The organism is Nocardia asteroides (assembly GCA_019930625.1).
Lineage (GTDB): Bacteria > Actinomycetota > Actinomycetes > Mycobacteriales > Mycobacteriaceae > Nocardia > Nocardia sputi.
On the sequence record CP082844.1, the window covers coordinates 5,459,002 to 5,516,672 of the forward strand.

Sequence of the window (57,671 nt, forward strand, 5' to 3'; positions counted from 1 at the left end):
TCCGGTGGTCGCCTCGGCGATCGAACTGGTGGCTGCGGCACTGGGCGCGGCCGACCGGGTGGCGGTGGGCGGGACCCTGCGGCGTGGTCACGGTGGACCCGAGGAGTTCGCCGCGGCATGGGCCCGGGCCTACTGTGCGGGTATCGACGCGCTGGCGGCGGAGTTGGCCCCGCCCGCCGCGCGAGTGGACCTGCCGGTCTACGCGTTTCAGCGCCGCCGTTGCTGGACGCCGGAGGCCGGCTCCGGCGCGGGTGCGGCGGATATGCGCCGCGCCGGGCTGATCGCGCCCGCCCATCCGATTCTGGGCGCCGCCGTGGCGGTGGCGGAGCGCGACGAATGGCTGTTCACCGGGCTGCTGGCCCCCGACACACACCGCTGGCTGGCGGATCATGTCGTCTTCGGGGCGCCCGCGGTCCCCGCGGCGGTATGGCTCGAGGCCGCGTTGAGCGTGGGCGTCTGGGTGGGCGCCGCGGAGGTCGAGGAGCTGCGGGTCGAGACGCCGCTGCCCGCTAACCTGCCGTGGGCGATCCAGTTGCGCGTGGCGGCGGCCGGCGAGAGCGGGCGGCGGGCGTTCACCGTCCACGCACGCCCGGCCACCGAGGACGACCACGCCGCCGTGGAATGGTCGCGGTGCGCGCAAGGGATGCTTGCCGGAGACCGCGATGAGCTCCCCGTCCCGCCGGGCGTCGAGTGGCCCCCCATCGGAGCCGAGCCGTTGGCCGCCGAAGAACTATACGACCGGCTGGCTGGTCGTGGGCTCGGCTACGGCGTGGCGTTCCAGGGAGTCACGGCGTCGTGGCTGCGAGGCGGCGAAGTGTTCGCCGAGGTGTCGCTCGATGAGGCGGTGGGCGATCAGGGCCGGTTCGGTATCCATCCCGCGCTGCTCGACGCCATGGCGCACGCCGCGACGGATCTACTGGCCGACGACTCGCCCACCCGGACCGCGATGCCGTTGTCGTTCAGCGGCGTTCGGCTGTACCGCGACGGGGTCGCCGCCGCACGGGTGCGGATCGAGCGTCTCGGTGACGACACCATGCGCGTGACGGCAATCTCCCCGGACGGCGACCCGGTGCTCATGATCGGGTCGCTGCGGCTTCGCAGTGTCGATCGGATGGTGGACGAGCCGCAGTCGGCGGCGGCCGCGGCTGCGCCGGCCGTTGTTCCCGCCCGCCGCAGGCGTGCCGCGGTGGAGGGGCCGCTGGCGCCGCGGCTGTTCGCCGTCCCGGAGCCGGAGCGCGACGCGCTGGTGTTGAAAGTCGTCGCCGAGCAGGCCGCGGCGGTACTCGGTTACGAGTCGGCCGAGGCCGTTCCCGCCGATCTGCCGTTCACGGCGTTCGGGTTCGACTCGCTGAGCGGAGTCCAGTTGCGCGACCGGCTGGCCACTGCCACCGGGCTGGCACTGCCCGCGACGCTGATGTTCGACTACCCGACGCCCACCGCGGTGGCGCGGCTGGTGCGCGCCCGGCTCGAAGGGGTGGATCTCGCCGGGCCGCGCACCGTGCGCCGCGCTCGATCCGACGAGCCGATCGCCATCGTCGGGATCGGCTGCCGTTTCCCCGGCGGTGTCGGGTCGGCCGAGGACATGTGGCGTCTCGTCGCGTCCGGAAGCGACGTGATCACGCCGTTTCCCGAGGACCGGGGGTGGGATCTGGAGCGGCTGTTGCATCCCGATCCGGATGAGCCTGGCACGGTCTATATCCGGGAAGGCGGATTCCTGGCCGCCGCGGCGGATTTCGACGCCGGGTTCTTCGGGATCGGGCCGCGTGAGGCAGCGGCGATGGATCCGCAGCAACGGCTGATGCTGGAGGTCGCCTGGGAGGCGCTGGAGGACGCGGGCCTCGACCCTGCCGCGCTACGCGGTACGGACACCGGCGTGTACGTCGGCGCCTGCGCCTCGGGCTACGCGGAGGGCGTGACGGGGGAGTACGAAGGTTTCCGGCTGACGGGGACGTCGCACAGCGTGATCTCCGGCCGCGTGGCCTACGCCTTCGGTCTGGAAGGCCCGGCGGTCACGGTCGATACCGCCTGCTCCTCCTCGCTGGTAGCCATCCATCTGGCCTGTCAGGCACTCCGTCAGGGCGAGACTTCCCTGGCGCTGGCCGGTGGGGTCAGTATCTCGGCGAGTCCGGCGCTGTACGTCGACTTCGCGCGCCAGCGGGGCTTGGCCGCGGACGCGCGGTGCAAGCCGTTCTCCGCCGCGGCCGACGGCGTGACCTGGTCCGAGGGTGTCGGCGTGCTCGTCGTCGAACGCCTCGCAGACGCCCGTCGCCTCGGGCACCCGGTACTGGCGGTCGTGCGCGGTAGCGCGATCAACCAGGATGGTGCGAGCAACGGCCTGACCGCGCCGAACGGTCCGTCGCAGGAGCGGGTGATCGCGGCGGCGCTCGCGGACGCGGGGTTGACGCCGACGGATGTGGACGCGGTCGAGGCGCACGGCACCGGTACCGCCCTGGGTGATCCGATCGAAGCGCAGGCGCTCATCGCCGCATACAGCGCCGAACGGGCGGAACCGCTGCGCATCGGATCAGTGAAATCGAATATCGGTCACGCCGTCGCGGCTGCGGGTGTGGGTGGTGTGATCAAGATGGTGCAGGCGTTGCGGCACGAAACCCTGCCGAAGTCATTGCATCTCGCCGCGCCGAGCCCGCATGTGGACTGGTCGGCGGGGTCGGTGCGGCTGCTGAGCGAGCCCGAGCTCTGGCCGGCCGGCGACCGGGTGCGTCGTGCCGGGGTGTCGTCGTTCGGGATGAGCGGGACGAACGCGCACCTCATCCTGGAAGAGGCGCCGGCGGTTCCGGCCGAAAGACCCCGTCCCGCGGCCGAGCCGGGTGATCGTGATCGGGGTGTCCGGACGTGGACCGTATCCGCGCGCACCCCGGCAGCCCTGCGAGCGCAGGCCGTTCGGCTCACCGAATGGCTGACCGCGCGGGACGACGTGAACGTGGCGGACGTGGCGCACACACTGCTGCGCCACCGCGCGCAGCTGGAATATCGCGCCGCGGTCCTCGGGCGCGGACTCGATGATCTGCGGTCCGGGCTCGCGAGTCTGGCCGGACCCGCGACCGCCGAGAGCGATCTCGTGGTCACCGGCCGGGCCGCGCCGCGGCGGGTGGCGTTCGTGTTCCCGGGTCAGGGCAGCCAGTGGCCTGCGATGGGCGCCGAACTGCTCGCCGCGAACCAGGTTTTCGCCGGCTCGATCGCGGAATGCGAGGCGGCGCTGGCGCCGTTCGTGAACTGGTCGTTGACCTCGGTGCTGCGGGGGGAGCCGGGCGCGGCATCGTTGGACCGGGTGGATGTGGTGCAGCCCGCGCTTTTCGCGGTGCTGGTGTCGCTCGCGCGAGTGTGGCGGGCGAGCGGGGTGGAGCCCGCGGCGGTCGTGGGGCACTCGCAGGGTGAGATCGCGGCGGCCGTGGTCGCGGGCGGGCTTTCGCTCGCCGACGGTGCGCGTGTGGTCGCCGTCCGGTCCCGGATCGTGGCCGAGGAACTGGCGGGAGCCGGCGGCATGGTGTCGGTCGGTTCGGCGGCGGATGCGGTCACGGATCGGTTGACCCGGTTCGGGGACCGATTGTCCGTGGCGGCGGTGAACGGGCCGGGGCAAACCGTGGTGTCGGGGGAGACGGCGGCCGTGGAGGAATTCCTGGCGGCCTGCGCGACCGACGGCGTGTGGGCGAAACGGATCCCGGTGGACTACGCGTCGCATTCGGCCGCGGTGGAGTCCATCCGCGATCGGGTCCTGGCGGAACTGGCTCCGGTCGCGCCGGTACCCGGGTCGGTGCCGTTCTTCTCGACCGTGTCCGCGGACTACGTCGACACCGCGATGCTGGACGCCGCCTATTGGTATCGCGGCCTGCGCGAGCCCGTCCGGTTCGCCGAGGCGGTCGAAACGCTGCAACGCGCGGGTGTGAACGCCTTCATCGAGGTCAGCCCGCACCCGGTGCTGACGGTCGGGATCGAGCTGACGGCGGACGCCCTTGGCGGGTCCGGCCGTGTGGCCGTCCTCGGCACTTTGAAGCGCGAACACGGGGGGCCGGAACAGCTCTCGCTCGCGCTGGCGCGCGCCTATTGTGCCGGTATCGACGTGGCGGCGCCGGTATTGGCGCCCGTCGCGACCCGGGTGGATCTGCCGCGTTACGCCTTCGAGCACAAGCGGCACTGGCTGGTGCCTGGCGGTGCGCCGGATATCCGGCAGTCGGGCCTGGATGAGGTGGCGCATCCGTTGCTGGCGGCGATGGTGCGGTTGCCGGACACCGACGAGGCGGTGTTCACCGGCAGGCTGTCGCGGGCGGCATATCCGTGGCTGTCCGATCACGCTGTCGCGGGTGTGGCCTTGCTTCCCGGCGCCGCCTTCGTGGAACTCGTCCTGCATGTCGGCGCGGTGGTCGAATGCATGCGGTTGTCGGAACTGGTGCTCGAGGCACCCCTGGTGGTGCCGCCGTCGGGGACCGTCGAGCTACGGGTGGTGGCCGGCGCTCCGGACGAGTCACGCACCCGCAGGGTGCGGGTGTACTCACGAACGGAGGAGGCCGCACCTCGCGCCGAGCGCGGTCCGGCCGACCGGATCTCGGACGGGAACTCACCGCGGTGGGTCCGGCACGCCGCCGCCACGATCACCGCCGAAACGGACGCGGCTGTGGCCTCGGCCGTGGCTGTGCGCCCACCGGCCGGTATGGCCGCGGTCGATGTCGCCGATATCTACGCGGAATTGGCCGAGCGTGGCTACGAATACGGTCCCGTGTTCCAGGGGCTGACCGCCCTGTGGCGCGGAGACGGCGAAGTCTTCGCCGAAGTGACGCTGCCGGAACCGGGCCGGGCCGGGGTCGCCGAATTCGGGCTGCATCCGGCGCTGCTGGACGCGGCGCTGCATTCGGTTCTGCTCGGTGGGCTCGTATCCGACGCGCCGGAGGGGACAGTCGCGGTGCCGTTCTCCTGGGAGAACGTCAGGTTGTATGCGACGGGAGCGACCGCGCTGCGGGTCCACGCGGCTGTGAGCGGGTCCACGGGCGCAGGACCTCGGATCGCGATGACCCTCACCGATACATCGGGTATGCCGGTGGCCGAGGTGGGCACGTTGACCATGCGCCCGATCCCGCTCGACACACTCGGACGTTCCCGGCCGCAGAGCGAGGGACTCGGCTACCTGGTGGAGTGGGTCGCGTTGTCCGCGCCGGAAGATGAAGCCGCGGCGGACGCGGTCTGGGGTGAAGCCGAGGACGGCGAGACCGTGACGATCTCGGGACGGGTGGCGACGGTGATCCGGCTCGATGAGACCACCGACCGCGCTCTGCCGGGAGTGGCACGTGATGTGGTGACCGCGGTGACCACACGGGTGCAGCGGCTGCTGGATCGGGAGGACCCGATCGTCGTGGTCACCCGGCGGGCCGTAGCGGTGCATCCCGGCGAGCCGGTGGATCTGTCCGCGGGTGCGGCGTGGGGGTTGCTGCGCACCGCCCAGAGCGAGCACCCGGACCGGATCCTCCTCGTCGACGTCGACGATTGGGCCGGCTACCGGCACGGTGTCGGCCTCGCGATGACTACGAGCGCCGAGCCCCAGTTCGCCGTCCGTCGTGGTATCGCGCACGTCCCGCGCCTGCGACGGGCCGCCGACGACATCGGGAACGCGAGTGTGGCGATGCGGGCTCCGGCGTGGGCACTGACCCACCATGGCAGGGGCACCCTGACCGGCGACAACCTGACGCTGGTCGAGACGCCGGAGGCATTGCGGGCCCTAGCCCCCGGCGAGGTCCGGGTGGCCCTGCGGGCGGCCGGTCTCAATTTCCGCGATGCCCTGATCGCCCTGGGCATGTATCCGCAGCCCGACGCTGTGTTGGGTGTGGAGGGTGCTGGTGTGGTGGTGGAGGTGGGTGCGGGTGTGTCGGGGTTGGTGCCTGGTGATCGGGTTTTCGGGTTTGTGACGGGTGTGGGGTCGGTGGTGGTGGCCGATCACCGGTTGTTGGTGGTGATGCCGGTGGGGTGGTCGTTCGCGCAGGCGGCGGCGGTGCCGGCGGTGTTCGCGACGGCGTTCTACGGGTTGGTGGATGTGGCCGGGGCGCGGGCGGGGGAGACGGTGTTGGTGCATGCGGCCACGGGTGGGGTGGGGATGGCGGCGGTGCAGTTGGGTCGTTGGTTGGGGTTGCGGTTGCTGGTGACGGCGAGTCGGCCGAAGTGGGATGTGTTGCGGGGGTTGGGGTTCGGTGTGGAGGAGATCGGTGATTCCCGGTCGTTGGAGTTCGAGGGGCAGTTCCGTGGGGTGACCGGTGGTGCTGGTGTGGATGTGGTGCTGGATTCGCTGGCGGGGGAATTCGTGGATGCCTCGCTGCGGTTGCTGCGGCCGGGGGGACGGTTCGTGGAGATGGGGTTGCTGGATCGCCGCGACCCCCAGCAAGTAGCGGCTGTCCATCCAGGGGTGCGGTACCAGAGTTTCGTCCTGTTGGAGGTGGCGCCGGATCGACTGAGGGAGATCCTGACATCGGTCGTAGAGTTGTTCGAGGCCGGGATCTTGACGCAGTCCCCGCTTACCGCATGGGATTTGCGGCAGGCGCCGGAAGCGTTGCGGTTCATGAGTCAGGCGCGGCATATCGGGAAGAACGTGCTCACCGTGCCGACGCCGCTGTCGCCTGAGGGCACGGTGCTGATCACCGGTGGTACCGGAGGATTGGGTGCGTTGGCCGCTCGGCATCTGGTCACCGAGTACGGCGTGCGCAGACTGATATTGGCCAGCAGACGCGGCCCGGAGACGCCCGGTGTGGGGGAACTGCGTGACGAGCTCGCCGCACTCGGCGCGCACGTGGACGTGGTCGCCTGTGACGCCGCGGACAGGAACGCCCTCGAGACGACGCTCGCGGCGATCCCGTCCGAGCATCCACTGACCGGGGTCGTCCACGCTGCGGGGGTGCTGGCCGATGGCTTGTTCACCGCTCTGACGGCGGAGCGGATCGAGCAGGTGTTGCGGCCGAAGGTGGACGCGGCGTGGAACCTGCACGAGGCGACACGGCATCTGGATCTGTCGATGTTCGTGCTGTACTCCTCGATCGCGGGCGTGATCGGCAACGCGGGCCAGGCCAATTACGCCGCGGCCAATACGTTCCTCGACGCGCTGGCACACCACCGGCACGTGACCGGTCTGCCCGCGACCTCGATCGCGTGGGGGTTGTGGCAGCAGAGCACCGGCATGACCGGGGCACTCGGCCGAGCCGATATCGCCCGGTTGCGGCGGGAGGGCTTCCCGCCGCTGGGCGAGCGGGAGGGTATGGCACTGTTCGACTCCGCACTCGCGGGGGGCGCATCGGCGTTCGTGGCTGTCCGCGTCGACCGCGACGCGCTGGCGGAAACGGTACCCCGTGCCCTGATGCGCGGTTTGGTACGGCCGTCCCGCCGCCGGGTCGCCGGTGACGTGGCGCAGCGTCCGGAGCTGGCCGCGCGACTGGCGGGTCGTTCGGCTGCCGAGCAGGATCGCGTCGTCCTCGACCTCATCCGCGCCCAGGCCGCGGCGGTGCTGGGGCATACCGGCATCGAATCGATCCCGGCGGACAAACCGTTCCGAGATATCGGATTCGACTCACTCGGCGTCATGGAATTCCGCAACAGGCTGTCGGAAGCCACCGGGCTCCAGCTGCCGTCGACACTGGTCTTCGACCACCCGACCGCCACCGCGATGGCGAAGCTGGTGCGCTCCCTGGCGGTGCCGACCACCGCGGACGAATCCGCCGAGCGGGCTCCGCGCCCGGAGCGTGTGGTGGATGACCCGATCGCCATTGTAGGCATGAGCTGCCGCTTCCCCGGCGGAGTCACCTCACCGGAGAGTCTCTGGGAATTGCTGGCCTCCGGCACGGACGCGAGCACAGATTTTCCCACCGACCGTGGCTGGGATCTCGAGCGACTGTTCGATGCGGACCCGGACAAACCGGGTACCTCCTACACCCGGCGCGGCGGATTCCTGTCCGGCGCCGCGGATTTCGATGCCGGCTTCTTCGGCATCGGTCCCCGGGAGGCGTCCGCCATGGACCCCCAGCAGCGCCTGCTGCTGGAAGCGACCTGGGAGGCCCTGGAGAATGCCGGTATCGACCCGGTCGCGTTGCGTGGCAGCGATACCGGCGTCTTCGCCGGAGCGTGCTCATCCGGCTACAGCGAGCGGATCACCGGAGAACTGGAGGGCTACCGTCTCACCGGCACCACGCACAGTGTGGTCTCCGGCCGGGTGGCCTACGTTTTCGGCTTCGAAGGTCCGGCCGTCACCGTGGATACCGCGTGCTCGTCGTCGCTGGTCGCCCTGCACCAGGCCACCCGCGCGCTGCGCCAGGGAGAGACCTCGCTGGCACTGGCGAGCGGTGTGACGGTCGCGGCCAGTCCATACCTCTACGTCGATTTCGCCCGGCAGCGCGGCCTGGCGCCCGATGGACGCTGTAAGTCGTTCTCCGCCGACGCCGACGGCGTCGGTTTCGCCGAGGGCGTCGGGGTGCTCGTACTCGAACGGCTCTCCGACGCCCAGCGCCTCGGACACACCGTTCTGGCTCTCGTGCGCGGTAGCGCGATCAATCAGGACGGTGCGAGCAACGGCCTGACCGCGCCGAACGGTCCGTCACAGGAACGGGTGATCGCGGCGGCGCTGGCCGACGCGGGGTTGACGCCGACGGATGTGGACGCGGTCGAGGCGCACGGCACCGGTACGACATTGGGCGATCCGATCGAGGCCCGGGCACTGATCAATGCCTACGGGCGTGATCGTGCCGGTCGCCCGCTGTTCATCGGGTCGGTCAAATCCAATCTCGGCCACACCATCGCCGCCGCGGGTGTCGGTGGTGTGATCAAGATGGTGCAGGCGTTGCGGCACGAAACCCTGCCGAAGACACTGCACGCGGACGAGCCGAGCCCCCATGTGGACTGGTCGGCGGGCAACGTTCGGCTGCTGGCCGAAGCCCAGGCGTGGCCCGCCGGGGAGCGCGTCCGGCGGGCCGGCGTGTCGTCGTTCGGTGTCAGCGGCACCAACGCACATGCCATCCTCGAAGAGGCGCCCGCGGCTGCGCCGTCATCGGTCGTGCCCGCTCCCGGGCGCCGTATCGAGACGGTCGTGCCCTGGCTGGTGTCGGCCGATTCCGAGTCCGGCCTGCGGGCGCAGGCCGAGCGGCTACGGGAGTGGGCGATCCACCATCCCGCCGCCGGACCCTGGGACACAGCTCACGCGCTGATCACCTCCCGCGCACAGCTGCCGTGGCGTGGCGCTGTCGTCGGACGTGACCGAGACGAACTGCTGACCGGGCTGGCCGAATTGGCCGCCGGTAGCACGGGCGCGATCGCGGCGAAGTCGAATACGGCAGGCCGGACGGCGTTCCTGTTCACCGGTCAGGGCGCGCAACGTGCCGGGATGGGCGCCGGTCTGTACACGGCTTTCGGTGTGTTCGCCACGGCCTTCGACGAGATGTGCACCCATATCGATCCGCTGCTCGGCCGTTCGCTGCGAGAGCTGGTCTTCGACCCGGACGGTGCGCGGCTGTTGGATCGGACCGAGTTCACCCAGCCCGCCTTGTTCGCGTTCGAGGTAGCGCTGTTCCGGCTGCTGGAATCGTTCGGCGTCGTTCCGGACGCGCTCATCGGACATTCGATCGGCGAGCTGACCGCCGCGTATCTCGCCGGAGTGTGGTCGCTACCGGATGCGTGCGCGCTGGTGGTGGCGCGCGGACGGTTGATGGGCGCGCTACCCGGCGACGGCGCGATGCTGGCCGCGGCGATACCCGAGGAACAGGCGGTGAACCTGCTCGACGAATTCGGCGGTCGGGTGTCGATCGCCGCGGTGAACGGTCCGGGATCGGTGGTGTTGTCCGGTGCGGCCACCGTGATCGACGCGATCGCCGATCGTCTGGCCACGGCGAATGCGCAGACCTCGCGACTGCGGGTGAGCCATGCGTTCCATTCGGCATCGATGGAGCCGATGCTCGACGAGTTCCGCGGAGTGGCGCGAGGTTTGACCTACCATCGGCCGGCCGTCCCGATCGTGTCGAACGTGTCCGGCGCCTTGGTCGACGCCGAACTGACCGACCCCGACTACTGGGTCGCCCAGGTACGCGGGTGTGTCCGGTTCGCACCGGGGATCGCCACCCTGATCGAGGACGGCGTCCGGCGGTTCTTGGAGGTCGGCCCGGATGCCGTACTGGCCGCCATGGTTCGGCAGTGTCTCGCCGAAACGCCGGCCACGGAAGCGGAGTCGATCGTCGTCGCGGCCGCTCGACGCTCGACCGACGAGGCCGATCGGTTCGTGACCGCGCTGGCGCAAGCCGGCGCGGGAGGGGTGCCGGTGGACTGGACGCCGCTGTTCGCGGGCCGCGCGATCGAGCGGGTGCCGCTGCCGACCTACGCGTTCGAGCAGCGGCGGTACTGGTTGCCCCCGGCACGCGTGTCGGATGTATCGCGCTCGGGTCTGGACGACGCGGGCCATCCGCTGCTGGGCGCTCTGGTGCGGTTGCCGGATTCGCCGGATGTCGTGTTCACCGGTCGACTGTCCGGAGCGGAACATCCGTGGCTGGCCGATCACGCGGTCGGCGGAGCGGTCGTGTTCCCCGGCGCCGCCTTCGTCGAACTCGTCCTGCACGTGGGTGCGGCCGCGGCATGCCCCGCGGTGTCGGAGCTGGTGATCGAGGCGCCCCTGCCGATGCCATCGACGGGCGCGGTCGATCTGCGGGTGGTCGCCGGTGGGCTGGATGAATCCGGTGCTCGGGCAGTCGCGGTGTATTCGCGGTCGCTCGACGGTGCGGAGGCCGGGGCCGACTCCGCTCAATGGGTTCGTCACGTGAGTGCGACGGTGACCGCGCGGACGGGCGGCCGGTCGGCCGCCACGGTGGCAGCGAGTTGGCCCCCGGCCGACGCGACCGTGCGGGAACTCACCGGCGCCTACGCGGATCTGGCCGGACTGGGCTACGAGTACGGTCCGGCTTTCCGGGGACTGACCGCGCTGTGGCGCGGCGACGGTGAAGTCTTCGCCGAGGTCGTGCTGCCCGAATCCGCTCGAGCAGAGGTCGACGGGTACGGAGTGCATCCGGCGCTGCTGGACGCGGCGCTGCACTCCATCCTGCTGGGCGGGCTGACGTCCGAACCGGTGGCCGGTGCGGTGGCTGTGCCGTTCTCGTGGGAGAACGTCAGGTTGTATGCGACGGGAGCGACCACGGTGCGGGTCCATGCCGCCGTGTCCGGCTCGGCGGCGGAGGACACGCGGATCGCGGTGACGCTCACCGACACCTCGGGGCGGCCGGTGGCCGAGATCGGTGCGCTGATGCTACGTAGCCTCTCGGCCGAGGCCTTCGCGGTAGGGCACCGCGCCGTCGGCTACGGACTCGACTGGTTCGCCGTGCCTGCCGTCGAGCCGGGCGCCGCCGGCGACTGGGACGTTGCCGGTGACCTCGAGACCGTGTACGTCGCGGGGCGGGTCGCGACGGTGGTCCGCCTCCACGAGGTCGGCGACGGCGACATGCCCGCTACCGTGCGGACGGTGGTGACCGCGGTGACGGCGCGGGTGCGGGACCTACTGGACCGGGACAGCCGAGTTGTCGTGGTGACCAGGCGGGCGGTGGCGGTCCATGCCGGTGAGCCAGTGGATCCGGCCGCGGCCGCGGCGTGGGGGTTGCTGCGCACCGCCCAGAGCGAGCACCCGGACCGGGTCGTCCTCGTCGACGTCGATGAATGGAATCATCTGCGGCAGAGTGTCGTACTGGCGCTGACGCTGGACACCGAAGCTCAACTCGCCGTCCGCGGCGGCGTCCCCCACGCACCGCGACTCCACCGCGCCGGGCATGCGGGCGCCGCCCGCCTGCGCGACGCGGAGCTTCTGGGCACCGCCGCGTCCTCCGACCGCCGGGAATGGCGACTCGCGCCGATCGGGAAAGGCACGTTGAGCCCGGACAATTTCGGCCTGCGCGAACTTCCGGACGCCTGGACGCCGCTGGCTCCGGGGCAGGTGCGCGTGCGCGTGAAGGCAGTGGGCCTGAACTTCCGGGACGTACTCGTCGCGCTCGGCACCTACCCCGACCCGGGCGCTGTGTTGGGTGTGGAGGGTGCTGGTGTGGTGGTGGAGGTGGGTGCGGGTGTGTCGGGGTTGGTGCCTGGTGATCGGGTTTTCGGGTTTGTGACGGGTGTGGGGTCGGTGGTGGTGGCCGATCACCGGTTGTTGGTGGTGATGCCGGTGGGGTGGTCGTTCGCGCAGGCGGCGGCGGTGCCGGCGGTGTTCGCGACGGCGTTCTACGGGTTGGTGGATGTGGCCGGGGCGCGGGCGGGGGAGACGGTGTTGGTGCATGCGGCCACGGGTGGGGTGGGGATGGCGGCGGTGCAGTTGGGTCGTTGGTTGGGGTTGCGGTTGCTGGTGACGGCGAGTCGGCCGAAGTGGGATGTGTTGCGGGGGTTGGGGTTCGGTGTGGAGGAGATCGGTGATTCCCGGTCGTTGGAGTTCGAGGGGCAGTTCCGTGGGGTGACCGGTGGTGCTGGTGTGGATGTGGTGCTGGATTCGCTGGCGGGGGAATTCGTGGATGCCTCGCTGCGGTTGCTGCGGCCGGGTGGACGGTTCGTGGAGATGGGGTTGCTGGATCGCCGCGACCCCCAGCAAGTAGCCGCCGAACACCCGGGCGTCACCTACCGCGGTTTCATGCTCATGGATGTAGAGCCCGATCGGCTCCACGAGATTCTGACTCGTGTTGTCGATCTCTTCGAGGCGGGTGTGCTCACCGCGTCTCCACTCACCGCATGGGACATACGGGATGTGCCCGAGGCGTTGCGGTTCATGAGTCAGGCGCGGCATATCGGGAAGAACGTGCTCACCGTGCCGACGCCGCTGTCGCCTGAGGGCACGGTGCTGATCACCGGTGGTACCGGAGGACTCGGTGCGTTGGCCGCTCGGCATCTGGTCACCGAGTACGGCGTGCGCAGACTGATATTGGCCAGCAGACGCGGCCCGGATGCACCGGGGGCCGAGGAGTTGAGTGCTGAACTCGTCGCCTTGGGCGCGCACGTGGACGTGGTCGCCTGTGACGCGGCCGACCGAGCCTCGGTGGATGCGGTCCTGGCGGCGATCCCGCCGGAGTATCCGTTGACCGGTGTCATCCATCTGGCCGGGGTGCTGGCCGACGCACTTCTGGAGAACATGACGGCGGAGCGGATCGAGCAGGTGTTGCGGCCGAAGGTGGACGCGGCGTGGAACCTGCACGAGGCGACACGGCATCTGGATCTGTCGATGTTCGTGCTGTACTCCTCGATCGCGGGCGTGATCGGCAACGCGGGCCAGGCCAATTACGCCGCGGCCAATACGTTCCTCGACGCGCTGGCACACCACCGGCACGTGACCGGCTTACCCGCGATTTCCATGGCCTGGGGGCCGTGGGAGCAGAACACCGGCATGACGCGGGCGCTCGATGACGCCGACTTCGCTCGGTTGCGGCGGGAGGGCTTCCCGCCGCTGGGCGAGCGGGAGGGTATGGCGCTGTTCGACGCCGCGGTGGCCGACGGCAGGGCGGCGTTCGTCGCGGCCCGCATCGACCGATCCGCGCTCACGGACAGCGGCGATCACGACCCGCGTCCGATCATGCGCGACCTGCTGGGACCCACCCGGCGCCGAGCCGAGACCGCGCTGGGTGGATCGCCCCAACCGGTGCACCGCCTGGCGGGCCTGTCGACCACCGAGCAGGACCGTATCGTCCTCGATCTGATTCGCGGCGAGGCCGCGGCGGTTCTCGGCGGCGACGCCGAGACCATCGCCGCCGACAAACCGTTCAGCGATATCGGATTCGACTCCCTCGGTGTCATGGAATTCCGCAACCGGTTGAAATCGGCCGTCGGCGTTCAGGTTCCCGCGACAGCGATGTTCGACTACCCGACTCCGATGGATCTGGCCGGCTACCTCCGGCAGGAGATCGCTCCGGTGGAGGACCCCGCGAAACGGATCGCGGCCGACGTCGAAGCGCTGGCCCGCAGTTTCGCCTCCGCCGACCTATCCGCCGCCGACCGGTCGTCACTGGCGACCACATTGTCCGCCCTGCTGCGCGAACTCGAAGGCAGGGACGCCGGGGATGCCGATCCGGGTGGCGACGCCGACCACCTCGACACCGCCGACGATGACGAACTCTTCGAGTTCATCGACAACCTCAGCTGAACTTGCAGGATCAGGAGCCCCACCGATGGCCGACACCGACGAGCTACGCCGCTACCTCAAGAAGACCGCGAAGGAGCTCTACGAGACCAAACAACACCTGCGTGAACTCACCGATCGAACGCGGGAACCCATCGCCATAGTCGGCATGGCCTGCCGGTACCCCGGCGGAGTTCGTTCACCCGAGGATTTGTGGCGCGTCGCCGCCGAGGGCGTGGACGCCGTCGGAGGGTATCCCTCCGACCGTGGCTGGGACCTGGAGCGGTTGTTCGATCCCGATCCGGACGTACCGGGGACGATCTACACGCGGGAGGGCGGATTCCTCGATTCGGTAGCCGACTTCGACGCGGGTTTCTTCGGCATCAGCCCGCGCGAGGCCGCCGCGATGGACCCACAGCAGCGTCTGATGCTCGAGGCGGCCTGGGAGGCACTGGAAGACGCCGGCATCGACCCGGTATCGCTACGCGGCAGCGATACCGGCGTTTTCGCCGGGGTGGCCCACCAGAACTACGGGCCCCGCGGCGGCTCCCCGGATATCACGGCCGAAACGGAAGGCCATGTCTATCTCGGCACTTCCAACAGTGTGCTGTCGGGCCGGATCGCCTACACCCTCGGGCTGGAGGGTCCGGCCGTCTCGATCGACACGGCATGCTCGTCGTCACTGGTCGCCCTGCATCTCGCGTGCCGGGCGCTGCGCAACGGTGACGCCACCCTCGCCCTGGCGGGCGGGGTCACCGTGATGTCGGACCCGTCCCTGCTCATCGCGTTCGCGCGCCAGCGCGCCCTCTCACCCGACGGCCGGTGCCGGGCGTTCGCCGCGGCGGCCAACGGGACGGGTTTCTCCGAGGGGCTCGGCGTGCTGGTACTCGAACGGCTCTCCGACGCACGGCGGCTCGGGCACACTGTCCTGGCGGTCGTCCGCGGCAGCGCCATCAATCAGGACGGCGCGAGCAACGGGCTGACCGCTCCGAACGGACCGTCGCAGGAAGCCGTTATCGGGCAGGCGTTGCGCGACGCGGGCCTGGAGCCGGCGGATGTCGACGCGGTGGAGGCGCACGGCACGGGCACGATGTTGGGCGATCCGATCGAGGCCCGGGCCCTGATCAACGCCTACGGCGCCCGGCAGACCGACGTGCCCTTGCGTCTGGGGTCGCTGAAATCCAATATCGGTCACACTTCGGCCGCGGCGGGTGTCGGGGGAGTGATCAAGATGGTGCAGGCCATGCGGCACGAAGTGCTGCCGAAGACCCTGCACATCGACGCGCCGACCCCCCATGTGGACTGGTCGGCGGGTACGGTGCGGCTGCTGAAGGACAGCGAGCCGTGGCCCGCCGGTGCGAGAATTCGCCGCGCCGGCGTGTCCTCATTCGGCGCCAGCGGCACCAACGCCCACGTCGTCCTCGAGGAAGCTCCCGCCGAGTCCGCTGCCGCCGAGGCAGACTCCGAGCCTGCTCCCACGGAGCAGGCCGGGTCGAATCACACCTCGGTGGAAACGATTCCGTTGCTGTTGTCGGCGGCTTCCGGCGCGGCCCTGCGGGCACAGGCGGATCGCCTGCGGCGGTGGATGGGGGACGATCCGGAGGCGGACCCGCGGGATATCGCGCATTCGCTGCTCACCTCCCGCGCCCGGCTGGAGTGGCGCGGCGCGGTCGTCGGCCGCGACCGGGACGAACTCCTGGCCGGTTTGGCGGCGCTCGCCGAGGTGCGTTCCGCGCCGGGCGTGGCCGAGGGTCGCGCGGGCTCGGGGCGCACGGCGTTGCTGTTCACCGGCCAGGGTGCGCAACGCGCCGGGATGGGGCGAGAACTGTACGACGCGTTCCCGGTGTTCGCCGCGGAACTGGACAGGGTGTGTGCCGAGTTCGATCCGCTGCTCGGACGGTCGTTGAAGGACCTGATCCGCACAGAAGCGCCGGCCGGCGACAGCGCGCCGGGACCGCTCGATCGAACCGAGTTCACCCAACCCGCCCTGTTCGCCTTCGAGGTGGCGTTGTACCGGCTCGTCGAATCATTCGGCCTGACACCGGATGCGCTGCTCGGCCATTCCATCGGTGAACTCGCGGCGGCGTATGTCGCCGGTGTGTGGTCGTTGCCCGACGCGTGTGCGCTGGTGGCGGCGCGGGGACGGCTGATGGGCGGACTGCCCGCGGGCGGCGCGATGCTGGCCGTGGCGGTGTCGGAGGAGAAAGCAGCCGCCGCGCTCGATGGATACCTCGGCCGGGTGTCCGTGGCCGCGGTGAACGGTCCCTCGTCCGTGGTGCTGTCCGGTGACGCCGACGCTGTCGCCGAGGTCGAGCGGCTCTTCGGTGACCAGGGTCGCCGGACGAACCGGCTGCGTGTCAGCCATGCCTTCCATTCGGCGCGGATGGAACCGATGCTGGCCGAGTTCCGGGCCGTGGCTCGCGGTGTGACCTATCGGCAGCCGACGATCCCGATCGTCTCGAATGTTTCGGGCGCACCAGCCGGTGACGAGCTGACCGATCCGGAGTACTGGGTCCGTCATGTCCGGGCGGCGGTGCGGTTCGCCCCGGGAGTCCGGGCGCTGGCCGCGAGCGGGGTCCGGCGCTTTCTGGAAATCGGTCCCGACGCGGTGCTGGCCGCGATGACCCGGGAGTGTCTGGCCGAACAACCCGACATCGAGGCCCGCTGCACGGTGGTCGCCGCCGCGCGACGTGGGGCGGACGAGGTCGGGCAGTTCACCGCTTTCCTGGCGGCCGCCCACGCCGCGGGCGTCGACGTGGATTGGCGACCGGTGTTCACCGGTCAGCCGCCACGCCGAGTGCCGTTGCCTCCTTACGCCTTCCAGCGTCAGCGGTACTGGTTGCCTCCGGCCGACGGTATCGGCGACGTGGGCCGCGCCGGACTGACGGCGATGGACCATCCGCTGCTCGGCGCTGCGCTGGCCCTGGCCGGTACCGACGAGTGGCTGTTCACCGGCCGCCTGTCCACGGTGTCGCAGCCGTGGCTGGCCGACCACACGGTGTTCGGCACGGTGCTGTTGCCGGGAGCCGCGTTCGTGGAGTTGGCGTTGGCGGTCGGCGCGCGACTGGATGCCGGGACGGTCGACGAACTGGTGCTCGAAGCGCCGCTGCGGTTGGACGAGGGGACCGAGGTCGATATCCAGATCAGCGTCGAATCGCCCGATGACACCGGGCGCAGAAGTTTCGTCATCGCGTCGCGGGCAGTAGGTGACCGGACCGCCGGATCCACGCACGCGCGCGGTGTGCTCGCTCCCGATACGGGGGACGCGACGGTGTCCGCCGGTACGGACGGATTGTCTCTGGACGAGGACGCGACGACCGGAGACGCGCTGTACCGCCAACTGGCCGCGCGTGGTCTCGACTACGGGCCCGCGTTCCAGGGCGTGCGCCGATTCCGGCGTCGCGGCGACGCCGTCCTGGCCGAGGTGCGGCTCGGCGAGATGACGTCGGACGCTTCCCGTTTCGGCGTGCACCCAGCCTTGCTGGATGCCGCGCTGCACACCGCCGTCGACGAATTGGCCGCTGATTCGGCCGCGCACCAGGCGCCGCTGCCGTTCTCCTTCACCGGCGTGCGGTTGTACCGCGGTGGTGCGAGCGCGGCGCGCGCGCGGATCCAGCGGACGGGCGCCGAGGGGGTGCGGGTCGAGCTCCGCGACGATGCGGACGCGGTGCTGCTGACGGTCGATGCGCTGCAGGCGCGGCCGGTCGACAGCGACGCGGTGCATAACGCGCGCCCCGCCGGGCCGCACGGTCTCTACGACATGCACTGGGCCGCGGTGGAATCAGATGCGCGATCCGGCGCGGTGCGGCTGACCGCGGTCGGCGGACCATCGCAGTCCGCTTTCGACGAAAATCATTCGGATATGGCCGCGCTGGTAGCGGCCGCCGCGACCGACGCCCCGGGCTCGAACGCTCGAGCGCATGCCGACGCGGTCGTGTGGTTCGCCGAGCCCGGACCCGGGCACACGGACCGTGCCGAGGCCGACAGGGTGCGCCGGAGCGTGAACGCCGCGCTGGCAGCGGTGCAGTCCTGGTTGCGCCTATTCGAGTCCGGCGACACCCAGCTGGTCGTGGTCACCCGCAACGGCGCCGGGCTGGGCGGCGAGGACCCGGACCTGGCCGCCGCGGCGACTTGGGGTTTGCTGCGCAGCGCGCAATCGGAGCATCCCGGCCGCATCGTCCTGGTGGACGCCGAAAGCGACGTGCTGGTCGGGCCGGAGCTGATCTCGGCCGCCCTCGCGACCGATGAGCCGCAGCTGGCGGCCCGTGCGGGCGAACTGCTCGCGCCCCGGCTCGCCCGGCGGGACGACGTGTCCGGCTCAGCCGTCACCATGGGTCCGGGCACCGTGTTGATCACCGGCGGCACCGGTGGATTGGGCGCCCTCGTGGCCCGGCACCTGGCGGCCACGCACGGGGTGCGCGACCTGGTACTGGTTTCACGGCGCGGCGAACGAGCCGACGGTGTGCGTGAACTGGTGGCCGAACTCGCCGTACTCGGTGCGCGAGCACGGGTGCTGGCCTGTGACGTCGGTGACCGCGCCGCGGTAGGTGCCCTGCTCGACCAGCTGGCCGAAGGCCCCGAGCTGACCGCCGTCGTCCACGCCGCGGGCATCTTGGACGACGCGACTCTCGACGCACTCACGCCCGACCGGATCGAGCGGGTATTCGCGCCGAAGGTCGACGCCGCACTCCACCTGGACGAACTCACCCGTGACCGGAACCTCTCGGCGTTCATCCTGTTCTCGTCGATCGCTGCCGTCTTGGGCTCGGCGGGCCAGGGCAACTACGCCGCCGCGAACTCGGCGCTGGACGCGCTGGCCCGGCGCCGCGCCGCGGCGGGTCTGCCCGCGGTGTCGGTGGCCTGGGGCCCGTGGAGCCAGAACGTCGGGATGACCGCCGAACTGGGGCGCGCAGGCCTGGACCGCTTGTCGCGCATGGGCTTCCGGCCACTGACCGAGGCCGACGGGATCGCGCTGTTCGACCGAGCCACCGGCGCGGACACGCCGCTGGTCGCCGCCGTGGACTTCGACACCGCGGCATTGTCCGCGCAGGCCCGCGCGGGTTTGCTGCCGCGGCTGCTGCGTTCGTTGGTATCGGTACCGCGCCGCGCCGAGGGCGGTGGCGGCGATCTGGCGGCGCGGCTCGCGTCGGTACCGCCGGACCGGCACGACGCGATCGTGCTGGATTTCGTGCGCCATCAGGTCGCCGGGGTGTTGGGACACGCCACGGGCGACCTGATCGAGGCCGACAAGCCGTTCAACGAACTGGGATTCGATTCGCTCGGCGCGGTGGATCTGCGCAACCGTCTCACCAAGGCCACCGGTCTGCGTCTTCCGTCGACCCTCGCCTTCGATCATCCGACCTCGGCGGCCGTCGCTCGACTGCTGCGTTCCCGGATCGACGGTGCCGGGCCGGGGGTTCGCCAGACGCAACGGCGCACGCGAGCCGACGAACCGATCGCGATCGTCGGTATGGCCTGCCGGTATCCCGGCGGTGTGGCGTCTCCGGACGATCTGTGGGATCTGGTGGCATCGGGAACCGACGCCATCTCCGAGTTCCCGTCGGATCGCGGCTGGGATCTCGATCGTCTGATCCATCCGGATCCCGAGCACAGCGGAACCTCCTATGCCAAAGAGGGCGGATTCGTCACCGGTGTGGCCGATTTCGACGCCGGATTCTTCGGAATCGGTCCGCGGGAGGCGAATGCGATGGACCCGCAGCAGCGTTTGCTGCTGGAGGTGTCGTGGGAAGCGCTCGAGCACGCGGGGATCGATCCGACGTCGCTGCGGGGTACCGACACCGGCGTCTACACGGGGGTGATGTATCAGGACTACGAGGTCTTGACCCGCAAGGCCGGGCCCGAGGCCGAAGGCTACGTGGGGACCGGCTCCGCTGCGAGCGTCGTCTCGGGGCGCATCGCCTATTCACTGGGCCTGGAAGGCCCCGCGATGACGGTGGATACGGCGTGCTCCTCCTCGCTGGTGGCACTGCATGTGGCGTGCCGGGCGCTGCGGCAGGGAGAGAGTTCGCTCGCCCTGGTAGGCGGTGCGACGGTGATGGCCACCCCCACGGTGTTCGTCGAATTCTCCCGGCAACGCGGCCTGGCCCCGGACGGACGGTGCAAATCGTTCTCCAGCGCCGCCGACGGTGTGGCCTGGGCGGAGGGTGCGGCCGTCCTGGTGGTCGAACGGCTCTCGGACGCCCGCCGGCTCGGGCACAACGTGCTCGCGGTGGTGCGCGGCAGCGCGGTGAACCAGGACGGCGCCAGCAACGGTCTCACCGCGCCGAACGGTCCGTCGCAGGAGCGGGTGATCGCGGCGGCGCTGGCCGATGCCGGGCTCGGCCCGTCGGACGTGGACGCGGTGGAAGCGCACGGGACCGGAACGACACTGGGCGACCCGATCGAGGCGCAGGCATTGCTCGCCACTTACGGGCAGGGCCGCCCGGATCGCCCGCTGCGTGTCGGTTCACTCAAATCCAATATCGGGCACAGCCAGGCGGCGGCCGGTGTGGGCGGCGTCATCAAGATGGTGCAGGCCCTGCGCCATGAAATGCTGCCCAAATCCCTGCATGCGGACGAACTCTCCCCGCATGTCGACTGGACGGCCGGATCGGTGCGGGTGCTGACCGAAGCCGAGCCGTGGAACTCCGGCAGCCGGGTACGTCGCGCGGGGGTGTCGTCGTTCGGGATCAGCGGTACGAACGCGCATGTGATCCTCGAGGAAGCGCCGCTGGCCGCGCGTGACGTGCGTACGACGGGGAACCCCGATCCGGCGGCAGGCGCCGCGGTCGCCGCGGTGCCGCTCGTGGTCTCGGCGAGATCCGCGGAAGCCCTGCGCGGTCAGGCCGAACGGTTGCGCTCCTGGCTGGCCGGTGCGCCGGATATCGAGTCGTGGCGGGTGGCGCGTGCGCTGCTCGACTCACGGGCGCTACTGGATCGCCGCGCTGTGGTCGTCGGCGGCGATCGGCAGGAACTGCTCGCCGGGCTGGCCGCGCTGGCGGCGGGGGCGGCGTCCCCGCACGCGGTCGAGACAGAGGTGGTGCCGGGTACGACGGCTTTCCTGTTCACCGGTGGTGGTGCGCAACGAGTCGGCATGGGTGCGGGCCTATACCGGGCGTTCCCGGTCTTCGCGACCGTGCTGGACGAGGTGTGTGCGGAGTTCGACCGGCATCTCGGGGGTTCGCTGCGGGAGGTGATGTTCACCGACGAGGCCGGGGTATTGGACCGGATGGACTGGATGCAGCCCGCGTTGTTCGCGTTCGAGGTTGCGATGTTCCGGCTGCTGGAGTCGTACGGTCTCCTACCGGATGTGCTCACGGGTCACTCGCTCGGCGAACTCGTCGCGGCGTATGTGTCCGGGGTCTGGTCGCTCGCCGACGCCTGTGTGCTGGTGGCGGCGCGGGGACGGTTGATGGGAGCGGCTCCCTCGGGCGGGGCGATGCTGGCGGCCGCGGTGTCGGAGACGGAAGCGGAGGAACTGCTGACCGGTCTCGGCGACCGGCTCGCGCTGGGGGCGGTGAACGGTCCGGAGTCGGTGGTGTTCTCCGGCTACGCCGATGCCGTCGCTGAGATGCAGCGGCGGCTGACCGAGGCGGGCCGGAAGAACACCGTGCTGCGAATCTCGCATGCGTCTCATTCGATGCTGATGGAGCCCATCCTCGAGGAATTCCGTGCGGTGGCCGAGGGTCTGACCTATGGCGAGCCCACCGTGCCGATCGTGTCCAACGTATCCGGCGCACCAGTCGGCGACGAAGTGCGCGATCCGGGCTACTGGGTGGCGCAGGTGCGCAGCTGTGTGCGCTTCGCTCCCGGGGTGCGCAGTCTCCTCGACTCCGGGGTGCGGCGTTTCGTCGAGGTCGGACCGGACGCGGCGCTCACCGCGATGACCGGAGAATGCCTGGCCGAGCGTCCCGAAATAGCGGCGAAGTCGATGGTCGCCGCCTCGTCTCGACGCTCGGTCGACGAGGTGACACAGTTCGTCACCCTCCTCGGCCAGTCCTTCGCGGCCGGCGTACCGGTGGACCTGCGGTCGCTGCTGCCCGGAGGAGACCTACGGGTGACACTGCCGACATACGCGTTCCAGCGCCGCCGCTACTGGGTACAGCCCGCTCCCGAGGCCGTGGCGGGCTCGTTCGGGCATCCATTGCTGACCAGCGCGGTGCCGCTGGCCGGGAAGGACGAGTGGTTGTTCACCGGCCGGTGCTCCATGCGCACCCAGCCGTGGATCGGCGACCACGCGGTCTTCGGCTCGGTGTTGCTTCCCGCGACGGCTTTCGCGGAGATGGCGCTGGCCGCGGGCGCGCATCTGGACGCGGGGGACGTCGACGAACTGTTGTTGCAAGCCCCACTGCTGCTCACCGCGGGCGCCGAGACCGATCTGCAATTGAGCGTCGGCGCGCAGGACGAGCAAGGGCGACGGAGCTTCGCCGTCCACTCCCGCGCTGCGGAGCGGGACTCGGCGGACGCGGGCGCGTGGGTGCAGCACGCCAGTGGGGTGTTGATCGCCGCCGACGATCCGGCGCCGGTGTGGAGCGAACCGGTGTGGCCGCCCTCCGGCGCCGAGCCATCGGAGGGCTCGCTCTACGACCGGCTGGCGGAGCGTGGCTTCGACTACGGTCCCGGTTTCCAGGGCGTGACCGCGCTGTGGACTCGCGGCGAGCAGACCTTCGCCGAGGTCTCCCTCGACGAATCCGCAAGTGTCGCGGCAGCCGCGTTCGGCATCCATCCGGCGCTGCTGGACGCATGCTTGCATGTGGCGCTCGACGATCTGATCGAAGGCCTGCCCGCCGAGCAAGTGCTGTTGCCCTTCTCGTTCGCCGGTGTGCGGTTGTGGCGACCCGGCGTCACCGCGGTGCGTGTCCGCGTCGTCCGGGACGCCGAAGGACGGGCCGAGATCGACATCGCCGACGACACCGGCGCGCCCGTGGCGCGCATCGATGCGGTCACCGCCCGTCCGATCGCCGCCGACGCGTTGACCGCGGCGAACGCCGCGCAGGGTGCGGCGCCCCTGTTCCTGCGCTGGATGCGCTCGGAACTCCCTGCGTTGCCTGCCGCGCCCGCGGGCGTGACCGCGACGATGGGGCGGGTGCGGGTGTCCGGCGTCGATGCGCACTACGCCGATGTGGCGGAAGTGGCGGCGGCCGAAGAAGTTCCGGCTGTGGTCGTCTGGTCGCTGGGCGAGTTGCCCTCGGCCGAGCTGGACCGGTCCGGTGATTCCGTGCTCGACGGACGTGCCCGGGCAGTCCGGCATGCAACCCTGCGGGCCTGGGAATTGTTGCGGTCGTGGCTGTCCACCGAGCGGCTGGCGGACACCCGCCTCGTGGTGGCGACCCGCCGGGCGACAGGCTTGGACGGCGAGCCGGTCGATCTGACCGCTGCCGCGGTGACCGGCCTGGTCCGTAGCGCGCAATCGGAACAACCGGGCCGGATCGTGCTCCTGGATCACGACGGCGACCTGGACGCCGACACGGTGCTCGGCGTGATCCGATCAGGGCACGCTCAAGTGACGGTCCGCGCCGGAGAGGCACACCTGCCGCGCCTGTCCTATGGTGACCTACCCGCCGCAAAACCGGGCCACACAGGCGCTTTCGGCAACGGCACGGTCCTGATCACCGGCGGGACGAGCGGGTTGGGTGCGGTGATCGCGCGGCACCTGGTGGCCGCACACGGCGTCGGACACCTGCTGCTGGTGTCGCGTCGTGGTGCCGCGGCCGATGGGGTCGCGGAGCTGGTCGCCGAGCTGGAACAGCTCGGCGCGCGGATCCGGGTCGCCGCGTGCGACGTGGCCGATCGCGCCGGCATGGCGACCGTGCTCGAGTCGATCGCGAAGGAGCATCCCTTGACGGCGGTGGTCCACTCCGCCGGCTTGATCGACGACGCCACTATCGAGACGATGACCGAACGGCAGATCGAGCGCGTGCTCGTGCCCAAGGTCGACGGGGCGCTGATCCTGGACGAGCTCACCCGAGGGCACGATCTGGCCGCGTTCGTCGTATTCTCCTCGGCCGCGGCGATCCTCGGATCACCCGGGCAGGGGAACTACGCGGCCGCCAACGCGTTCCTCGACGGGCTCGCGCACGCCCGCCGTGCGCAAGGATTGCCCGCCCTGTCGGTCGCCTGGGGACTGTGGAACCAGGGCACCGGCATGACCGGCGAGATGGACCGCGCCGCGCTGGCGCGACTGGAGCGGATGGGTCTGCGGATCCTCGGTGACGCCGACGGGACGGCGTTGTTCGATGCCGCGGTCGCGATGGACGCGGCCGTCGCCGCCTGCGTGGAATTCGACAAGCCCGCCCTGGCGGCGCAGGCACGCGCCGGCCTGCTGCCCGAGGTGCTGAGCGACCTGGTGCCCAGCCGCGCGCGACGGGTCACGCGCGGAAGCGGCCGGGGCGGGCTGCTGGCCGACCGGCTCGCCGCCGCACCGGAGGACGAACGCGATGCGTTGGTACTCGGATTCGTTCGCGAACACGCCGCGGCGGTGCTGGGATTCCAGTCCGCGGCTGCCATCGATCCCGAAACCCCGTTCCAGGAGATGGGTTTCGATTCACTCGGTGGCGTCGAGCTACGGAATCGGTTGTCGGAGGGCACGGGTACGCGGCTGCCGTCGACGCTGGTGTTCAACTACCCGACGGTGAGCGCGGTGGCGAAACTGCTGCGGTCGCAATGGGAGGACACCTCGACCAGCTCGGCGATCGACGACCAGATCGCCGCGCTCACCGCGTTGTTCGCGACGCTGCCGTCCGAGGAGGACAAGGCGCGGCTGGCCGAGCGGATCCGCGCGACACTGACCGAGGCCGTGGACGGACCCGAGCCCGATTCCGACTCCGTCGGTGCTCATGGCCGCGACGCCGTCGAGGCGGCCGCGACCGCGGACGAACTGTTCGCTCTCATCGACCAGCAGATCACCGGAAAGTAGAGGAAGCTCATGGCACAAGACCACGTATCGACGATCGCAGTGACCGATGGCGTACGCTCGCTGCACCTGGAGTGGGACGATCCCGGCATCGCCGTACTCGGCATGATCCAGCTCACGCGGGACGAACTCGTCGAGCGCATTCGCACCGGTGAACTGAAACTGCCGCCGCTGGCCAAGCTGCTCAATATCGAGGTGCTCGACGCGGAGCCGGGGCGGATGACCCTGAGTCTCACACCGGACGAGCGCCACGTGAACTTCCTCGGCGTGGTCGGTGGCGGCGTCGTCGGCACCGTGCTCGACGTCGCGATGTGGGGCGCGGTCCAGCTGTCGGTGGAGGACAAGTCCATGCTCACAACCGTGAGCATGAACACCAACCTGGTGCGCGGGGTCTCGCACACCCAGGGGCCGTTGCGGGCGGTCGCGGAGGCGGTGCACGTCGGCCGGACGACGGCGACCGCCGAAGGCCGCCTCATCGACGCCAACGGCAAGGTCTATGCCACAGCCACCGCCACATTCGTGCGGATGGGCGGCGGAAACAGGTGAAGCCCGGTGGGCCCGGGGGATCGAGCCCCGGGCCCACCGTCCACGATCAGAGTTCGGCCGCGAGCTGGGTACCCTGCTGGATGGCGCGTTTGGCATCGAGTTCCTTCGCTTCGTCGGCGCCGCCGATGAGATGCACCCGAACACCCCGTGATTCGAGCTGGTCCTTCAGGTCGCGGACCGATTCCTGGCCCGTGCACACCACCACGTTGTCGACTTCGATCACCCGGCCGCCCAGACGTTGCGGGCCGAAGCTGAGGTGCAGCCCCCGATCGTCGATCCGCTCGTAGTTGACGCCGCCGATCTGCTCGACACCGCGCGCCTCCAGCGCGGCGCGATGGATCCAACCGGTCGTCTTCCCCAAGGTCAGTCCGAAGGGACCCGACTTGCGTTGCAGCATGGTCACTTCTCGGATAGCCCGGGCGGGCCGACGAGTGCGCAGCTGGCCGGGAGCGTGGATGTCATCGGTGACACCCCACTCGTCGCGCCATTGATCGAGTGCGAGCGCGGTGTGGTGGTTCGCGGTGAGGAATTCGCTGACATCGAAACCGATTCCGCCCGCGCCGATGACGGCCACCCGGTTGCCGACGGGCCTTTCCTTCCTGATCAGTTCCGGATACGACAGCACCATGGGGTGATCGATGCCGAGGATGTCGGGAACGCGGGGACGCACGCCGGTCGCCAGCACCACCTCGTCCCAGCCACCCGCGGCGAGCTGCTCGGCGGTGGCGCGGACGTCGAGATGCACGGTGACGCCGGTGAGTTCGAGCTTGCGGCGGTAGTACCGGATCGTCTCGTCGAACTCCTCCTTGCCGGGGATGCGGCGGGCCAGGTCGAACTGGCCACCGATCCGGTTCTCCGCTTCGAAGAGCTCCACCTGGTGTCCGCGTTCGGCCAGTCCGATCGCGGCCGACAACCCGGCGGGACCGGCGCCGACGACGGCGACGCGTTTGGCCCGCCTGGTGGGCAGCAGTTGCAGCAGCGTCTCATGGCAGGCGCGGGGATTCACCAGGCATGACACGGTCTGCCGGGTAAAGGTGTGGTCCAGGCAGGCTTGGTTGCAGGCGATGCAGGTGTTGATCTCGTCCACGCGCGACTCGGCGGCCTTGTTGACCCAATCCGGGTCGGCCAGCAGCGGACGGGCCAGAGAGATCAGGTCCGCGTCGCCGCGCGCCAGGATGTCCTCGGCGATCTCGGGCATGTTGATCCGGTTCGACGCACAGACCGGGATCGTGATGTGCTCCTTGAGCGCCGCGGTATATCCGACGAACGCGGCCCGCGGCACCGACGTGACGATCGTCGGTACCCGCGATTCGTGCCAGCCGATATCGGTGTTGATGACATCCACCCCGGCGGCTTCCAGTTCCTTCGCCAGGTCGATGATCTCGGCGAAGGTCTGTCCGTCCTCGACGAATTCGGCCAGCGACATCCGGAACATGATGAGTAGGTCTTCGCCGACGGCGGCCCTGGTCCGGGTGGCGACCTCGACCGGGAAACGCCGCCGGTTCGCCGCCGATCCGCCCCAGCGATCGGTCCGGGTGTTGGTGCGCGGAGCGAGGAATTGGTTGATCAGGAAGCCTTCCCCGCCCATGATCTCCACGCCGTCGTATCCGGCAAGCTGCGCCAATCGCGCGCAGCGCACGTGGTCGGCGATCGTAGTCTCGATCTCCTGCTCGGTGAACGCCCGCGGCTCGAACGCGGTGAGCGGCGACGCCACCGCGGAGGGCGCCAGATTGGTGGGAATGTTCGAATCGCGTCCACCGTGCAGGATCTGCAGGGCGATCTTGCCGCCCGCTTCGTGGACCGCCTCGGTGATCACCCGGTGCCGCTCGGCGTCGGTCTCGTCGAGCATCGCGCACGCGAACGGCCAGAGCCATCCCTCGCGGCTGGGGGAGTAACCCCCGGTGACGATCAGCCCCACTCCGCCGCGTGCGCGTTCGGCGAAGAACGCTGCCAGGCGGTCGATGTGCCAGGCCCGATCTTCCAGGCCAGTGTGCATGGAGCCCATCACAACTCGGTTTCGGAGCCTGACCCTCCCCAGCTCGATCGGCGACAGCAAATGAGGAAAGGTGCAGCTCATGGGATGAACCTAACGGCATCGACGTGCCTCCGCAATCGCTGGGCGTCTACCCATGTCCAACAGTCCGGCGTTCGATGGCGTGCTGTCTTCTGATCACGAATGACGTCCCGCTGCACGCCGCAACTCCGTCAGCTGCGGGCGACCTGGTGCGGTCGATGATCTTGCGCATCGTGCACTGCTTTTCTGTCGATGACCCAGCCGCTGTACCCGGCGGGAAACATCGGAAAGATGTGTGCGCGGAGTCGTGACGTCACCCTCCCGGTAAGGGAAGGCGCAGTTCTGTGACGGCGATGCGGGCGGATTCAGCGATGGCGGCGTCAACCACGGGCAGGTGCGGGTCCGCGCGGGCCGCCCGGGTGAATATCGCGACCGCGACGGGGTGCTCGCCGGGAAATTCGACGACCGCTACCTCGTTGCGGATGACCCCGATTGTTCCGGTTTTACCTGCGACCGACACACTGCGGTAGGGGAATCCGGCGGTGACGCGGTGCGGCCAGACTTGGTGGCGCATGACGGTGCGGACGAATTCGGTCTGCTCGTCGGACAGCACCGCGCCGCTCCACAGTGCGCGCAGGAGACGGGTCATTTCCTCCGGTGTCGTCGCGCTCGTGTACGCCGGGTCGTACGCCGACACCGACCATGCATCGTCGTTCTCGGCGAGCACGGCGAACGCCTCGGCGGTGGTGTGGGTGTCGGTGTCGCGGACGAGGCTGCGGTGCAGGTCGGCGGTGCCGCCCACGATCCGGGTGCGGGTGAGGCCGAGATCGTCCAGCAGGCCCTCCACCGCACCGAGGCCTGTCGCGCCGAGCAGGACATCGGCCGCGGCGTTGTCCGAGACGGTCATCATCGACGTCGCGAGGTCGCGCAGGCTCATGGTCACCGGATCGCGCATGACGGCGATCCCGGTGGGCCCCGGCGTGCAATCGGACGGTGCGACCGTCAGCCGGGTAGCAGGATCGATGCGCCCTGTGTCGACGAGGCGGCAGAACGCGACGAACAGCGGCAATTTGTACACCGACGCGAGCACCACCCGTTCGTCGCCGCCCACGGAGATCTCGGTCACGGAGCCGTCGCACCGGCGGGCGTGCAGCCAGCCGCTGCATCCCGCGTCCGCGAATACGGCGCGGATCCTGTCCTGGGCGGTGCTCATCGCAGGCGCTCCCGATACAGCACCCGGTCGACGGCATCGGCATGGGCATCAGCGCCCGGACGGTAGACGACGCGGACTCGCAGGGCGACCGCCTGCGGCGCGATGCGCAGCCAGGTCACGCCGGGCGTGGATGACGGAGGCATGGCGGTGAGCCCGAAGCTCGTTCCGGCGGCCACCGCCGCGAACACGGCCCGATCGTCGGGCGCGGGCACGGCCGGTGCGTCCAGGCCCCGCTCGCGCAACAGATCCACAATGGTGTCGAAGGCAGGAGGATTGGCGGCGCGCGGTGGGCAGGCGAAACTCAATCCGGCGAGCATGGGGAAGGTGGGGCGTTCGGCGCCGGCGCTGCGATGATCCGACGGCACCACGAGCCACCGCGGAATTCTGACGACCGGGCGGACCTCGACGCCGTCGACCAGCGCGGGATGCTCGACCACGGCGACGTCGCACAGTCCCGAGCGCACGTCGGCGACCAGGTCGACGCTGGCGCCCACCGTCGTGGACACCGCGGTATCCGGGACGACCGCCGTGCGCAGCGCACCCACGCACGCCGTGACCACCCGGTCGGGCAACGCCGCGGTCGCGCCCCAGTGCACGGCGCCGTGGGCACTCGCGATGCGGTGTGACTCGGCGAGCAGGCGCTCGGCGTCGTCCACGAGCAGCCGAGCGCGCGGGAGCAGCTGTAGGCCTGCCGACGTGAGCACGGCCCCCTGCCGGGTGCGGTGGATGAGGTCGACGCCGAGATGCCGTTCGAGCCGACGGAGTCCCTGCGACAGCGGTGGCTGGGTCATGTCCAGCGCGGCCGCCGCCCTGCCGAAGTGTCCTTCCTCCGCGATGGAGACGAAGAACCGAAGGTGGCGGATCAGGTCCATGCGGTCATTGAACCAGCGGATTCGCGGAGATCGGTTCCGCTGTCCCACCGGGCACGCCGACCGGCGCCGAACCGCAGGCGGGCCTGCGACGATATCCAACTCGACTCGCCCATGCCTGGGCCGGATATTGGCGTCGGCGGCGGTGTGGATGATGTGGTGCGGCAGTGACCCTTTCTGCTCTTGCTCACCGTGCCCCGCTCGGTCGTCGCCGGCTCCTCGCCGCTGTGACGGTGTCCGCGCTGTCTCTCGCCACCGCCGCGTGCGGGTCCGGCGCCGATACGCCAGCGGCCTCGAACACCACACCCGCGGCCACGATTCCGTCGTTCGCCGAGATGGAGACGACACACTCCGCACGGCTGGGTGTGTATGCGATCGACACCGGCACCGGCCGCACCGTTGTCCATCGAGACGGGGAGAGGTTCCCGATCGCCTCCACGTTCAAAGGTCTCGCGTGCGGGGCCCTCCTGCGCGACCATCCTCTGGCAACGGGTTACTTCGATCAGGTGATCCACTATTCCCGGTCCGAACTCGTCCTCAACTCGCCGGTGACCGAGAAACATGTCGACACCGGCATGACCGTCGCCGAGCTGTGCGATGCCACGATCACCCTGTCCGACAACACCGCGGGCAACCTGCTGCTGAAGCTTCTCGGCGGCCCGGAAGGCTTCACCGCGTTCCTGCGGTCCATCGGCGACACCGTCTCCCGCCTGGACCGCTGGGAGCCCGAGTTGAACACCGCCATTCCCGGCGACGAGCGGGACACCACCACAGCCGCCGCCCTCGCCACCGATTACCGCAACCTCGTCCTCGGCGACATTCTCGCCGAACCCGAGCGAGCGCAATTGAAGTCGTGGCTGGTCGCCGCCAAGACGGGGGACGCACGCATTCGTGCCGCGCTGCCCGCCGACTGGACCGTCGGCGACAAGACCGGCAGCCCCGCTTACGGCGGCGCGCTCGACGTCGCGATCGCTTGGCCGCCCGGACGCGCTCCGCTCGTCATCGCCGTGCTTTCCACGAAATTCGAGCAGAACGCCGAAGCCGACAACCCTCTCGTCGCCGAGGCCGCCCGCGCCGCGGTTGGTGCGCTCGGGTAGACCGAGCGCCCTTGCCGCAGCGCGCCGTGATCGGCGACTGGACTCCCGATCGCGGCGCAGGCCAAGCCCCGCAAAAGACCCAGGCCGGTTCGCTCCAATGATCTGGAAAGCCAAGGCGCACAATGTCGCCCGGCCTTCGGTCCGCACTCGCCGGTTGCGTCACAGACGTGCAAGGATACCCGGCATGCCCGAGCCCGAGAATGTATCGCTCGCCGCCCCACAGCGCCGCTGGAAGAAGAAGCGCTACTGGATGCCCGTCACAGTGATCGCGCTGCTGGCCGGGTTCCTGTTCGCCAACAACACAACGCTGCTCGCGGCCGAGCCCGAGGGCAGGCCGCTGGTGCTCGCACATCGCGGAATGGCGCAGACCTTCGCCATGGACGGCGTCGATGCCGACACCTGCACCGCCTCGCGTATCAATCCGCCGGTGCACGACTATCTGGAGAACACCATCGCCGGGATTCAGGCCGCCTTCGACTCGGGCGCGGATCAGGTCGAGTTCGACGTCCACTGGACCGCCGACGGCGAGTTCGCGGTCTTCCACGACTGGACGCTCGACTGCCGCACCGACGGCACCGGCACCACCCGTGACCACACCATGGATGAGCTGCGAAAACTCGATATCGGGTACGGCTATACCGCCGACGGCGGCAAAACCTACCCGTTCCGTGGGAGGGGCGTCGGTCTCATGCCCACGCTCGACGAGGTGCTCGCCACCTTCCCCACCCAGTCGCTGCTGATCCACATCAAGAGCAACGACCCCGCCGAGGGTGCGGCCCTGGCGGATCGGCTCGCCGCTGAAAAACCGGACCGGCTCACCGTCTACGGCGGCGACGAACCGGTCGCGGCCGTCCATGAGCGCTTGCCGGACATGCGCGTCATGTCCAAACAGATCATGATCGACTGCCTGGGCCGGTACGAGGCCCTCGGATGGACCGGCGCGGCCCCCGGCGCCTGCCGCCACACCCAACTGCATATTCCCGAAGGCTACGCGCCCTGGCTGTGGGGCTGGCCGCACCGATTCGCCGAACGCATGGCCGACGCGGACGCCCGGATCGTGCTGGTCGCCGGATCCGGCGGGTTCTCCGAGGGCTTCGACACTCCCGAAGCCCTCGGCCGAATCCCCGCTGGTTTCACCGGTCTGGTCTGGACCAACCGAGTCGACACCATTGCGGCCGCACTTCGGTAAGCACCGGCGCAGCGACCTCCCCGGAAAAATCAACGCAGAGGTCAGCGTGAGAAACGCGGATGAGGACGCTGAAGACAGGTCGCCTGAACCGAGCCGGGCGATCATGACAGGATCTCGATCATGCCGATCGCCACCAGTTCGTTCGACCATGTCCGCTTGACAGTGACCGACATCGACAGATCCCGGGCCTTCTATGACGCCGTCTTCGGATGGCCGATCGCCTGGGAATGTCCCGTGGACGCGGACGAAGACACCCGTGCGCGCTTCGGGTTCCTCTTCGGCGGTGTGATCTACCAGATGGGTGATGCGCTGCTCGGACTTCGCCCCGTCGCCAGCGACGAGTTCGACGAAGATCGAGTGGGACTCGACCACCTCGCCTTCACCCTCGCCACTCGGTCGGATCTCGATTCGGCGGCTGCCTTGCTCGACGAACTCGGCATCGCGCACGCGGGAGTGAAAGACCTCGGTCCCATGTACATTCTCGAATTCCGCGACCCGGACAACATCGCGCTGGAATTGGTCGTACGCAAGCAGTAATCGCCACTTCCCGCGCGTGGGCGCGGCACCGCGGCTGCCGCGTCACGCCGGTGAGTACCTGACTGCGCCGGCCGGGCCGCACCGACCTGCTCCCCGGCGTGATGAGCCGCCGACGCCGCAGGCCGAGTCAGGTCCGTACGGCGATAGCCGTCCGGCGTCAGCGATCGCACGACCCCAGCACACTCGGTACCGGCTCGTAGGGGCTAGATTCGGATTGTGGATGAAATCGTCTATCCCTTCGCGGTTTTCATGGTGAAGGCCGCTCAGCGCGTATTGCGCCTGCGGACTCGGATAGTCGATGAATCACACCTGCCCCCTGTCGGGGGTGTGGTGGTGGCCAGCAATCACGTGTCGTATCTGGACCCTTTCGCTATCGCGCTTGCTGCGGACAAGGTGGGCCGGGTGGCGAGGTTCCTCTCGACGCGGGAGCATTTCGACCATCGGGTATATGGCGCTGCGATGCGCAGTATGCGGCACATCGCGGTGGGTTCCGGCGGTGATGGCGAGGCCTACCGCGCCGCGGCCGCCGCACTGGCCGCAGGGGAGCTCATCGGGGTGTTTCCGGAGGCGACGATCGCGCGATCGTTCACCGTCCAGCGGTTGCGGACGGGAGCAGCACGGTTGGCGGCAGGGTGCGGGGTGCCGCTGGTGCCGGTGGCGGTGTGGGGCACGCAGCGGCTGTGGACCACCCACCACCGTGAGCTCGGTCAGCGGGGTCTACCACTCACGGTGATCGTGGGTGAGCCGATGTTCCCCGCGGCTGACGACAACCCTGACTACGTCACCATCCAGTTGCATGACCGTATGAAGGATCTTTTGGACCGGGCACAGCGGGAGTATCCCGATTCCGGGACGGGACAGTGGTGGCAACCCCGTCATCTCGGCGGGTCCGCACTCACCCCGGCCGAGGCTGTGGCCCTGGATGCCGCGGAGAATCACGCACGGGATCGGCGCGAACCGTGACATCCCGAACCGCTGTCGAGTGCCTCGGCGCGCCGGATACGCCCTGGGTCTTCGTGCACGCCCATCCCGACGACGAATCACTGTTGACGGCGGGAACGATGCGCAGGGTCAGCGAGGCCGGACGGCGCACCGTCGTCGTGTTCGCGACCGATGGCGCCGCGGGACTCGCGGATTCGCCACCAGGTCCGCAGCTCGCAGCGCGTCGCGAGGCGGAGGCGTTGGCATCAGCCGCGGTCCTGGGATGCGACCGGGTGGAATTCCTCGGGTACGCGGATTCCGGACTCGACGGTCATGTGCCAGGCGGCTTCTGCGGCGTCCCTGTCGCCCAAGCGGCCGAGCGGCTTGCCGCCCTCTTGATCGAGGAGCGGGCGGGTGTGGTCACTTCCTATGACTCATCCGGAGGTTACGGGCATCCCGATCACGTGCAGGTTAATCGGGTGGTTGCGGCGGCGGCGCGGCAGGCCGCCACACCGTTGTTGCTGGAGGCGACAGTCGATCGCGATCAGCTACTGCGGGTATTGCGCTTGATACATGCTGTGGGATTGTTGCCCGCGGGGGTAGCGATGGATCGGTTCAGCACGAGCTTTGTCCCCGGCGCGGACATCACCCACCGGGTCGACGTGCGACGCCATGCGAGCGTCAAGCGCGCCAGCATGATGGCCCATGCCAGCCAGGCGGGTGGCGGTGACGGCTTGCGCACCCTGCGCTTGTTGGGGCGGCTACCGATGCCGCTGTTCCGACGAATCTGCGGCACGGAATGGTTTGTACAGCGGAATGTTTGACCTGCGGATTGAGAGAGACCTGTCCGTCCCGATGCCGGATGGTGAACGCCTGCTCGCCGACCGGTACTACCGTGCGTCGGCTGCACCCGGACCGACCATCCTGGTGCGATCCCCTATGGGACGCCGACCGCTTGGCGTCATCTATGGGTTGTACTTCGCGCGCGCGGGATTTCAGGTGGTGGTGCAGGACGGCCGTTCGGGCGAGGATGTGCTGCCGCTGAGCACCGAGCGTGCCGACGGGTTGGCGACGATCGAGTGGCTTCGAGGTCAGGTGTGGTTCGACGGCAGGTTGGCGTTGCATGGCATGAGCGCGATGGGGTTCGCGCACTGGGCTATCGCGGCGGACATCCCCGAATTGCTCGCTGTTTCAGTTCATGTCGCGGCCTCATCGGTTGCGGACACGATCTTCACCGGCGGTTCGACTGCGCTGGAGTCCGTGCTGATCTGGTGTTCGAATCACAGTTTCATCACCGCGCTGCGGGCGCCCCGTCGAGCGCGCCGGGCGATCGCGTCGGGGCGCCCGGCCGCGGAGTTGGATGTGCTGACCGGCGGTCGAACGGTCTCGTTCTATCAAGCCGTGATCGCCGACATCGGCGCGGGCAGCCCGTTGCGGGAACTTCTCGACCACGCTCGCGCACCCGCGGAGTGCGCCGGAATACCGGTGCATCTCGTCGGCGGCTGGTACGACATCTTCCTGCCGGGCCTCGTCCGCGACTATGTCGCATTGAGTGCGGCCGGTGGTGCGCCGCGACTCACTATCGGACCATGGGGGCATTACAACCTCCGCCAATTCGTCGTCGCGAATCGTGAGGCCCGGCAGTGGTTCGACACCCACCTGCGTGGAAGCGAGGATCGCTCGTCTCGCGGGCCCGTTCGCCTGTTCGTCACCGGAGTCCGGCGCTGGCGCGAATACGTTTCGTGGCCTCCACCCGGAACCAGTCTCGTACGATGGCATTTGCGTGAGTCTGGGCGGCTGTCGCGTGTGTCTGCTGAGCAGGCGGGAAGCGATCATTTCCGATACGACCCTGCGGACCCCACGCCCGCTCCCCGTGGTCCCGTGATCGTCGGGTTCTCGCGGCCACAGGACTGTCGGCAGATCGAAAGTCGGCCCGACCTGCTGACATACACCAGCGACCCGCTTGACGCACCGCTCGAGATCATCGGAACGGTGGTCGCCGAGCTTCGGTTGCGCATAGCCACCGCACATTCGCCGCGCGGGCATGGCGTCTGCGATGTCGTCGTGCGCGTGTGCGACGTTCATCCCGGTGGGCGATCTTTCAACATCTGCGAAGGCGTACAGCGGGGCGAGCCACCAACCGACGAGGACGATATCCGGGTCGAATTGTGGCCGATCGCGCACCGGTTCGCCGCCGGACATCGGCTGCGCGTGCAGGTATGCGGCGCGGCGGTTCCGCGCTACTTACGGCAGCCGGACCCGGCCGCATACGAGCTCATTCGTGACCCGAACGGTACCTCGTCCGTGATTCTGCCGACGGTCCCCACTGGTCTCGGAATGTGCTGAGGGCGACGGCCTCGTTACGGCCGGACCTGTTCACTGTGTGGTGCAGCGCGCCTACGAACGCGCCCGCCGCCTCGATCGGCACCCCGCGTATCGGTATCACCAACCGCGGCACACCCCGGCGCGCCAGGTGCCCGGATATCCAAACGTCGTCCTGCCAGCGCATTTCCGGCGGCCAGCCCTCGAAATCGTGGACATCGTCGTCCAGCGCTCCGGGCGGGATCAGATATCCCCACATACCCATCAGCACATCGACTGGGGTGGCCTCGGACACCGCGGTTCCGCATACATGTCCGGAATAGCGTGGATCGCGGTCGAACCACGCGCTCGATCCACGCACTCCCACAGCGGCTTTCGGCTCCGCGCGATGCCCCGCGAGCAGATCCGCGACGAACGTATCCGGATAGATCGCGTCATCGTCGACCACCACGATGACGGCGTCCGGCTCGGCGAGCAGCGTGGGCAGCAGTTTTGTCGCTGGGCCCAGATCCGTACACCGCAGCACCTTCACACCCGACGGCAGTGCCGGCGGTTGCGGGTAAGGGTCACCCGTGCGTAGCGAGTGCCGCGGCCAGGTAAGTACCAACCGATCAGCGGGTTCGGTCTGGTCGAGCAGGCTGCGCAGCACCGGACCCAGGTACTGCACACGGTGCGGCACAGTCGACAAGGTGATGACCACGCGCTCGGCGCGGGCAGGCACCGTACGCGTCGGCGGATCCCGGTGCAACAGCCGGACGGCCCGCGAGAGGTCATGAGCAAGACCGCTGATCGTCGTATTGACGAACCGTTTTCGGAAATGTTCGACGTTGCTCCACCCGATGCGGGCGACATGGGTCGGCGAGATCATCCGAGCGCGTCCTTCCCGTTGGCCGCGGCGGTGACGTGCCGTGCGGCATCGTCGTAGCAGGTACGCAGCCGATCCAATACGACAGGCCAACTGAATTCGGCAGGGGGTACGGCTCGATTATGGGCGCTGATGCGATCGCGCAGCGTCCGTCGCCGGCCCAGCGATACCAGTGCGGTGACGAGGTCCTCGGTGGAGCGGCCCAGCAGGCCCTCGCGGCCGTCCTCGACGAAATCCGCGACGCCGGTGCCGGATCGAGCGATCACTGGAACACCGGCCGTTCGAGCCTCCAAAGTCGCCAATCCGAAGGCCTCGCGGCGGGTGACATTCAGGTACACATCCGCCGACGCCAAGATCTCGCGCACCGCCCGATGATCCTGCGAACCCACCAATCGCACCCACTCGGCCATGCCATGCCTGCGCAGATAACGGAGCATCGCACCGCGGCGCGGGCCCGAGCCGACGATCGTGGCGCGCACCCGCACCTCACCGGCCAGCCGGTCCTGCGCCAGCCGAAGGACCTCGAGCAGCTTCAACGGTTGCCTGCGCGTGACCAGCCTGCCCACCGAAACGACATGCAGACCAGTGCCACTCGTGGACGGCACCTCCCACAGGTCAGTTGCCACCGCGTTGGGCACTACGACGGGAGTACTGGACAACGCACGCCCGACCTGATCGGCGACGACTGTACTCACCGCCGTGAACACCATGCCGTCGTGCCAGCCCGCCAGCCGCCCGAGCAGGCTGTAGCAGGCCCGGACCGGAGGATCCCACATGCTGTGCACCGTGACCACGAGCGGGATACACAACCGAAGCGCGTGGTGCGCGGAGTAGACCGCCAGCGGTGACGCCACACTCACATGAATGTGCACGACACTGGGCCGCAGTCGCCGAAGTATGCCGCGCACGTCGGTCATTCGGCGTGCCCGGTGGACCTGAAAGGGCAGTTCCGAGTCGCTGCCGCCGACGGTCCCGGTGATCACGTGAACTTCCTCGCCGACAGCGGTCTGTGCGCGAGCCAGGGACTCGACCAGCACCTCGATGCCCCCGACGCGGGGCGCGAAAACATCGGTCAGATGCACTATCAACGCCGACCCCTGCGCCACAGTAAGTCCCCCTGTATGTCAACAACCTTCGGACGAATAACGCTGGCGTACAAGCAATCCGAAACTTGACGCATAATCCTCGGCATGGATGAGATGCGGATCATCACCGAGGACGGCGTCGGACTGCATGTCGAACTCGACGGAGACCCGGCCGGTCCGCACACCCTCCTCTTCGTCAACGGTATCAATACCGGCTTGATCTATTGGGGCCATCAGCGCGCGACTCTCGCCGACCTGGGCCGCATCGTGCTGTTCGACCACCGTGGGCACGGCCGCTCCGACGAACCGGTGACCGGCCGTGCGACGGTCGCGCAGCTAGGGCGTGATATCGGAACGGTCATCGACACTATCGCATCCGAGCGTCCGGTAGTGATCGTCGCGCACTCACTGGGAGGGATGGCGGTGTCCGCCTTGGCCGAACAGCGTCCAGAGCTGTTCGGACGCCAGGTGGCCGGAGTAGCACTCCTGGACTGTGTTGCGCGAGGATGGGGTGGAATCGCCTTGCGCCTACCTGATTTCGTTGTCGGTCCGGTGGTGCGGATGCTCTGGTGGGGGATACCCCCGCTGCGTCGCCTGCTCACCGACACCAGCGAACGCCGACACCCCGAACTCGCCGGAGGCCGGACTGCGCCGAGCAGGCGCACGCCATTCGTCTCGCTACGCCGGGCCCGCAGGCTGATTGCTTCCCTGCGAACGATGACGTTGCTGTCATTGCTGGCCGATGTGTCGACCTGTGACCACAGCGCCGGCCTCTCGGCTCTCGGGCGCGCACAGGTCCTGGTCATCGCGGGCGCCGAAGACCGTATGATTCCTCTGCGACACAAGGTGCGCGCCGCCGCCCGGATACCCGGTGCCGAGCTGGTGATCGTGGCCGATGCCGGTCACCTCAGCTCGATCGTCAAACCAGACTGCGTCGATGGGCACCTGCGCGCCTTCATCAGCGCACTACCAGCCCCGCACGTACAGGTGAATAGATCCGCCGCCGCGCCGCCCACATCACGATCGTCCTCGTCGGCTACCCCGCGGCCATCTGCCTCGACAGTGGCCGCAGCACCCATCCGCTCTGGGCGGCCGACGCCAGCTATCTGCGGGCCGAAACCGGCCAACTCAACACCGTCATGGCCGCCGAAGCCGCCGAACACACCACATTCGTCAGCCTGGACGCCTCGACGCGAGGGCACGACGCCTGCGCCACGCCCGGCGAACGATGGGTGACCGGCCTGATTGCCATGATCATCGACGCACCGACGCCTTCGCATCCCAACGCAGCCAACCACGTTCGATCCGGCACTCGCGCTGGGCGAAGACCGTCGCCGCGATGTCGCCCGCAAGACCCGTGACGGGTTGGAAGCCGCGGCCCACCCGCGGCCGCGAGGGCAGGCGGCCGCGGGTGGGCGCCGCGCGATTCCGGCTCGTCACGCTGAGGGACAGTCGCGGCGCTAGATCGCCCGCGGGGTCGGGGGGCTGGCTGTCGCCACCAAGTCTGGCCGCACCGCGTCACTGCCGGATTCCCCTACCGCAGTGTGTCGGTCGCAGGTAAAACCGGAACAATCGGGGTCATCCGCAACGAGGTAGCGGTCGTCGAATTTCCCGGCGAGCACCCCGTCGCGGTCGCGATATTCACCCGGGCCGCCCGCGCGGACCCGCACCTGCCTGTTGTCGACGCCGCCATCGCCGAATCCGCCCGCATCGCCGTCACAGAACTGCGCCTTCCCTTACCGGGAGGGTGACGTCACGACTCCGCGCTCGCGACCTGGGGCACTGGCCGCCGCCGTGCTGAACGTGCTGCCGCCCGCCCGGGCAGCTCCCACACCACCGACCTGCGTGAGTTCAACGAGTCAGCCAATGGGCTGGTGGCTGCGGACGCGTGGACCGGTGTGTGCGGGAAGGCGTTCGTAACCGTGCAGGGTGAACAGCGGCCTCCGGGTAGGCGGATCGGTCAATCGCAGGTTCGGAAACGCCTCGAACAGCGCGCGCAGGGCATGCGTCGCTTCCATACGGGCCAGAGCGGCGCCCAGGCACACGTGGGCACCGCTGCCGAAGGACAGATGATTCTTGGCGTTGTCCCGGGTGATGTCGAAACGGGCCGGGTCGGTGAACACGGCGGGGTCGCGGTTCGCGCCGGCCAGCGACAGCACCACGGTCGACCTCTCGCGCAACCGGACACCACCGATCTCCAGCGCTGTCCGCGTGGTGCGAGCGGTGGTCTGCACCGGCGGATCGATCCGGAGGATCTCCTCCACCGCATTGGGCCAGAGTTCCGGCGCGGCGCGCAACCGGTCCACCTGCTCGGGGTGACGGAGCAGCCAGATGATGCCCTTGCCGATCAGGTTGACCGTGGTCTCGAAGCCTGCGGCCATCAGCAGGGTCGCCGACGCGCACAGTTCGTAGGTGGACAGTTCGCCTGCGGTGACCAGGCTGCTGAGGATATCGTCGCCGGGTTCGGCGCGGAGTCGCTCGACGTGCTCGATGAGATACCGGTGCACTCGCTCCGAGGACTCCATCGCCCGCTGGTGCGTCTGCCAGGAGATCCCGAGGTCGAGCAACGGACTGATGTCGTCACCCCAGCGCAAGAACATCTCGCGGTCGGAGTCCGGGAAGCCGAGCATCTCGGAGATGATGGCGATGGGCACCTGCGCCGCGTACCGCGCCACCAGGTCGGCGGGGCCGTCGTCGGGGAGGGCAGCGAGCAGTTCCTCGGTGACCGTCTCGATCCTGTCACGCAGTCGGGCGACGGCCCGCGGGGTGAATGCTGCGGTGACCGGTTTGCGCATCCGCGTGTGCTCGGACTGGTCGATCACCAGCATCGACGGCGGGTCCACCGGATTCGGTGGGAGGGGCCGATGCTCCAGCGCGCTCAGCACGGGCTGCGGGATACCGAATACGGTCGGTATCCCGACACCGAAACGGTTGTCGCGCAGGATTTCCCGGACCATATCGTGATCGAAGGTGATCCATACCGGAAGGGCACGGTGTAACCCACCCTCCCCGCGCATCTCCTCGATCAGACCGTACGGATTCTCGATACCCTCCGCGCTGCCGATCAACCGAGCGAACAGATCACCACGACGGAGCAGTATCGTATTGAACAGGCGGATCAACCCGTGATTGTTGACCCACCGATACACGTAATGCGGTTTCATCGAGCCCCTCCATCATCGAACCGTCGCGCCTCTTGGGCGTAACGAATATCACAGATCTCGCGGAACCCGACGGAGTGGCATCTCGAAACCTACCGTGGTAGAGGATGCGGCCTTCGGAGCGTGCGTGTCTCCAGGCGCCGATCCCACAGTGTGGGATCGGGAGATCGGGATTGGTCACCTGCATCAGCTGCGCCCCGGCCGACCAGATCAGGGTGTTCTCCATGAAATCGCCGGGACACAAGTGGGTCCAGGCCGAGCCACTGTCCTCGACAGCCGTGCAGACGCCGCAAAGGCGATCGCGGTGCGGTCGCTGGTCGTGGGAAGGAGCCGACACCCGCGCGGCGGATCATACGGTGCGCGGCCGGAAGCGCACCGGGTTCATCCTGTTCGAGTTTCGCAGGTGGCCTCAGATGTAAGTTCGGTATATCGACTACCGGCCCACACCGGCGTCGAGGAGCTTGGTTTCGACCTCGACGGCGTCAGGGTGGGCCAGCGGTTCGAGGACATCGAGCGCTCGGGTCCATGCTTCGAACGCTCCGGAATGGTCACCCGCCGCCTGCAATGCATCGCCGAGGTGGTTGAGGCTCTTCGCCTCCAGGTAAGGGCTGTCCAGTTCGCGGAACAGGACGAGCGAGTCGCGGTAGCACCGCGCGGCCTCGGTGTACTGGCCGAGATTGTGGTGTGCGCGCCCGAGGCAGTGGAGGTTGTGGGCGGTGCCGTCTCGGTCTCCGATCCGGTCCAGTAGTGGTTTCGCCTCGATGCAGTGGGCGAGGGCTTGCGCGTGGTGGCCTGCGTTGCCGTGGCACCAGCCGATGGCGGTGAGGGTGAACGCCTCCCAAACGTGGTCGCTCGCCTCGCGAAACAGCCGCAGCGCGTGGCGGGCATGCAGCAGTGCCCTCGTGTGGCGCTGGCCCAGGTCGTAGGCCGAGCTGAGGGAGAAATGGGTGATGGCCATACCGGTGGTGTCGCCGAGGCGCATGTAGAGGCCGAGGGCGCTTTGCAGGTGCTCGAGAGCCTCGTCCTGATTGCCCAACAGGATTTCGGCTCTGCCGAGGAGGTGGTGACAAGAGGCCCGGGCGTCGTCGTCGCACAGGCGGTCGGCGGCTGCGAGTGCCGTGCGCTGCGACTCGGCGCGGTGCGCCAGATATCCTCGCCTGCTCAGGTACGTGCTGTGCACCCAGGGCAACTGCCATGCGTGCACGTCCAGGCCTGCGCGGACTGCCTCAGCCGTCGCGGCCAGCAGCGTGTCGTGCTCAGCGGTGAGCCATTCCATGGCCTGGTGGTAGTTCGTGATGGGCAGGTGCGGGACGTGGTCCTGCGCTGCGGTGGGTTCGATCGGTGGCCAGTGCGGTGCCAGATGCCGTTCGGCGGCGAACCCGGTGTGCAGGTAGAAGTCGAGGCATCGTCGCAGTGCCATTCTCCGGTCGTGCTCGGTGTCCTCCAGCTCGGCCAGTTCCGCCGCATACGCGCGGAGCAGGTCGTGCGAGCGGAAGCGGCCGGGGCGGTGCTCGTCCACGAGGTGCGTCCGCGTCAGCTCGTGCAACAGCGTGCGGGTGTGCGACAGGTCGATCCCGGCGAGCGAAGCCGCGGCGAACCGGTCCGAGTCGGGGCCGGGGTGCAGGCTCAGCAGCCGGAACAACCGGGCCGCTTCGGGACTCAGCGTGCGGTAGGACCAGCAGAACACCGCTCGCACGCCCGACGTTGTGTCGTCTGTCTCCAGCGCGTCCAGCCGCGCTCGCTCGTCACGCAGTTCACCGGCGAGCGCGCTCAGCGGGAACGCCGGGTTGCTCACGCCGCGGCCCGCCACCACAGCCAGGGCCAATGGAAGTCGTGCGGCGTGCGCGACGAGCCGTGCCACCGCGTCGGGTTCGGCGGCAACCCGGTCGGGTCCCAATCGCCTGGTGAGAAGCGACACGGCTTCGGTCTCGTCGAGCACGGTCAAGGGAACGGGCACCGCCCCCTCATGGGCGACCAAGCCGGAAGACCGGTCCCGACTGGTGATCACCGTGAGGCAGTTCGCCTCGCCGGGGAGCAGAGGTCTGACCTGTTCGGCGTCGTAGGCGTTGTCCAGCACCACGAGCACTCGTCGGCCCGCCAGCAGGCTGCGGTACAGCGCGGCCCGCGCGTCCAGACCGGCCGAGATCTGCTCTGGCTGCACGCCGAGTGCTTCCAGGAAACCTTGCAACACATCCGTCGGAGGCAACGGGTTGCCCACTCGGTCGAAACCGCGCAGGTTCGCGTAGAGCTGTCCGTCCGGGAATCTCCAGGCCTCGCGGTGCGCCCAGTGCAGCACCAACGACGTCTTGCCCGCCCCGCCGGTCCCCGTCACCACGACGATGCCCGCGGCGGCGTTCAGTGCGTCCTGGAGCAGACCGAGTTCGCGAGTACGGGAGACGAACCACGGGGACGGTGCCGGTAACTGCCGCGGCACCGGCTCCCAGACCTCCACCGTTCGCCGTTCGGCGGGAGGAGGCGGTACCTCCGAGGCGAGCATCTGCTGGTGCAGACGTCGCAGTTGATCGCCGGGTTCGACGCCTATCTCCGCCACGAGCCGGGTACGAAACGTGCGGTACCGCGTCAATGCCTCTGTCCGGCGTCCGCATCGGTACAGGGCGAGCATGTGCTGACCGGCGAGCCGCTCGTCGAACGGGTTCGCCGCCGTCGCGGTCGTCAGCTCGGTCAGCAGTTCGGTGTGCATCCCGAGGTTCAGTGCGACGTCGTAACGCTGAATCTCGGCGGTGAACCGCTCTTCCCGCAGTCGGTCGCGCACCGACGCCAGCCACGGGCTGTCCAGCCGGTCGAAGGGCACGCCTCGCCACATTCGAAGGGCACGGTCGAACAGGGCCAGCGCTCGCCGTCCTTCCGCCGCTCCGCGAGCCTGTCCGAGAAGGCTGTGGAACAGGTGCATGTCGACGGTTTCGGTGTCGATGTGCAGCACATACCCGCCGTCCCGGCGAGCGATGTCGAATCCCGCGACGTCGTCCTCCAGCACGGCCCTGAGCCGAGACAGGTAGCTGTAGAGCGTATGTCGAGCCCGTACGGGAGGATGCTCACCCCAGACACGGTCGACGAGCTGGTCGGCGGTCACGATCCGACCTGCCTCGACGAGCAGGATGGCGAGCACGGTCCGCCGGCGAGCGTGCCCGATGTCGAGATCCCGTCCGTCGACCTGGACGCGAACGTCGCCGAGCACGGCGAACTCGACCCCCACAACATTCTCCTGACTCCGTCAAGTACCCGTCTCACCTGCTGATTCAAGGTTAGTGCAAGGTGCGTACAGGACTCGTCGCCCAAAGTAGTAGTCCCGAGGCCGGCGCTCGTGCCGGCTCCAGCACAGCGCACTGGAGGGTGACGATGGACGAGGTGCTCGGCGCCGGTGGCGGTAAAGGGCTGGGATACGAACCCGATCCGCACCGACGGACCATAGCGACCTTCGCGGTAATCGGTGGCGTCCTCGCGCTGGTGCCGCTGCTGCTTACGTGCGTGGTGATGTGTTCATGAAGGGGGGGACCATCGAGGGCAATGTGTACGGCAATGTGGTCATGTGGGAGGGCGCGACCATCACAGGCGATGTTCACGGCGACGTCGTCCAGCTCGGCCCGGCGAATTCGATCGACGGTGACGTCGGCCAGCTCAGTTCGGCGGGCGCGAATTCGATGAACGGTGATGTCGGCCAGCTCAGCTCGGCCGGCGCGAATTCGATTGGCGGTAGCGTGCAAGGCAAGGTAGTCCAAGCAAGACGTATCTCGGGCAAGATCACAATCGGCGGTCGCACGATCGATTCACCGGTCAGGTGAATGGGTCTATGGAGCGCGAACTCTATGTCACGGACCTCGGGAAGCTGCTTGGCGGCTGGACGGTCAACGTGGTCGGCACCGAACTCGGTGAGCACAGCCGTCTGCTGTGCGCCCATGGCTCCCGTAGTTCCGGTTTCTCTTCGGACAGGGTCATCAGGGCGAGCCCTGAGGATCACGCCCGGTGGTGCTCGGCGACACACCGGCTGCTGGTCGAGATCCGCGCCCTGCAGGAGCGCGAGGAAGCCGCCAGTCTCCACCTGCGTGCGCCGTTTCGGGGCGGCTTGTGGTGGCGGATCAGGTACGCGCGGCGGAACTGGTTGCTGCGCAGGGGATATGACGAGGCGAGCGTGCAACTGCGATCGGACTTCGACACCGCCCTCGCGGCCTACCGGAATTGCACCGGTGACCTCCCCGAGTACCTGGAGGAATTCGCCGAACTGGAGAAGGAACGCAAACGGCGCGAGGAGGAACAGGCCAGGCAGAAGCGAGCCGAGGCCATCGCCGACGCGTCCGGCACGGTGTGGTCCTACGAGATCAGCAAGTATTCGGGCGGACGCAGCTTCTGGATCTACCTGAGGAACCTGGACGACGGAGGCAGCGGCGAGCACACGGCGCAGGAGGTCCACGCGGCATTGACCGCGGAGCGGGCGGAACACCGATACACCCGTGTGCGCTGGGGGCAGGAGACAAAGCGCGCGTTGGAAGAGAAATACAAGACTGCGGTATCCGGGTGGGCGCGGCTCACCGGCGAAATCATCATCCCGGACCCACACGACCCGAGCAAGCCGCCGATCTGGTCGAAGTACCACGGCGGGCCGACCAGTAACTACGGCAGTTTCTGACACAAATCCACCAGCGTCACGGTTCATGGCTTCCGCTCTGCACGAAGCGTCTCGCCGAAACCCCTGCGGTCGGTATGCGGCATGAATGGGGGGTCGTGCTGCAACAGGTTTCGTGTGCCGTCCCGTGCTCCGGTTCCGGACCGGGGGTCTCACAGCTCTGCCGCGTGCGCTTCCAACACGGCTCGAATTGTTGCCGGTTCGACCGATCGGTGGGCGGGTGACGGCATTCAGGGAGAGGCCGGAGATGAGAGCGGCCAGGCGGACGGCTTCCCGGGCGGGGTCGGCGGCGCCCATCGTGGTGATCGCCTCGGCGAGCACTTGGTGCAGGTCCGAGGCCATCTGTCGCACCACGGGTGCGAATGCAGGGTTCAACCGCGAAGCGGCGATGATCTCCAGGAGAACGACGGATTCCCGATGCCTCTCCTCGTCCACGGGCACCAACTCGTCGAGTACATCGAGCAGGTGACGTTTCGCGGCCTGGCGGTCCCCGAACCGGGGGGTGCGCAGTGACGGGTGAGACGCCGCTCCATCCGGTCTCCTACCTCGGTCGCCATGGCGACGACCAGCGATTCGTGATCGGTGAAGTAGTGGCGCACCGACCCGATGTTCAGACCGGCCTCCGCGGCGACCTTCCGGAAGGTCGCCGCGCCGACACCTCCGGTGACAACGAGCCGCAGAGCGGCCTCGACGATGTGGCGCCGTCGATGTCCACGGGCTCGACCTCTGCCCAACTCCTTTCCTGGGAGATCACCGACGACTACCTCGGCGGTGGTGGCAGCCGAACCTACGACAACGCAGGCGGCTACACCGATAACTCGGACGGGCAGATCACCCACGTCACCGTCTACGAGTGGCGCCACGCCCTGAGCGATGTCATCGGCGCACTACTGCGGGCCGGACTCCACATCGAAGCAGTGGCCGAACTGCCCTACATGGATTGGCGCGGCTTCCCCGAACTCGTTGCCTGCCCACAAGGATGGGCGCTGACGGACGGGGCGCCTCGGATCCCACTGAACTTCGCCGTCACCGCCCGGCGGACGGGATGACGCCACGCTCCTGGGCCACGTAAACAGCTATCGGTGGATAGCGATGCGTGCGCATGCACCCACGGCAGGTGATGGCCGAGGCGTTCGAGCAGTCCGTTGTAGCGGCGGTCGTCGAACGCTGCTTCAACCGGCTCGAGCAATACCGGGCCATCGCCACCCGATACGACAAACAGCAACCCCCCTACGGCGGCATGCTGAACCTCGCGACCCTACTCATGTGGCTTATGAGGACACTGCTTGGCGGATCAGAGCTCGGCGACCAAGTCCGCCGCGGCTTCGATCGCCGTGGCCTCGTGCTCGAGGAGGACGTCGCCACCCTGCGTCGAGACGATCGGCGTGTACGGATCGTCCACGAATTCTTCACCGAGCAGCTCGCGCACCACCGCGAGCCCGCAGAACGGAACATAGTGCGGGCTGTAGCCACCTTCTTGCACGAAGGCGATGCGGCCCGCGCAGGTTCCGTCCGCGATCTCCAGCATCCGGCGGGTCAGGTGCTGGAAGCCGCCGCTGGTGACCATCTGCCGAGCCAGCGGATCGAGGATGCTCGCGTCGAAGCCCGACGCCACGAGGATCAGTTCGGGCGCGAAGGCGCGCAGCGCCGGCTCCACCACTCGGTCGATCGCGTGCGAATACGCGGCGTCGCCGCTGCCCGGCGGAAGCGGCACATTGATCGCGTAACCGTATCCGTCGCCCGCGCCACGCTCCTCCCGGTAACCGGACTCCGGCGGGAAGCAGAGGTGCTGGTGGATCGAGATGGTCAGCACCGAGGGATCCTCATACCAGATGTCCTGGGTGCCGTTGCCGTGGTGGACGTCCCAGTCCACCACGGCGATGCGCCGCACACCGAGAACATCTTTCGCGTAGGCGGCGGCGACGGAAACGTTGTTGAAGATGCAGAAGCCCATGCCGGTAGCACGGGTCGCGTGGTGACCCGGCGGATTGACCAGCGCATAACCATTGTCGACCGTCCCGTCGAGCACTTGCTGGACGAGCGCGATCGCGCCGCCCGCCGAAAGCGCGGCGATCTCGTACCCGCCCCTGCCGAAGGACGAGACCCCGTCGCCGGCGTCTCCGCCCTTCGGTTGCAAGCTCTCGGCCTTGATCCGCTCCAGATGTTGCACCGTGTGCACGCGCAGTATGTCGGCCTCGGTAGCGGGCACCGCCTCGATCGGATGCAACTTCTCCAACAGGCCGGACACCGCGACCAATTCATGGAATCGTCGCTTGGTATCGGGGTGCGCGAGGTGGTGGCCGATCGGCTGGAGACCGACCGTGACGTCGGACGGGAACAGGCTTCCGCTACCCGTGTCGGCCCACCCGTAGAGGGTGTTCCACACGTATCCAGTTGTCATGGTGACTCCCAGCAGTCAGCGGACCACCACACCGTCCGCTCGTTCCGAACTTGGTCTCGAGGGTGACCGGCCCCATTAGAAGCACAGCAGCGACCACTCCGCAACCGAGAAGATCGCCAGCAGTGGCGGCGTCGGCAAGCTTTCCACTGGCGGGGAGGCCATCGATAGGGGGCACCGGGAGTTTCCGGGAAACATGACGTGTCGTCAGCACCCGGCGGCCGGGCCCGGCCTGGCAGCTCAGCCTGAGAGGGAACCGAATTCGATGAGGACGCACCGAACATTTTGCCTCGCCATCGGGGCGATCGCCGTCGCCCTCGTCGCCACCGCCTGCGGTGGCGGCAGCGACACCACGACCACCGAAGACCACGTGCGCGAGGGCAAGCTGACTATCGGCATCAAGTTCGACCAGCCCGGCCTGGGCTTTCGCGAGGCGGACGGCTCGTACCAAGGCTACGACGTGGAGATCGCCAAGTATGTGGCAGGCAAGCTCGGCGTACCGCCCGGCGGCATCACCTTCAAGGAGACGCCGACGGCGCAACGCGAGGCCATGATCATGAATGGCGAGGTGGACTTCATCGTGGCCACCTACTCGATCACCGACGAACGCAAGCAGAAGGTCGACTTCGCCGGACCGTACTTCGTTGCCGGGCAGGCCCTGCTGGCGAGGAACGAGACCACCGATATCACCGGCGTCGAGTCGCTGGCCGGAAACAAGAAACTGTGCTCGGTCAAAGGCTCCACTCCCGCGCAGTATGTCAAGGACCACTACGCCAGAGACGTTCAGCTGGTCGAACTGGACAACTATTCGCAGTGCGTCCAAGCGCTACGCAGCGGTGCGGTCGACGTGGTGACCGCCGACGACATCATCCTCGCAGGGTTCGCCGGACAGGTGTCGGGCGAACTGAAGCTGGTCGGCGACGCGTTCACCACCGAGAAATACGGCATCGGCCTGAAGAAGGGCGACCAGCAGACCCGCGCCAAGATCAATGACGCGATCGAGCAGATGATCGCCGACGGCTCGTGGCACAAGGCCTTCGAGAACACGATCGGTCCGCTCCGCGACTCGACGCTGACGCCACCCGCCATCGATCGTTACTGACAGGCCCGCACGCGCGGGTGGCTCGGCGAGCCACCGAGTCCCCGCGCGGCGCAACGCCATAGACGACGCATGCACAAACGCCTAACTTCTTCGCGTAGAGACACGCCAGGAAGTCGCCTGCCAGGGGGGTATCGCTGGTCCGCTGTCGCCTGTCGCCCGCCGTCGATCCGCCCGGATCGGCGGCAAGGTGCTCCGCCCGCGCGGCTTGCCAACGCCCGATCCGGGTCAGCAGCCGGAAATCTCGGAGACTTCAGCGCCGTGAGCAGCGGCATCAACGATCACGAAGTCCGGCCGGAGTAATTAGAATGACGATGTGCAGCGCGCTGCGGTGACCGATCCTTCGCGTGTCGTGGTTCTCGGGTCCGGGTTTGCGGGTCTGTGGGCGGCGCTCGCGGCGGCGCGGCGGCTCGACGAGCTCGGTGTGGCGGTCGGAACCGTCGATGTCACGATGATCAGTTCCACTCCGTACCACGACATACGCGTGCGTGACTACGAGAGCGATCTGAGCACGGCCCGCATCCCATTGAGCGCTCTTCTGGATCCGGTCGGAATCGAGCACATCATCGGCGAAGTGACGGCGATCGATGCCGTGGCGCGGGTCGTGGAATCCACCGCGGGCGCTCACGGCTACGACCGGCTGGTGCTCGCGGTGGGCAGCCGGGTGGTCAAGCCCGATATCCCCGGCCTGCGGGAGTTCGGCTTCGACATCGACACCCATGACGCAGCGACCGGACTGCAAGCCCACCTGCGCAGGCTTGCCCAGGGCCCCGCTGACCCGGCGGCCGCGACAGTAGTCGTCGTCGGGGCAGGTTTGACGGGCATCGAAGAAGCGACTGAGCTGCCCGCGATGCTCGCCGACGCCTTCGCCCCGCGTGCCGTCGCACCGCGGGTCATCCTGGTCGACCGCAATCCGTTCGTCGGCTCGGACATGGGCGCCTCGGCGCGACCGGTCATCGAGGCGGCGCTGGCCTACACCGGGATCGAGACCAGGTTGGGCGTCGGGGTCGTCGCCATCGGTGAGCGCGGCGTGACGCTCTCCTCGGGTGAAGTGGTGACCGCTGCCACCGTCGTCTGGTGCGCCGGCATGCGGGCCAACCCGCTGACCGCGGACTTCGGCGTCGACCTTGACCGGCTGGGTCGACTCCCCGTCGACGATTATCTGCGGGTCTGCGGTGTGCCCGGGGTATTCGCCGCCGGTGACGTCGCCGCCGCACAAATGGACGACGAGCATATGTCGGTGATGTCCTGCCAGCACAGCCGCCCGATGGGCCGATGGGCCGGATACAACGTCATCGGCGATCTTCTCGGCGAGCCCATGAAGCCGTTGCGGATCTCCTGGTATGTCACGGTTCTCGATCTGGGACCGGCAGGAGCGGTGTATACCGAGGGCTGGGACCGCCACGTGGTCGCGTGCGGCAAGGCGGCTAAAGACACCAAGCGCGCCATCAACACCCGGCGTATCTATCCTCCGTTGAACCGTGACCGCGATGCATTGCTGGCCGCCGCCGCGCCCGAACTGCAGACCGCACCCGAGCACGGACACTAGTCTGCCAGGCGCTCCGCGCAGCAGGTTCCCCGGTGGCATGCGCTCCGCCACCGGATGCGATGGTCGCTACAAAAGTGTTCGGTGGGGGACAGGCCGCCAGGCCGCTTCATAGAAAGCAATCTCGACCGCGCCAGGGAGGCCATCCGACTCACTGACGATGCTTCGTCCGTTACCGAGTGCGGCCTCACCTATTTTCCCGATATGCGCCGATGTCGAACAGCAGAGAACCCATCAACGGCAGGGCATGAACCTGGACGCCGCTGGCGGGCAGAAGATGCAGCGGTGCCTTACGGCGGGGGAGCCATCGCCGCGGCGCACCACCCGAGCAGCAGGGTTCGGAGGTCGCCGGAACCGGTCAGGCAAACTCACAGCGAATTTTCAGCATCAATCGACGCAGAAACGATGCATTCGAGCGCGATCGGTGCAAGACTTCCTGAAGTGAACATCCGCTCGTGCGGCTCTCCTGCACGGGGCGCGTGAACGCGGCGGTGGCTGTTCCAGCCTGCCGCAGCGGTTGGGTACTCGCGCGCAATGACAACCACGACCGCTGCGGTCAATCCGAAGGAAGCAACCGAACATGCGAAACGCGAAACGATCACTTCTGCTGGCTACGGCCCTCACCGCCACCGTCCTGGGGGCGGCGTCCTGCGCGGATGACAACGACACATCCTCCGCGACCTCGACAACCAGTCCGGCCGCCGAGACGACGGCGACGACATCCCCGTCGACGGGAACACCCGCGTCGGCTCCCGTCGGCCCAGGCTGCGCCGCGTACGCCGAGCAGGTGCCGACTGGCCCGGGTTCGGTGACCGGCATGGCGACCGAACCCGCATCGGTCGCCGCATCGAACAACCCGATGCTCACCACGCTCGTCGCCGCGATATCCGGTCAGCTCAATCCGCAGGTGAACCTGGTGGGTACCCTCGACGGCGGACAATCCACCGTGTTCGCACCGGTCGACGCGGCCTTCGCCAAGGTCGATCCCGCGACGATCGAAACGTTGAAGACCGATTCGGCCGCGCTCACCAAGCTCCTGTCGTATCACGTGGTGCCAGGACGGGTGGGGCCGGGCGAGATCGCGGGGGACCACAAGACCGTCGAAGGTTCCACGGTCACCGTGACCGGCAACGGTGACGATCTCAAAGTGGCTGATGCCGGCGTGATCTGCGGCGGACTCCAAACCGCGAACGCCACCGTGTACATGATCGACACGGTGTTGACGCCCCCTGCGGCATGACGCAGTCGACCTCGGGCGGATCGGGCCGGTGATCAGCCGCTCGCTCCGCCCGGGTCCGCAGGATTCGGCCTGGCGCCGAGAGCGCCATCGCGCCCGGCTCGGCGAACGAGCCCGAGATGCGCAGTGCTTCCAGTCGTTCGACCAGCGCCACCTCGACAGCCCCGCGCGTTCCTGCAACTCGAGGCGCGTCAGCGGGCCTGCCGTACACAGCAGGCCGGGCACATGGCCGGGCGAGGTGCGGCTCGACGGCGGCGAAGTTACGCAGGCACATTGACAATATCCCTCAGCGCACTTACGTTGACCAACCTGACATTTGCCTGAAACAGGTTGTGCGCGAAGAGGAGCCATGCATGCCGGTACCCGGTTTGACGCGCAGATCCTTTTTGCGCGCGGCGGGTTCCGGCGCGGCCGCCCTATCCGCCGCGGCCTGCACCGGATTCGCCACCAGCGGCAAGGGCGGAATGATCTTCCTGTCCACACAGTTCCGGCCCGCCGACGAGGCGGAACGCTTCCGTGGTCTGCTCGCCGATGCCGCACCCGGTGTCGGCTACGTGACCATCGAAGAGAGCCCCTTCGCGAGCCAGGTGCGTAGTCAGGTCCACGCGGGCGCGACGCAGATCGGCCTGCTGGGCGGCCTGCACGGCGACATCGCACCGCTCGCCGACGGCTATCTGGAAGACCTCACCGGCTTACTCGCCGACCTCGGCTCCCGCGGCTGGCCCGCCGACTACCTGGACCTGGCCAGGGTGGGCACCGATCGTACGTGGTACATCCCTTGGGCGACCGCGAGTTACGTCCTTGCCGCACACGCGGATGCGCTCGAGCACCTGCCGTCCGGCGCGGATGCCGTGTCGCTGTCCTATGACCAGTTCCTCGACTGGGCCATCGCCGCGCGCCGCGGCAATGGCAATCGCCCTGTGCTGGGCCTGCCCGCGGGCCCCAAGGGTCTGCTGCACCGATTCGTCCAAGGTTTCCTGCTGCCTTCCTTCACCGGCGGCCAGATCACCACCTTCCGCTCGAACGAGGCGGTGACGGCGTGGCGGTATCTGCGTGAGCTGTGGGCGAATTGCGTCCCGGCGAGCACGAACTTCGACTTCATGCAGGAGCCGCTCGACAGCGGCGAGGTTCGTCTGGCGTGGGACCACGTCGTGCGCCTCGCGCGCGCCCCGGAGCGCGATCCGCGCAATTGGCGGATGCTTCCCGCGCCCCGGGCTGCGCACGGACTCGGCTACATGGCAGTGATCGCCGGACTCGCGATTCCCGCGGGTAGCTCGGACCCCGAACTGGCGCAGCGGACGATCGACACGCTCACCCGCCCTGAAACACAGTTGCGGTTGCTCCGTTCCAACGGCTTCTTTCCGGCGGTCGACACGGCGATCCCGAGCGACCTGCCACCGGCCATCCAGCTCGAGGCCGATGCGGTGCGCAGGCAGCAGCAGGCGCCGGGTGCCATTCTGTCGTTACCTCCGGCCGGGCTGGGCCAGCGTGAAGGCGAGGTGAGCAAGGTTTTCAAGGACAGCTTCCGCTCGATCGTGCTCGACGGGGCCGATATTCGCTCCACGCTGGACCAGCAGGCACGGGTCCTGCAAAACATCCTCGACGATGTGAAAGCGCCGTGCTGGGCTCCCGACCCCGCCGCCGACCTGTGCCGGGTGGGCTAGCCATGATGTCACGACTGCGCTCGCCGTGGATGCTGCTGATGCCCTCGATCGCCCTGATGACGGCGCTGTTCGGCTGGCCGCTCGTGCAGGGCGTGCTGGAGGCGTTCCGCGGCGACCACGGCTTCACCCTCGCCAATTGGGGGCGACTGATCGATGATCTCTATGTCCGCACCGCACTGCGCAACACCCTCCTGCTGATCGTCATCGTGGTGCCGGTCCAGCTCGCGCTCGCCGTCGGGATGGCGCTGCTCATGCAGGCGCGGCCGCGCTTCGCCGGCGGCCACTTCTACCTGTGGTGCCTGCCGCTCGCGGTCTCCGAGCTGGCCGCGGGCCTGGTGTGGCTGTCGGTTTTCGACAATCGCGGCTACCTGAATTCGCTGCTGGTCGGCATCGGGGTCTCGGATGACGGAGTGCAGTGGCTCAGCTACCAGAACGCGGGCACCATGCTGCTCGTCGTGGTGGTCGCCGAGATCTGGCGCGCGACGTCACTGGTGTTCGTGATCGTGGTGGCGGGCGTGCAGATGATCCCGCGGGACTACGACGAGGCCGCGCAGGTGTTCGGCGCGAATCTCTGGCAGCGGACGCGGCACGTGACGTTGCCGCTGCTCGGGCCGAGCCTTCAGGTGGCGCTGATCCTGCGGACCATCCTCGCGCTGCAGGCTTTCGCTGTGGCGCAGGCGCTGACCGGGCGGGACTTTCCCCTGCTGGTGGGTGAGACCTACGAGTGGTACGCGAATCTGCAGAATCCCGCGGTGGCCAGCGCGGTCTCGCTGGTCGTGCTGGCGATCTCGCTCGCCACCGCGGTGTTCTACCTGCGGGCGGTCCGGCAGCCCGAGCAGGCGCCATGAGACACCTTCGCCGGCCGTTGATCGAGGCGACGGGGTGCGGGTACGCCCGCGGAAGCCGAGGAACGCGATGAACCGTACCGAGGCGCCGCCGCGGCGCGCGCTGCCACCCATCGATCGCGCACCCGTGCGCAGGCGCCGCAGACGCGCGGTGTGGGTGCAGATGGCCTGCTCGGCCGTCAGCCTTTTCATGGTGTTGCCGATCGTTCTGATCGGCCTGGCCGCGGTGTCCTCCCGTGAGGCGCTCAGCGAGTTTCCGAAGCCACTGATCCCGAGAGATTTCTCCATCGAGACTCTGATGTCGTTCTTCCGTGCCACGGGAACGGTCGAGGCACTGGGCAATTCGCTGCTGGTGGGCCTCTACACGGTGTTCTGGTCCTTGGTGATCGGCGCACCCGCGGGATACGCGCTCGCGCGCCACGCGTTTCGCGGCAAAGACACATACCAGGTCTTCATCCTCTTCGTGCGCGCGTTGCCGATCGTGGTGCTCTCGGTGCCGCTGGCCACCGTGTTCCTGCGCATCGAGGTGTACGACACGGTGCTGGCCGTGACGCTGGTGCACACCACGCTCGCGTTGCCGACGACCGTGCTCATCACGGCAAGCATCTTCGTCGCGGTGCCTCCCGATCTGGAGGAGGCGGCCCAGGTCTTCGGATGCAACCGCTGGCAGGCCGCACGCCGGATCGTGGTGCCGCTCGCACTGCCGGGGCTGGCCGCGTCGTCGATCTTCACGTTTGTCCTGTCGTGGAACGAGATCCTCGGCGCGACGATCGTGACACTCGGGCACCGCACGCTGCCCGCTCAGGTGCTCACGGCATTGGACGAGGCGTCGATCGCGTACCGCTTCGCGGGTGGTTTCGCGTTGATCATCCCGGCGCTGGTGTTCATCTTCGTCATGCGGCGCTACCTGGTGAACATGTGGGGGACGACGCTGCGATGACAGGGGTTCGCTGATGGCTGAAGTGGTTGTCCGTGATCTGGTGAAGACCTACCCCGGCGGCACGGCGCGTGCCACCGACGAGGTCTCGCTGGAGATTTCCGACGGTGAGTTCATGGTGCTGCTCGGGCCGTCCGGCTGCGGCAAGACCACCTTGCTGCGCATGGTCGCCGGTTTGGAACTGCCGGACTCGGGACAGATCGTGATCGGCGGCAAGGACGTCACCTATCTCGAGCCGCGGCGGCGCAATCTTTCGATGGTGTTCCAGTCCTACGCCGTGTTTCCGAACAAGAAAGTCGCCGAAAACATCGGCTTCGGCCTTCGCGTGCACGGCGTGCCACATGACGAGATCCGTCGCAAAGTCGCCTGGGCCGCGGAGCTGTTGCAGCTGACCCCGTACCTGGACCGGTACCCGGCGCGGCTGTCGGGTGGGCAGCGCCAGCGCGTCGCGGTGGCGCGGGCGATCGTGATGGATGCCGACGTGCTGCTCATGGACGAGCCGCTGTCCAACCTGGACGCGCTGCTGCGGCTGTCGTTCCGGGCCGAGCTGAAAAGACTCGTCGCCGAACTCGGCACCACCACGATCTACGTCACCCACGATCAGGTCGAGGCGTTGTCGCTGGGCAGTCGCGTCGCAGTGATGCGTGCCGGGGCGATTGTCCAGTGCGGCCCGCCCACCGAGGTCTATGACGACCCGGCGACGGAATTCGTCGGCGGCTTCCTCGGCAGCCCGCCGATGAACTTCCTCACCGGCACAGTCCGCGCGGCGGAGACGGGGCTGCGCATCGACCTGGGTGGGCAATCGCTCGCCGTTCCCGCCGCGCTGTCCTCGTTCGAAGGCCAGACGCTGCGGCTCGGTATCCGACCCGAGGCGATCGTGGTGACCGAAGGACCGGCGGCCGCGACGGTGCGGGGCGAACTCGAAGTGCTCGAGCCCCTCGGCTCCTCGACTCTGCTCACCACCCGCGTCAGCGGGCAGACGGTGAAGGTTCAAGCGCCGCCCGGATTCCGCGCCTACGAGGGCGGCCCCTCGAATCTGTACCTGCCGCCCGAGGCATGCCGCTGGTACGACCCGGAGACCGGAATGCTCTTGGAGGTCGCATGATTACCATCGCGGGTGACGCGATATGTTCATCTCGATCGAGCTGCCCTACCTCAACGTGAACCGTGCCGTCACGGAACCAGGCACACTGCCGGCCGCGCGATGAAGTGACGGGATGCGCCGGGCTCGCCGCACCGGTTAGGATTCACATGTCATGGGGCAGCGCAGGCCCGTATGCGGAGCCGGTAATCTGCCGTCGGCGGTCACGAGTTTTGTGGGTCGACAGCGGGAGATTCGTGAGGTCCGGGCACTGCTGGCGACTGCCCGACTCGTCACTCTGACCGGAGTGGGTGGGGTGGGGAAGACCCGCCTTGCCACGGAGGTAGCCGCTGCGTCCGGCCGCTCGTTTCCGGATGGGGCGTGGTTGGTCGACCTGGCTGCCGTGGATGATCCGCAACGGGTGGCGCGTGCGGTGGTGACCAGCCTCGGGATGCCGGATCTGTCGCACCGGACAGCGGAGCAGCAGATCGTGGAACGGCTCGCCGACCGGCAGGTGCTGCTCGTGCTGGACAACTGCGAGCACCTGCTGGACGCCTGCCGTGTGCTGTGCCACCACCTGCTGCGTGCCTGCGCGGGACTGCGGATCTTGACCACCAGCCGCGAACTGCTGGGCGAAGCGGGCGAGCACGTCTATCCGGTCAGCCCATTGTCGATGCCTGCTTCGGATGAGTCCGTCACAGCTGGGGCGGTGGCGGGGTTCGACGCTCCGATGCTGCTCATGGAGCGTGCTCGGGCGGTGCGCCCGGACTTCGCGGTCACGGAGCGTAATGCGGGCACGGTGGTGCGGGTGTGTGAGCGGTTGGACGGGATTCCGCTCGCGATCGAGCTGGCCGCGTCCCGGCTGCGATCACTGCCGTTGCAAGCGATTCTGGACCGGCTCGAGGATCGGTTCGCGTTGTTGACCGGGGGTGCGCGAGCTGCGCTGCCACGACAGCGGACTCTGCGTGCGCTGATCGACTGGAGCTATGAGCTGTGCTCGCCGACCGAACAGCTGCTGTGGGCGCGACTTGCGGTGTTCGTCTGAGGGTTCACCCTGCATGCCGCGGAGGACGTTTGCGCAGGTGAGGATCTGCCGCGTGGGCAGGTGCTCGACCTGATCGATCACCTCGTCGCGCAGTCGGTCGTCGTGCTTGTCCCGGCCGACGATCAGACGCGTTATCGGTTGCTGGAGACGATCCGTGAGTATGGATGGCAGCGGGTGACCGACCGCGGCGAAAGCTCCACGCTGCGTGACCGGCACCGCGACTACTATCTCGCGTTCGCCGAGCAGATCGCCGGACAGTGGAACGGGCCCGGCCAGGAGACCGGCCTCGCCCTGTTGCGCGCCGACCGGGGAAATCTCGGAGGGGCGTTGGAGTGGGCGACCAGCACTCCGTCG

Annotated in this window: 33 protein-coding genes and 2 pseudogenes (2 of these 35 only partly in view); 24 read left to right on the plus strand and 11 right to left on the minus strand. The window is 68.6% G+C overall.

Annotated elements, in window-relative coordinates:
- The 3 genes in view from K8O92_24955 to K8O92_24965 are tightly spaced (at most 39 nt apart) and all read left to right on the plus strand, a layout consistent with a single transcriptional unit that may run on beyond the window.
- On the plus strand, positions 1–14,119 hold the 3' portion of the coding sequence (locus K8O92_24955; protein UAK31076.1) for an SDR family NAD(P)-dependent oxidoreductase. The gene continues 2,333 nt to the left of window position 1, outside the view; only the last 14,119 of its 16,452 coding nucleotides appear in the window; the start codon falls outside the window, past its left edge; its stop codon occupies positions 14,117–14,119.
- A 25-nt stretch (positions 14,120–14,144) separates the two neighbouring features.
- On the plus strand, positions 14,145–25,010 hold the full coding sequence (locus K8O92_24960) for an SDR family NAD(P)-dependent oxidoreductase (protein ID UAK31077.1): 10,866 nt from the start codon (positions 14,145–14,147) through the stop codon (positions 25,008–25,010).
- A gap of 39 nt (positions 25,011–25,049) precedes the next feature.
- On the plus strand, positions 25,050–25,553 hold the full coding sequence (locus tag K8O92_24965; GenBank protein UAK31078.1) for a PaaI family thioesterase: 504 nt from the start codon (positions 25,050–25,052) through the stop codon (positions 25,551–25,553).
- Positions 25,554–25,599: 46 nt separating this feature from the next.
- Here K8O92_24965 and K8O92_24970 read toward each other — a convergent pair whose 3' ends face one another.
- The 3 genes from K8O92_24970 to K8O92_24980 all read right to left on the minus strand — a co-directional run bounded on the left by K8O92_24970 (position 25,600) and on the right by K8O92_24980 (position 29,652).
- The gene (locus tag K8O92_24970; GenBank protein ID UAK31079.1) at positions 25,600–27,630 is read right to left on the minus strand and encodes an NADPH-dependent 2,4-dienoyl-CoA reductase; all 2,031 of its coding nucleotides are present in this window, start codon (positions 27,628–27,630) and stop codon (positions 25,600–25,602) included.
- A 250-nt stretch (positions 27,631–27,880) separates the two neighbouring features.
- Positions 27,881–28,780: a class A beta-lactamase-related serine hydrolase gene (locus K8O92_24975; GenBank protein UAK31080.1), complete on the minus strand. Its 900-nt coding sequence runs from the start codon at positions 28,778–28,780 to the stop codon at positions 27,881–27,883.
- Positions 28,777–29,652, minus strand: coding sequence for a LysR family transcriptional regulator (locus K8O92_24980; GenBank protein ID UAK31081.1), 876 nt, complete (start codon positions 29,650–29,652; stop codon positions 28,777–28,779). The genes K8O92_24975 and K8O92_24980 overlap by 4 nt, the downstream gene beginning before the upstream one ends.
- Before the next feature lie 164 nt (positions 29,653–29,816).
- On the opposite strand from K8O92_24980, the gene bla reads away from it, so the two are divergent.
- The 6 genes from bla (at position 29,817) to K8O92_25010 (ending at position 35,739) form a co-directional block, all read left to right on the plus strand.
- Positions 29,817–30,746, plus strand: a complete 930-nt coding sequence (gene bla, locus K8O92_24985) for a class A beta-lactamase (protein UAK31082.1) — start codon at positions 29,817–29,819, stop codon at positions 30,744–30,746.
- 184 nt (positions 30,747–30,930) lie between these two features.
- Entirely contained in the window at positions 30,931–31,935 is a 1,005-nt protein-coding gene (locus K8O92_24990) for a glycerophosphodiester phosphodiesterase (GenBank protein UAK31083.1), read from the plus strand.
- Positions 31,936–32,055: 120 nt separating this feature from the next.
- Positions 32,056–32,472 carry a VOC family protein gene (locus K8O92_24995; GenBank protein ID UAK31084.1) on the plus strand — a complete coding sequence of 139 codons (417 nt, stop codon included), beginning with the start codon at positions 32,056–32,058 and terminating at the stop codon, positions 32,470–32,472.
- Positions 32,473–32,688: 216 nt separating this feature from the next.
- Complete coding sequence (locus K8O92_25000) at positions 32,689–33,435, plus strand: 1-acyl-sn-glycerol-3-phosphate acyltransferase (protein UAK31085.1); 747 nt, start codon at positions 32,689–32,691, stop codon at positions 33,433–33,435.
- A complete protein-coding gene (locus tag K8O92_25005) occupies positions 33,432–34,217 on the plus strand; it encodes a PIG-L family deacetylase (protein UAK31086.1) in 786 nt (261 codons plus the stop codon). Before K8O92_25000 ends, K8O92_25005 begins: the two co-directional genes overlap by 4 nt.
- A 31-nt stretch (positions 34,218–34,248) precedes the next feature.
- Positions 34,249–35,739 (plus strand): CocE/NonD family hydrolase, encoded by a 1,491-nt coding sequence (locus K8O92_25010; GenBank protein ID UAK31087.1) that lies wholly within the window; start codon positions 34,249–34,251, stop codon positions 35,737–35,739.
- On the opposite strand, the gene K8O92_25015 is transcribed toward K8O92_25010, so the two are convergent.
- Positions 35,669–36,583 carry a hypothetical protein gene (locus tag K8O92_25015; protein ID UAK31088.1) on the minus strand — a complete coding sequence of 305 codons (915 nt, stop codon included), beginning with the start codon at positions 36,581–36,583 and terminating at the stop codon, positions 35,669–35,671. The two genes, K8O92_25010 and K8O92_25015, sit on opposite strands and share 71 nt — an antisense overlap.
- Positions 36,580–37,662 carry a glycosyltransferase family 4 protein gene (locus K8O92_25020; protein UAK31089.1) on the minus strand — a complete coding sequence of 361 codons (1,083 nt, stop codon included), beginning with the start codon at positions 37,660–37,662 and terminating at the stop codon, positions 36,580–36,582. The genes K8O92_25015 and K8O92_25020 overlap by 4 nt, the downstream gene beginning before the upstream one ends.
- 108 nt (positions 37,663–37,770) lie before the next feature.
- Between K8O92_25020 and K8O92_25025 the strand changes: the two genes are divergently transcribed.
- Positions 37,771–38,901, plus strand: coding sequence for an alpha/beta fold hydrolase (locus tag K8O92_25025; GenBank protein ID UAK31090.1), 1,131 nt, complete (start codon positions 37,771–37,773; stop codon positions 38,899–38,901).
- A gap of 18 nt (positions 38,902–38,919) precedes the next feature.
- Here the strand turns inward: K8O92_25025 and K8O92_25030 are convergent, their stop codons facing one another.
- Entirely contained in the window at positions 38,920–39,105 is a 186-nt protein-coding gene (locus tag K8O92_25030; GenBank protein UAK31091.1) for a hypothetical protein, read from the minus strand.
- Between the two features lie 59 nt (positions 39,106–39,164).
- Here K8O92_25030 and K8O92_25035 point away from each other — a divergent pair.
- A pseudogene (locus tag K8O92_25035) lies at positions 39,165–39,416 on the plus strand (class A beta-lactamase-related serine hydrolase).
- Between the two features lie 108 nt (positions 39,417–39,524).
- Here K8O92_25035 and K8O92_25040 read toward each other — a convergent pair.
- Positions 39,525–40,829 (minus strand): cytochrome P450, encoded by a 1,305-nt coding sequence (locus tag K8O92_25040; protein ID UAK31092.1) that lies wholly within the window; start codon positions 40,827–40,829, stop codon positions 39,525–39,527.
- A 430-nt stretch (positions 40,830–41,259) separates the two neighbouring features.
- On the minus strand, positions 41,260–44,040 hold the full coding sequence (locus tag K8O92_25045) for a tetratricopeptide repeat protein (protein ID UAK31093.1): 2,781 nt from the start codon (positions 44,038–44,040) through the stop codon (positions 41,260–41,262).
- 143 nt (positions 44,041–44,183) lie between these two features.
- On the opposite strand from K8O92_25045, the gene K8O92_25050 reads away from it, so the two are divergent.
- From K8O92_25050 to K8O92_25060, 3 genes are read left to right on the plus strand one after another with little or no spacing between them, the layout of a single operon-like run.
- Entirely contained in the window at positions 44,184–44,330 is a 147-nt protein-coding gene (locus K8O92_25050; protein ID UAK31094.1) for a hypothetical protein, read from the plus strand.
- On the plus strand, positions 44,327–44,626 hold the full coding sequence (locus K8O92_25055) for a hypothetical protein (GenBank protein UAK31095.1): 300 nt from the start codon (positions 44,327–44,329) through the stop codon (positions 44,624–44,626). The genes K8O92_25050 and K8O92_25055 overlap by 4 nt, the downstream gene beginning before the upstream one ends.
- An 8-nt stretch (positions 44,627–44,634) precedes the next feature.
- Positions 44,635–45,468, plus strand: a complete 834-nt coding sequence (locus K8O92_25060; GenBank protein UAK31096.1) for a hypothetical protein — start codon at positions 44,635–44,637, stop codon at positions 45,466–45,468.
- Between the two features lie 149 nt (positions 45,469–45,617).
- Here the strand turns inward: K8O92_25060 and K8O92_25065 are convergent.
- Positions 45,618–46,199, minus strand: a pseudogene (locus K8O92_25065) (TetR family transcriptional regulator).
- On the opposite strand from K8O92_25065, the gene K8O92_25070 reads away from it, so the two are divergent.
- Positions 46,173–46,514, plus strand: a complete 342-nt coding sequence (locus tag K8O92_25070) for a hypothetical protein (protein ID UAK31097.1) — start codon at positions 46,173–46,175, stop codon at positions 46,512–46,514. The pseudogene K8O92_25065 and the gene K8O92_25070 overlap by 27 nt on opposite strands.
- Positions 46,515–46,759: 245 nt before the next feature.
- Here the strand turns inward: K8O92_25070 and K8O92_25075 are convergent, their stop codons facing one another.
- Positions 46,760–47,866: a class II histone deacetylase gene (locus tag K8O92_25075; GenBank protein UAK31098.1), complete on the minus strand. Its 1,107-nt coding sequence runs from the start codon at positions 47,864–47,866 to the stop codon at positions 46,760–46,762.
- Positions 47,867–48,128: 262 nt separating this feature from the next.
- On the opposite strand from K8O92_25075, the gene K8O92_25080 reads away from it, so the two are divergent.
- On the plus strand, positions 48,129–48,965 hold the full coding sequence (locus tag K8O92_25080) for a glutamate ABC transporter substrate-binding protein (GenBank protein ID UAK31099.1): 837 nt from the start codon (positions 48,129–48,131) through the stop codon (positions 48,963–48,965).
- A gap of 328 nt (positions 48,966–49,293) precedes the next feature.
- Entirely contained in the window at positions 49,294–50,511 is a 1,218-nt protein-coding gene (locus tag K8O92_25085; protein ID UAK35931.1) for an FAD-dependent oxidoreductase, read from the plus strand.
- A gap of 365 nt (positions 50,512–50,876) precedes the next feature.
- Here K8O92_25085 and K8O92_25090 read toward each other — a convergent pair whose 3' ends face one another.
- Positions 50,877–51,110 (minus strand): hypothetical protein, encoded by a 234-nt coding sequence (locus K8O92_25090; protein UAK36103.1) that lies wholly within the window; start codon positions 51,108–51,110, stop codon positions 50,877–50,879.
- Here K8O92_25090 and K8O92_25095 point away from each other — a divergent pair.
- The 7 genes from K8O92_25095 to K8O92_25125 form a co-directional block, all read left to right on the plus strand.
- Entirely contained in the window at positions 51,089–51,748 is a 660-nt protein-coding gene (locus K8O92_25095) for a fasciclin domain-containing protein (GenBank protein ID UAK31100.1), read from the plus strand. The two genes, K8O92_25090 and K8O92_25095, sit on opposite strands and share 22 nt — an antisense overlap.
- Before the next feature lie 350 nt (positions 51,749–52,098).
- Positions 52,099–53,409 (plus strand): ABC transporter substrate-binding protein, encoded by a 1,311-nt coding sequence (locus tag K8O92_25100; GenBank protein UAK31101.1) that lies wholly within the window; start codon positions 52,099–52,101, stop codon positions 53,407–53,409.
- 2 nt (positions 53,410–53,411) lie between these two features.
- Positions 53,412–54,257 carry a sugar ABC transporter permease gene (locus tag K8O92_25105; protein ID UAK31102.1) on the plus strand — a complete coding sequence of 282 codons (846 nt, stop codon included), beginning with the start codon at positions 53,412–53,414 and terminating at the stop codon, positions 54,255–54,257.
- A gap of 67 nt (positions 54,258–54,324) precedes the next feature.
- Positions 54,325–55,194, plus strand: a complete 870-nt coding sequence (locus tag K8O92_25110) for a carbohydrate ABC transporter permease (protein UAK31103.1) — start codon at positions 54,325–54,327, stop codon at positions 55,192–55,194.
- 13 nt (positions 55,195–55,207) lie between these two features.
- The gene (locus K8O92_25115; GenBank protein ID UAK31104.1) at positions 55,208–56,296 is read left to right on the plus strand and encodes an ABC transporter ATP-binding protein; all 1,089 of its coding nucleotides are present in this window, start codon (positions 55,208–55,210) and stop codon (positions 56,294–56,296) included.
- Positions 56,297–56,507: 211 nt separating this feature from the next.
- Positions 56,508–57,317, plus strand: coding sequence for a hypothetical protein (locus K8O92_25120; protein ID UAK31105.1), 810 nt, complete (start codon positions 56,508–56,510; stop codon positions 57,315–57,317).
- Positions 57,318–57,377: 60 nt separating this feature from the next.
- Positions 57,378–57,671, plus strand: the 5' portion of a protein-coding gene (locus K8O92_25125; protein UAK31106.1) for a LuxR C-terminal-related transcriptional regulator. 1,083 nt of this gene lie beyond the right edge of the window; only the first 294 of its 1,377 coding nucleotides appear in the window; it begins with the start codon at positions 57,378–57,380; the stop codon falls past the right edge of the window.

Excerpts from the sequence above, each read along its gene's own strand:
- K8O92_24960 (UAK31077.1), top strand. The coding sequence starts at position 14,145 with ATGGCCGACACCGACGAGCTACGCCGCTACCTCAAGAAGACCGCGAAG.
- K8O92_24970 (UAK31079.1), bottom strand. The coding sequence starts at position 27,630 with ATGAGCTGCACCTTTCCTCATTTGCTGTCGCCGATCGAGCTGGGGAGG.
- K8O92_24975 (UAK31080.1), bottom strand. The coding sequence starts at position 28,780 with ATGAGCACCGCCCAGGACAGGATCCGCGCCGTATTCGCGGACGCGGGA.
- K8O92_24980 (UAK31081.1), bottom strand. The coding sequence starts at position 29,652 with ATGGACCTGATCCGCCACCTTCGGTTCTTCGTCTCCATCGCGGAGGAA.
- K8O92_24990 (UAK31083.1), top strand. The coding sequence starts at position 30,931 with ATGCCCGAGCCCGAGAATGTATCGCTCGCCGCCCCACAGCGCCGCTGG.
- K8O92_24995 (UAK31084.1), top strand. The coding sequence starts at position 32,056 with ATGCCGATCGCCACCAGTTCGTTCGACCATGTCCGCTTGACAGTGACC.
- K8O92_25010 (UAK31087.1), top strand. The coding sequence starts at position 34,249 with ATGCCGGATGGTGAACGCCTGCTCGCCGACCGGTACTACCGTGCGTCG.
- K8O92_25015 (UAK31088.1), bottom strand. The coding sequence starts at position 36,583 with ATGATCTCGCCGACCCATGTCGCCCGCATCGGGTGGAGCAACGTCGAA.
- K8O92_25025 (UAK31090.1), top strand. The coding sequence starts at position 37,771 with ATGGATGAGATGCGGATCATCACCGAGGACGGCGTCGGACTGCATGTC.
- K8O92_25040 (UAK31092.1), bottom strand. The coding sequence starts at position 40,829 with ATGAAACCGCATTACGTGTATCGGTGGGTCAACAATCACGGGTTGATC.
- K8O92_25050 (UAK31094.1), top strand. The coding sequence starts at position 44,184 with ATGGACGAGGTGCTCGGCGCCGGTGGCGGTAAAGGGCTGGGATACGAA.
- K8O92_25055 (UAK31095.1), top strand. The coding sequence starts at position 44,327 with ATGAAGGGGGGGACCATCGAGGGCAATGTGTACGGCAATGTGGTCATG.
- K8O92_25060 (UAK31096.1), top strand. The coding sequence starts at position 44,635 with ATGGAGCGCGAACTCTATGTCACGGACCTCGGGAAGCTGCTTGGCGGC.
- K8O92_25070 (UAK31097.1), top strand. The coding sequence starts at position 46,173 with ATGTCCACGGGCTCGACCTCTGCCCAACTCCTTTCCTGGGAGATCACC.
- K8O92_25075 (UAK31098.1), bottom strand. The coding sequence starts at position 47,866 with ATGACAACTGGATACGTGTGGAACACCCTCTACGGGTGGGCCGACACG.
- K8O92_25080 (UAK31099.1), top strand. The coding sequence starts at position 48,129 with ATGAGGACGCACCGAACATTTTGCCTCGCCATCGGGGCGATCGCCGTC.
- K8O92_25095 (UAK31100.1), top strand. The coding sequence starts at position 51,089 with ATGCGAAACGCGAAACGATCACTTCTGCTGGCTACGGCCCTCACCGCC.
- K8O92_25100 (UAK31101.1), top strand. The coding sequence starts at position 52,099 with ATGCCGGTACCCGGTTTGACGCGCAGATCCTTTTTGCGCGCGGCGGGT.
- K8O92_25105 (UAK31102.1), top strand. The coding sequence starts at position 53,412 with ATGATGTCACGACTGCGCTCGCCGTGGATGCTGCTGATGCCCTCGATC.
- K8O92_25110 (UAK31103.1), top strand. The coding sequence starts at position 54,325 with ATGAACCGTACCGAGGCGCCGCCGCGGCGCGCGCTGCCACCCATCGAT.
- K8O92_25115 (UAK31104.1), top strand. The coding sequence starts at position 55,208 with ATGGCTGAAGTGGTTGTCCGTGATCTGGTGAAGACCTACCCCGGCGGC.